This window comes from Pseudobutyrivibrio sp. OR37, assembly GCF_900113655.1.
Classification (GTDB): Bacteria; Bacillota; Clostridia; order Lachnospirales; family Lachnospiraceae; genus Pseudobutyrivibrio.
On the sequence record NZ_FOQF01000010.1, the window covers coordinates 57672 to 109041 of the forward strand.

Sequence of the window (51370 nt, forward strand, 5' to 3'; positions counted from 1 at the left end):
CCTTGAATACACGGCTAGGTGATGAACAAGCACCATTTGAACCCTGATGTCTGTGGAACTTAGAACCGTGAGCCATAGGACCTCTGTGCTGACCTAATCTCTTGATAGCGCCCTGGAATCCTTTACCCTTTGATGTAGCTGTTGCATCAACCTTGTCACCAGCTTCAAAGATATCAGCTTTGATTTCCTGAGCAAGTGCATAATCTGCACAATTGTCAAATCTGAACTCTCTAACGAATCTCTTTGGCTCAACACCAGCCTTATCGAAGTGACCCTTCTCTGGCTTGTTTACGCCATTACGATGAATGATTTCTTTGCGTCCGTTTGCATCTTTATTAACAAGCTTAACCTTCTTGTCGATAAAGCCAACCTGAACTGCATCGTAACCGTCGTTCTCTACTGTTTTGATCTGTGTAACAACACAAGGACCAGCAGAAAGTACAGTTACAGGAATAAGCTCGCCGCCTTCATTGAAGACCTGAGTCATTCCGACCTTTGTAGCTAAAATAGCTTTCTTCATGTTTCTTACCTCCATTTTCTACAGCGGAACGCTTCTTGCCCAAAACTATGGGGTAGCGGAACCGTTCATCCTAGAACAGTGTCATATAAGTGGAACTAGATAAGAAATCTAAGTTGCTTCTATATAAAACCATCTTGGATGTTTACAAAATTTGTTTGAACTCAATTACTTGTTCTTGATGCTGATTTCAACACCTGCTGGCATTTCTAACTTAGAAAGTGCTTCAACAGTCTTCTGTGTTGGATCGATGACATCAATCAATCTCTTATGAGTTCTCTGCTCGAACTGCTCACGAGAGTCTTTGTACTTATGTACAGCTCTAAGAATAGTAACAACTTCCTTCTTTGTTGGAAGAGGTACAGGACCACTAACCTGGGCTCCGTTCTTCTTAACAGTCTCGATGATTTTCTTGGCAGATGAATCTACTAACTCATGATCATAAGCCTTGAGTGTGATTCTCATAACTTGATTTGCCATAAAAAAAGTCTCCTCCTTTTTCGTTTTTCTTACTTCTGAAAAATCGAACAAGTGGCGACTGTACACTTACCCGTGTGTTTCATGCTTCAACTTTTAAAAAGTGAACCAAGTTCTCACACGTCGTCTCCGCAAAGCGGACGGTTTTCTGTTGTACAGTGACTTGTCGTCAGTTTCCTAACTTGACATTCGCTCCACGGAAAACCAACCTTAGCAAGCTAGGTTGCAACCTCACGCTTCATAGCTATCATGTCACAGCAAGTAATAATATACACGAGAATGGGGGTATCTGCAAGAAAAACTAAGAAATAATTGTATTTTATTAAGAACAATCTTAAAATTAACTATATGTTGTGGTCAAAACCTAGAACATACACAAAAAGCCATTGAACAATAACAAATTTTACTTATACTATTTAAGTCAACATATTATATATATAAGAGGTAACAATATGCAAGTAGCAAATAATTGGAAAGATTATGAAATAATAGATTGCTCTACAGGTGAAAAGCTAGAGCGTTGGGGAGAATATGTTCTTCTTCGTCCCGATCCACAGGTCATCTGGAACACAAAGAAATCCTCTCCTTATTATAAGAAGTTAAACGGTCACTATCATCGTTCTAATAAGGGTGGCGGCGAATGGGAGTTTTTTGATTTACCAGAGCAGTGGACAATCAGCTATCCTATTTGCAATCACGACCTTACCTTCAATATTAAGCCTTTCGCTTTTAAGCACACAGGCATCTTCCCTGAGCAGGCTGTTAACTGGGATTGGTTTTCTTCTATTATAAATAAGGAAATCAAAGAAAAGAATCGCCCTGTAAAGGTGCTTAACCTTTTTGCTTATACTGGTGGTGCTACACTGGCTGCTGCGGCTGCAGGTGCACAGGTTACTCACGTAGATGCTTCGAAAGGTATGGTTGGATGGGCAAAAGAGAATGCTGCATCCTCTGGCTTAGGTGATGCTCCTATCAGATGGCTTGTTGATGATTGCCGTAAATTCGTTGAGAGAGAAATTAGACGTGGTAACAAATATGATGGTATCATCATGGATCCACCTTCATATGGAAGAGGCTCTAAGAATGAGGTTTGGAAGATTGAGGATGATATCTTCCCATTCATTCAGCTTTGCGAGCAGATTATGTCTGATGACGCTCTCTTCTTCCTAGTCAACTCATACACTACTGGTCTTCAGCCTGCAGTTCTTAACTACATGATTAGCACTGCATTATTAAAGAACCATCCAGGTACAGTAACAGCTGATGAGATTGGTCTTCCTGTTACAGAATCAGGTCTTGTTCTTCCTTGTGGAGCAAGCGGACGTTGGACTAGAGCTTAAACTGAACAAAACTACTATATTATAGAAGGAACTATTACAATGGGAGAGACTACAAAAACAAATCCACTTGGCACTGAGCCTGTGGGCACGCTTCTTAGAAAATTTGCGATACCTAGCATCATCGCAATGCTTGTAGGTTCACTTTACAACATGGTGGACCAGCTATTCATAGGTAACTTTGTTGGGCCACTTGGAAATGGTGCTACCAACATACAGTTTCCACTTTCAATTTTAAATGTATCTATTGCACTTTTATGTGGAATCGGTTCTGCATCTACCTTTAATCTTGCCATGGGACGTGGTGAGACCAAAAAGGCAGGCTATTATATCGGTAACGCAGTATCTGTAATGTTGATTGGTGGACTTATCCTTTCGTGTGTTACAGAGATTTTCCTTGAGCCTATCCTTTTAGGCTGTGGTGCTACTGAAAATATTCTTCCTTATGCAATGGAATATTCAAGAGTGTGTGCTCTAGGCTACCCTCTTTTCATCTTATCAGCAGGTGGTGCTCACATAGTTAGAGCTGATGGTAGTCCTAATATGACTATGGCCATCAACATGACTGGTGCCATTATAAACACAGTTTTAGACTTTTTATTTGTTGCAGTATTTGGATGGGGAATGACTGGTGCTGCTGTTGCCACAATCATTGGGCAGTACATTGCAGGAATCATGGTACTTGTCTACCTTACAAAATTCAAAACTGTAAAGCTTGAAAAGAAGCACTTCATTCCAAACCTGCATATTATTTTGGCAATTACTTCACTTGGTGCCGCACCATTTATTAATCAGATTGCTATGATGCTTGTTCAAATCGTAATGAATCACGTAATGGGACACTACGGTGCACAGTCAATCTATGGCTCTGATATACCTATCACATGCGCAGGTATCATATCAAAGGTAAATGGAATCTGTTTCTCTTTTGTTATTGGTATTTCACAGGGATTGCAGCCAATTATCAGTTTTAACTATGGCGCTAAGAATTATAAACGTGTTAAGGATGCATATCATCTGGCTATCAAACTGGCTTTTTGCATTACAACAGTAAGCTGGTTATTCTTCCAGCTTTTCCCTAGACAGATTGTATCAATATTTGGATCAGGAAGTGATTTGTACTTTGACTTCTGTACAAGATATTTCAGAATTTTCTTATTTGGAATTTGTACTGCTTTCCTACAGCCTTTATCATCAAACTTCTTTACATCAATAGGAAAGCCTTATAAGGGAATATTTATGTCACTTACAAGACAGGTGCTATTCCTTACACCATTAATCATTTGCTTGCCAATGATATTCGGATTCGACGGTGTACTTTACGCAGGACCAATAGCTGACGTACTTTCATTTATAGTATGCTTCACTTTGATAAGACGCGAGTTCAGCCACCGCGAATTCCGCTCAGAATAATTTCTATTTTAACGGGTTGACCACTGTATATTCGATATCGTCAACCGTAACAGTCTCAACATCGGTTAGGGTGCTGAAGATGCTTTCCTCGACATAATTGAATTTCTCGGGAATACGGCCTTCTTCAAGAGCCTTTATCATTGCTTCTACTCTAGGGCCATGTAAAGGATTGCACTCTCCGATGCAGGCTATTTTGCCTAAGGCTGCATAAGATAACGCTTCTCTATTAATTCCATCAAATGATAAAACCATTATCTCACCATTTTCAATGTCGGCGCCGGCCTTGTAGCCTGCAGCCTCTATTGCCTTAATGGCACCTATAGCTTCATTATCATTTTCACAATATACAACATTAATATTATCGTATTCACGAAGTAGCTCTGTCATTACCTCGCGACCTTTTTCCTGGGTGAAATCTGCATCACGAAGAGCCACTATATCCCAGCCATGCTCTAGTGCGGCTTCGTTAAGACCACGGGAGCGTCCAAGCTGAGCTGTAGAGCCTAAGGTTCCCTGCAAATCTACAATATGAAGATTCTCCGATGGAATGTCGTGTACCACTGTGTATTGATATAACCACTCGCACACCTTTTTGCCTTCAAGCTCAAAATCTGAGCCAATCCAGCACTGATACAAAGACCTATCCGCCACATCCACCATACGGTCTACAAGAATTACAGGAATCTGAGCCTCCTTTGCCTCTTCCAAAACAGAGTCCCAGCCAGATTCAGTAACTGGCGCAAGAACGATGTAGTCTACATCCTGCTGAATGAAGGTACGAATAGCCGTAATCTGATTGGTTTGCTTCTGCTGGCCATCATTAAATACCAGACTATAATCAGTGTCCTCCCCAAAGGCTTCCTTCATGGATTCAGTATTAGCGCTGCGCCAATCTGATTCAGCCCCCAGCTGGGAAAAGCCCACGACTATCTTCCCGCTTTCTGTATTTTCAATTTCTTCTGTCTGAACAGGACGACTGCTCCCGCAGCCAGTTAGTACCAGCAACGAGAGCAGAAGCCACATAAAAGTCTTTTTATTTTTCATAAATATTATACTGCCTTTAATGCCTTCTTCTTATTAGCCATGATAACACTCTGAATCAAAAGGAACAAGCATAGCATTGCAGCAATTGTAATTCCTGTCCACCAAGCCTGATCGAAACCAGCTGATGAAACGATGTTTTGAATTGTACTAAGTGAAAGAACACCGAATAATGTTCCGATGATATTTCCTACACCACCTGTAAGCATTGTACCGCCGATGATAGATGAAGCGATTGCGTTCATTTCCATACCCATTGCGTGAGATGCTGCACCAGAACCTACGTGAAGGAAATATACATATCCACCAACGCCTGCTAAAAGTGAGCAGATAAGGTGAGATAAAAACTTTGTGCGCTTTACATTGATACCAAGCATGAGAGCACTTTGCATGTTACCACCAACTGCATAGAAGCTACGTCCAAGCTTTGTCCAACGTAAAACTGCAAATAAAACAATGACGATAATAAGTGCGACAACAACACCAATTTCTACATAAGCTGGAACGTAAGCGCCAAGCTTGTTTGTAGAGCCCATTCCTGGAACATTGATACGTGTTAATTTTAAAGCTACAAACTTTTCATTAGCAACGTTGAATGGTGCTGTGTTTACGATTGTTGTCATGCCCCTGGCGAAGAACATACCTGCCAGAGATACAATAAATGGCTGGATATCTAGATATGCAACAAGCACGCCCTGAACGATACCATAAGCAAGTCCGATACCAAGTGCAATCAAAATGGAACCAAAGATTGAACCATCATGATAATCAAGGTAAACGGCACAGCACATTGATACAAGAGCAACAACACCACCGATAGAAATATCGATTCCGCCTGTAATCATTACAAGGCTCATGCCGCAGGATGTAATGATAAGTGCTGCGTTGGCATTTAAGATATTGAAGAATGCCTGTGGCTTGGTGAAGGCTCCACCAAGAATTAAAGCTGCTCCAATATACATAATTACGAATACAATAATTGTGATAGAAAGAAGAAGGTTTGTATCACTAACGCGAGTGAAAATACTTTCCTTTTTACTCTTTTCCATTATGCCACCTCCTTCTTGCTAGTTAAGTTTTTGCTGAGCTTTCTAAGATACTCACGAACAGTTGGAGCAGAGAATACCACAAGAAGGATTACTACTACTGCCTTGTATGCTGCAAGAGCATCTGAGCTAACCTCAAACTTATAAAGTGTAGTTGTCAAAAACTGGATTACATAAGCTGCAAGAACTGATGCCCAGATATTGAACTTACCACCTGATAATGCGTTTCCACCAAGAGCTACTGCAAGGATTGCATCCATTTCGATATCCTTTGCAATAACTGAATAGTTGATTGTAGATAGACGGCTTACCTTAATAAGTGCTGCTACTGCAACGCATAAACCTAAAATTACAAATGCTAAAATCTTGATAGCTGTAGGATTGATACCATTTAATCTAGATGATTTTTCGTTGATACCTACTGCCTGTGTGTAAAGTCCTAAGTTTGTATACTTAAGAACTAATGCAATGATGATAATGCATCCAATTGCGATAAATACTGTTGTTGGAACTGGAATTCCTGGGATGAAGCCTCCGAAATATCCAAACTTTGGATCTGGAACGATTGGAAGCTCATTGTTGTTAATCCAAGCTGCGATTGAACGTCCAGCTGTAAATAATATCAGTGTGGCAATCATAGGTTGAATCTTAAATATGGCTACCAAAACACCATTAAACAGACCACAAAGCATACCAACAATACATGCTACTAAAAATGCTACGATAACAGGTGTTGCTATTTCTGTTGGACGAGCCTCGCCACCGCATAATACTCTAAGCATTGCAGAACCTGCGATTGCTATTGTTGCACCTACGGAAATATCCTGTCCACCTGAAGCTGCTGTAACAAGTGTCATACCAATTGCAAGGATTGCAAGCTCTGAGCCGTAATCCAAAATTGTGATTAAGTATCCAGATAAAACAGGGTTGCCTGCGTTGTTAAGTCCCATTGTTACTTTGAAAAATGTTGGGTCATGGACTAAGTTAATCACCGCTAAAAGAAGCAATGCTAAAAGTGGTATAAACATCTGATTAGAAATCAACCTACGCCAAAAGTTTTCTCCCTTTTTTGTTTTACTCATTTTCATTCTCACCTCCGGCTATGGTTTTCATAATCTTATTCTGGCTCAAATCATCTTCTGACAACTCACCTACAATCTTGCGGTCACGCAATACGATAAGTCGTGAGCAAGTACGTAGCATCTCATCTGTCTCTGATGAAATGAAGGTAACACTCATACCTTCTGAGGCAAGCTCTAATACAAGCTTCTGAATATCTACCTTTGTTCCAACGTCGATACCACGAGTTGGCTCATCAAGGATTAAATACTCTGGGTGCATTAGCAACCAGCGAGCAAGAATAACCTTCTGTTGATTTCCACCTGAAAGTGATTTGATAGGTGTGTCCGCAGAAGCTGTCTTAATATTTAATTTCTTAATGTATTCATCTGCAAATTTATATTGCTCGGCCTTTGAGAATGGCTTAAAGAATCCAGTTAGAACCTGAAGTGCTAAGATAATATTCTCCCTAACTGAAAGGTCTCCAATGATACCATCAATCTTTCTATCCTCTGGCAGATACGCTATACCGTTTTTCATAGCATCAAGAGGTTTTTGAATCTTAACATCCTTGCCATGAACCTTAACCTTGCCAGAAAGGACTCTGTCGGCACCAAAGATAGCTCTAACGCTTTCTGATCTACCAGATCCAAGCAATCCGATAAAGCCGTTAACTTCGCCTTTCTTAATGTAAAAATCAAATGGCTCGATGCCTGCATCACTCTGCAAGCCTTCCGCCTCAAATACTGTTTCACCTGCGTCCTTGCCGCTGTAGGTTTCATGCTCGCCCTTGATATCTGAAAGGTCATCCATCTCTTTTCCAAGCATCTTTGCTACAAGCTGAACACGAGGTAAATCCTTTATTTCAAATTCTCCCACTAACTGACCATCACGAAGAACAGTGATTTTGTCGCACACCTCATATACCTGATCCAAGAAGTGAGTAACGAAGATGATACCTACTCCTCTAGCCTTTAGATCCCGCATTAATCCAAAGAGCTTCTGAACCTCCTGTGCATCTAAGGATGATGTTGGCTCATCCAAAATCAAAACCTTACAATCCATATCCACCGCTCTTGCGATAGCTACCATCTGCTGAACTGCTATTGAACAGCTAGCTAACTGCTGTGTTGCAGATGCTGGTATATCAAGTGATTTTAATATACGATCTGCATCCTCATTCATTTTTTTCCAATTTGTAAGTGCCCCTTCAGTACGTCCAATGTACATATTTTCTGCAACTGTAAGATTTGGGCACAATGTAATTTCCTGATATACGGTACTAATACCGCTTCTTTGTGCATCCTGTGGAGAGTGAATCTGAACCTCACCCATTCCCTTTAAACTGATAGTCCCTTCGTCCTTTGTATAAACTCCGGTAAGGACCTTAATCAATGTAGATTTTCCCGCACCATTTTCCCCCATCAAAGCGTGAATCTCACCTTCGTTTAAGGAAAAATCCACATTTGACAAGGCTCGAACACCAGGAAAACTTTTGCAAATGCCACGCATTTCAAGTACTCTATTGTCTTTCACCGGTTTGTCTCCTCGTCTTTTTTTTGAAAGAGGCGCGGATAACCGCGCCTCATAAATTACTATAGTTACTTACAATAATTAGATGCCGTATGTGTCAACATCTTCCTGTGTAATTGTCTCAGCATCGAAGCCCTTCTCGTCCATGATTACAACCTTCTCTGAAGGAGCGCTGCCGCCTTCGATTGTCTTGATGATTTCATCAATGTATGAAGCCTGGAATGGGTTGCACTGTCCATCATAGTTCCAGTTCTGAGCAAGAAGCTCTTCAAGTGCCCACTTGTTGCAGTCAAAGCCCATAACGATTACGTCTTTGCCAACACCGTGTGAGATACCAGCTGCATCAAGAGCTGCAACTGCACCCTTAGCCATATCATCGTTCTCAGCGTAGATTACGTTGAAGTCCTTACCAGCATCGATCTGTGACTGAACGATCTGCTGTGCCTTCTCTGCGTTCCATTCAGCTGTCTGCTGTGCTACGATTTCCCAATTGCTTTCTGCTGCAACCTTTGAATCAAGTGCGCCTGAACGTCCCTGCTGAGCTGCTGAACCCATAACACCCTGAATGTGGATAACCTTGTAGCTGTCTAAGCCCTGGCCCTCAAGCCACTTAACTGCTGTCTCACCTTCCTTGTCCATATCAGATACGATAGAAGCATCATAGAGGCTCTCATCTGCATCGATTGTACGGTCAAAGAGGATTACGTGGATACCAGCTGCCTGTGCATCCTGAAGTACTGAATCCCAGCCTGCTGTATCAGCTGCTGAAAGAAGTAAGTAGTCTACATCATCCTGGATGAACTGCTGAGCGTATTGAATCTGCTCATCGTTCTTTAAGCTGTATGCGAAAGAAGCATCATAGCCATTTTCCTTTGTGAACATTGCCTTTAAGTCAGCATCGTTAGCTGTACGATAACCAGACTCGTTAGGATCGTTGTTGATAATACCTACTTTAATTAAGTCACCAGAAGCTGCTGGAGCCTCTTCTGTTGTAGCTGCCTCTTCGCTACCTGCTGTGTCTGTGCTAGCAGCATCTCCGCCGTCACTGCCGCCACATGCTACAAGACCCATTGTCATTGCAGCAACCATCATCATTGCTAAAACTTTTCTCTTCATTTTTCCCCTCCTTATAAGGTCTAAGTGTTTTTGGGGCTTTCCCCCTTGCTGAGATTATATTAGCCTAGAAGGGTGTGTTTTTACATTGATAAAAAAAAGTTATTTGTTTGATTTTTTATTCCAATTTTTACGAAGTTTGATTTTCTACGATTTCAGTAGAATTTTTTGGGAGACGAAGGATAACTTTTGTACCTTCCCCGTATGTGCTTTCAATAGATAGTCCAAATTCCTCCCCTAGATTCAAGCGAATACGTTCATTTACGTTGTACATTCCATAAAGCACGCTTTCCGCAGGAGTCTTATCTGCAAGGGCTTTTCGTATTGCTTCCAGCCTTTCTTCAGTCATTCCAATTCCGTTATCCTCCACCTGAAGATAGTAGGAATCCACCTGCTCCCATCCAGTAAGGATGATTTTTCCACCACCACGTTTATTTTTTATACCATGGTAAAGGGCGTTTTCCACAAGTGGCTGGAGAGTGATTTTTGGAACCTTAAAATCGTAAAGCTCCTCTGGAACATTTATCTCGTACTGTAAAATATCTAAATATCTAATCTGCTGAATTTCAAGATAACTACGAACATGCTGAATATCCTCTCGCACCGTGACAATTTCCTTGCCTCGATTTAAAGATGTTCTAAAGAAATCCGACAAGCTTCCAACCATTGCAATTACCTGCTTCTGATTACCTGCTTCCGCAGACCACACGATGGCATCCAAGGTATTGTACAAAAAATGTGGATTAATCTGTGCCTGAAGTAATTCAAATTCAGCCTTTCTAAGTTGCCTCTGTTCCGCTCTTACCTGTTTTTCAATTGGCTCCGTAATAGAAATTGGCACAAAAATTGAGTAAACTACCAGGACAGATACGATAATCATAAAAGTGCAAATCGCAATTCTGATAAAGTTGATTACATGAGCTCTGTTATTCTCCTGAGCGGTTTGAAGTTCTCGGTTTTCGTAATAGATGTATTCGTTAATAGTGTCCTGAACCAGCCCCGTTACTATTTGCACATCATTTTCCCAGATGACCATATTTTCTTCGTAGCGACCTTCGCTTTTAAGATTGGTCTCGATTCGCTGATTATAGGTCTCTAGATTATCTAGATATTTTTCTGCGCTCTCTAGTCTTTTACGATTATCTCTGGTATCTGTGTATTGCTCTAATTCGTTAACTACTCGCCTTGCATCTGTAAGCAGGCTTTGAAGCCTTGAATCTTCGGCTGTTTTATTTCCTACAATAAGCAGATAGGTTTCATAGTCGTAATCATTTTTAAAATCCAAGCTGAACTCGCTGGCCGTCACCACCGAGTTCAGCATTTTTTCATATCTCTCATTTGTCTGCCACAAGTTATAAAATACATAAACCAAAAAGAAGACTATTGGAATCAAAAGAAATAAATAGGAAATTCTAATTTGTAGGGCTAGCTTACCTTGCTCCCTCTCACTACTCTTTTTTCTCATTTGGATTCCTCTTTTGCAGTTCCTCTGTATTGTGTAGGAGTCATCCCCTGAGTCTTTTTAAAGGCATAAGAGAAATAATGGGCATCCTTGTAGCCCACAAGTCCTGCGATTTCACTGCTCTTTTTGCTGGTGCAGCGAAGCAATTCCTTAGCCTTGGTAATTCGATAGTCTGTTAAGTATTTTATAAATGGCTGGCCAGTCTGCTGACGGAAAACTGCACTAAGATGATTAGGCGAAAAATTCACGTAAGCCGCCAAAGAATTCAAAGAAAAATCTTCATTTGAATAATTATCTTCTATGTATGCAATGGCATCTCTAACCACATCGTGATATCTGCTCTTTGATTTTTCCTCACGCAGGGTGATGGCCTTATCAATAATTTTCTTCAGATAATTTACTGCATTATCTTTGTTTAGCATGATTGATTTATCGGAATCAAAGGTGTCGATTGCATCCCTTGAGGCGCCGATTTCATTCTCCACAAAATCCACTACAGTAAGATATGTATCCATAGTCAGATACTGACGGAACATAGTAGAATTCATTACGGAAGCCCCCAGCTCCTGAATAAATTCCTCTACGAAGAAGGTAACCTCATTACAATCTCCGCGGCGCAGGAACTCTATAACACGCTCATGTGCCATCTGCTTTGGATTCAAATCTGACAAAGAAAACTCCTCATTTTCCTGTGTGTTATGCTCATTTCCCCAGATGAATTTGTTGGATTCTCCCAGATGACGATGAGCAAAGCCACGGCCTGCGCTATCAAAGGATTCCGGAATTTCAGTGATATGAGTAACAGTTTTGCCGATGCCTGCGAAAAAGCGAATATGTCGATTTTCATCAAACATATTCTGCATTCTTTCGATACATTCCTTTAAAAGAGCATCCATCTGCTCCTCAGAATCTGCCTTAAATAAAAAAGCCTTGCCTTCCAAATGACGATCGAAAAGCAAAGCATGTTTTTCCTCCGCCATAGCCTTAAGTCTGTCTTCCATGGAAACAACGGTACCAGAGTATTCCTCCATATCGTGTCTGTCGGACCAAACCTTAAGTAAAAGTATGTTGTAGCACAATGCCGATAAATCAAGAGACAGCTTTCTGGCCTCTCCCATAAGGGAAACCGTGTCCCTGCCGCCAGTGACAAGTGAATCAAAGAATCCCAGTCTCTCCCCAAGATTCTTTTCCTCCATCTCACGCTCATACTTTTCTACAATGGCGAGTTCTTCTTTTTTCTCTTTAATTTTGTTGCCCAGCTGATCAAGCTCCTCCAACAGCTTATTGCCGCTGATAGGCTTGCCCAGGTAGCGGGCTACGCCGATATTAAGAGCCTCCTGTGCATAGGCAAACTCCTCGTAGCCAGTAAGCAAAATGATTTCTGTAGAGGAATGCTCCTCCTTAATCATTTTTGACAAGGTAAGACCATCCATAAATGGCATTTTGATATCCGTAATTACGATATCTGGAAGCTCCTTCCTAATCATAGGTAGAGCCACCTCTCCATCTCCTGCTTCCCCACAGAATTCAAAACCATGACTGTTCCAATCAATGTTGTTCTTGATTGATTCGCGGACAAAATACTCGTCCTCAACTAAAAAAACCTTTAACATAAATTCCCCCAAAATAAAAACCTACGCCCATTATAGCATGACATAACCTACTTGCACACAATTTGATTACGCCCGCCCTCTTTGGCTTCATACAGATTGGCATCTGCACGACTAAGAGCCTCATCTGTTGATTCACCAGGAATCATCGCTGTCAGACCAAAGCTCATTGTAATCTGTCTGTCGGTATCAGGCACATAGATAGTACGAATATCATCCATGATTATAGATAATTCTCGTTTTGCGATATCAAGCTCCCTGTTATCAAAAATAAGCAGGAACTCTTCACCGCCCCATCTAGCCGCAAAGCCTTTTCCAACCATTCCCTTTTTAAGCTTACCTGCCACCTTTCTTAGAACTTCATCACCCATTTCGTGGCCGTAAGTATCATTTACCTTCTTGAAGAAATCGATATCTGCAATGCAGACACAATACTTCATTCCCATTTCCACCATCTTTACCCTGATTTCCTCAAGCCTCTTGTCGGCGGAACGTCTATTGTTAAGCTCGGTAAGAGCATCAAACTCAACCAAGTTTTTCAAAGCCCTTGCCATTTTTTTACCATCATTGGCAAGACTCTTTATCTCATCATCTTCCTGCAAAAGCTCTCTAGGCATTTCGGAATCAAACTCTCCGTTTGAGAGCTTGTTCATGTACCTGTCCATCTTGAAAATTCTTTCTGCCAGCTTTTTATTGAAGCGCACCATGATGATGCCGAAGAACACAGCCACCACAATGCATATTCCAATAACAGGAAGAATGTATCTTATGATATGATGCTTTACATCTTCTCCTGAGCGGCATACGCCAATCATTCCCATTATAGAACCATCCGCTCCAGTAAAAGGTTTGTAATAAGCAAAGCTTTTGGTGTTATAGACGATTACATTGTCGTAAAAAACAGGCTGGCCCGTATCTAACACATCATTTTTAACCACGGTGGCAACCTTTGTGCCCATGGCACTATTACCCTCGGCATCACTTAAGGTAGTAAGAATTCGGGTATCCTCGTAAAAGATAGAGACTTCAATATTCAGCATCTTGGAAAACTTTGCCATCAGGGTGTTTTCTCCATTTAAACGCTGCTCCCCTTTGTATATCTCCACCTCACCATTTTCAGTTTCAACTAAACGAAAATCTCCAACATAGTACTGATCAAAAATGAAGGCCACCAAATCGGCATCATTTATCAATTCCTTCCGAATCTGGTCCGTGATAGATTTTCTGACAATGCTGACACTCACCGCTACGATGGCCACCGTCATAAGCGTAAGCGGTATCAACGTCATCTTTAGCATCTGTCTTTTCAGACTGTTCTTAAACCCCTTATCTGACATACACCTCTCCTTTGTAGCAGACCAAAAAGAGCAGGCATGAAGCCTGCTCTTGATTACTCTTTGTTATTCAAAAACTCGGAAAGCATTTTATAGAGTGCCTCCGCAGTTGCTTCAACCCCCATCAAGGAACTATTCACACAGAAATCGTATCCTCTGCTGTCTCCCCATTTCATCTTCGAATAATAGTTATGATAAGCCTTACGCTTTTTATCATGACGATACATCTTAGCTTTTGCTTCAATCTTATTAAGCTTATACAGCCTGCAAATTCGCTCTGTCTTAGCTGCCTCATCACCTCTGATAAAAAGTGATATAAGAGCAGAGTGATCCCTCAAAACATTTTCTGCGCATCGTCCAACTACAACAAAGCTTTCTCCGCTTTCAGCCTTCTCCCTGATAAAATCAAACTGAAGCTTTGCAATGGTATCCTGTACACTTGAAGAATGTCCGCGAACTGTACGTGTCAGCCCCTGGCGCTTCATTTCCTCGTGCTTATGTAAATCCTCAGCATCTATTCCGTTTTTCTCCGCCATCTGATCAAGCATATTGCGATCATATAGAGGAACATTGAACCTTTCTGCTAACCTGGTAGCTATTTCGTGTCCGCCACTACCATATTCTCTACCTACTGAAATAATAAATTGCCCCATAAACTACCCCCCTTCAGTATTTATCCTACATATATTTTATATGATTTTCGATTATAAGTCGAGATTCTTACAAATATCTGAAGAAAATACAAAGCATAGATACCATCAGCACAATGATTGTGCCTGGCACTAATTCTTTGCAATATGTAGCCCAGCTGATTGGATAACCTTCCTTACCTGCTGTGGAAATACCAACAACATTTGCGCTGGCTCCGATTGGTGTCATGCTTCCACCGATATCTGTTCCAATTGCAAGTGTCCAAGCCATAGTAGAAAGATCGACACCTGTAGTAGCTGCAAGAGTTTTGATTACAGGAATCATTGTAGCTGAGAATGGAATGTTGTCGATGAATGCTGATGCGAAAGCGCTAACCCAAAGGATAATAGCTATCATAAGATGAGCATTTCCACCTGAAATCTTTGCGATAAAATCTGCAATAACAACTAGTACCCCTGTCTCCTCAAGACCACCAACTACAATAAATAGTCCAATGAAGAATAACAGTGTATGGTAATCAACTCTCTTAAGCAGTGTAAATGCCTTACGGCCTGCTGTGGCAAGTGTGATGATTGCAATAAAGGTTCCAATAAATGCAACAGTAAGTCCTGTCATTGAATGAGTTACAAGAAGTACGATTGCGATGATGAAGATAATTGTGCTAGTAATAAATTCCCTCATGTTGTCGATTCTGATATCAACATTAATAGTGCTTGGGTCTACCTTATCGGCTGGGTCCTGCAATCTGTTTCTCATTGTGAAATAGAAATATAAAATGATTATAACAAGTGAAATAGCACCGATTGCACCAGTGTTTTCTACGAAATCTGCAAAGGAATATCCAAGTGAGGTTCCGATAATGATGTTTGGTGGATCGCCGCACATTGTAGCACTTCCTCCAAGATTTGCGCAGAAGATTTCTGCCATAATAACGGGAACCGGATTAAACTTAAGTGTTCTTGCAAGTCTGATTGTAACTGCTGCCAAGAATAATATAACTGTAATAGAATCAATGAACATCGCCAGCACTGATGCAAGAATCATAAATGCCACAAAGATTCTAACTGGTTCGAATTTTGCAAGCTTTGCAATCTTCAGGCAAAGCCAATCGAAAAAGCCTGCTTCTGCCATGCCTTCTACCATTACCATCATTCCCCATAAGAAAATGATAGTGGCCCAATTGACACCAGATGTCTGTTCTGCTGATTCTCCTGCTGCATGCCAAAATGAAGGTTTGATGATACCTCCAAGTGCCAGTGTTTTAAAAAAGCTTTCAGAGCTGCGCAGTCCTATACCGAAAACAAAAATGCCAGTAAGAGCACCGCAGCCTAATGTAACATAGTGCTTTGGGAATCTATCCCATACAATAAGCACAAACATAGCCAAAAAAATGACTATAGCCATTATCTCCGCTACCATAATAAAACTCCCTTCGTATGCGAATATTACATAATATATTGTATACGAGGGGAGTTAAAATTTAAAGCTGTATTTAGTTAAATATTGTTACCTTTCACGGGCCGTGAAGTGTAACTAAATGTTTGCGCTGTCCATGAGTTTTTTCATGGATGCTGAGGTCTTAATTGTGTTGAGAATATTGATAACAGCCTGCTGCAAATCTCCAAGTGCAAGATAAGCGCCTCTGTTAATTCCTCTGTAGGTTATTTCCTTATCTCCATTTGTAAGCTCCTGTATCTTGCAAATTCCCATTTCCTGATATTTCAGAACGTTTTCATTCAGTTGGATATTGGCTGCAACCGTTGTCTTTATTAGATTCTTGCCATGCTTGTTTGGCATAAACGAACCCCATTTATAGTACTGAATCATTGGGTCCCCATATACAAAATTCTTTTCCACCTTCTCAACATATCCATCTTCAGTAAACTGCGGTGCTATCTCCATCATAGACTTAAGAATTTCATCTGGGTCAAAACCTGGCATAATCAAATCACAGCCTGCATGCAAATCGTAGGCTTTTTCAGATAAGGAACCCCAATCGGACATGACAAGTCCATCAAAGCCCCAGTCACTTCTGACTATGTCTGTATTAAGCTCACGTATGGAAGATGTGTACTCACCATTTAGTCTGTTTCCTGAATTTAACAGGCCCGCTGGTCTGCAGATAAATTGGCAGACAGAAAATGCTCTCAGGTAAATCTCTCCAAACGCACGACCAGAGATGTTGATGTTTACATCTGCAGTACCGCTCTCTTGATTGTAAGTAGCCAGATTCTTGAGAATAACATCGCGACCTTCATAACGCTTGATTCCCATAGTAAGTCCTGCCCCCATGACGCCTGCCAGGGTTGGGTCTTCAGAATAGAATTCGTAAGCGCGGCTTCTCATTGGATTTCTATGAACATTTAATGCTGGCGCAAGAATATAGTCAATTTCATATAATTCCATTTCTCGGCCAATAGCACGTCCCATTCGAACCATCGCACCCATATCCCAGGTCTGTGCCATATTCATAGGAGATGGGAAGCAGGTACATGGAACCTGGTCTATCCTGAGTCCTGAAGGTCCATCTGCAATATTTACACTAGGAATTCCAAGTGTGGTTGAAAACTGGGATGTAGTATTTGCAGAAATTCTGCGTTTATATTTATCAATAGTAAAATCAAACTTAAATCTGGATTCGTTGTTTATTAATCTGTCCCCATCTGTTCCAGAAACAATTCTTGCCATTATTTCAGGGGAAAGGGACGATACAAACTCCTCCACTGTAACCTTTCCTTTTACAACATCAAAGAAGGTTGAGGTTCCACAAGGCTTAACGTATTTAACGTTCTCTCTACCAAATTGTGGCATTGTATAGGCATTATTATTTGTATAAGAAACATACTTACTTCCTTCCTGGACGTAAGTGGAAATATCTGTTTTTTGAGTGACGAACTTGTTTGCAGAATTATAATCATCACCATTTAACGAGGCCACCATAATGAAGCCTGTGTCTTCTTCCTTAGGGACAGGAGGCTCCAAAAATTCCATAGGCTTATCTGTGTCGATGCCTTTTGTAACCTTTTTAATAGTGGTAAATCTATCAAGTACAACCTTGCCGCAAAGCACTGTATCCCTTGAATTAGAACCTATTCTAAAAAGATAATCTCCCTTCTCCATTACCCATGCAGGTTCTTCTTCATAGAAGGAGCAGATTGTCATAATAGGGATTTTGATTGTAACTTCCTCGTACTCGCCTGGCTTTAGCTTGCCTGTCTTTGCGAAGCCTGCCAGTATCTGATGTGGCTTATCCAAATTAACGGTAGGCTGCGTGCAGTATACCTGGACCACCTGTCTGCCTGAATGCTCGCCTGTATTCATCACCTTAATTCGAAGCACAATAGCTATCCAGCTAGCTTCCAGATATTCCAGCTTCATTTCAAAGGTGGTGTAGCTCAGCCCATATCCAAATGGATATAAAGGTGTAACATCAAAGGTATCGAAATAGCGATAGCCCATGTAGATGCCTTCCTTATAGTCCAACTCATTACTCTTTGTGGTTTTATTTATGGCTGATGGACTATAGCAGGTTGAATAATCCTTGTATTTCTTTGCCCAGGTAGCGGTAAGTCTGCCACTAGGATTAACTGCTCCAGTCAAAACATCTGCTAAGGAATTTCCAGCTTCCATGCCAGGAATACCCATAAAAAGGATAGCCTTAACATTCTTCGAACGTGAAAGCAGTGTCATTTCCAACATATTCGTATTTAAAACAAGAATGACGTTTTCAAAGGTATCAATCACAAGCTTTAGATTTGCCTGCTCAACCTCTGAAAAATGATATTCACTCTCTCTAAGCTGGCCGCTGCCCACAAGCTCATGTCTGACAACATAAATACAGGTATCTGTTCCAAGTACCGCTTCTGCAATGTCTGCGGCAGAAATAGGCACTTCTTCAACCTCGTATTTTTTGCCTGGATAGTTGTCCTTGTTTTTTAGCAAGGCCTTCTCTCTCTTATCCTGCTGCTTGACGGCCTTATCCATCTTATCCAGCCAAGAATCTGTAGAAAAAGTAAATCCATTGTTCAATAGACCATCTCTAACGCTTATATTTCTATCCGTATATACGTAATTAAAAAATAATCCGCAATAAATTGTGTCCACTGCTCCGGCGCCAAAGAGCGCCACCTTACCTCTAGTCATTGGCAGTATTCCGCTATTTTTAAGCAGCACCATACTATCAGACCCCAGAGCTCTAACTGTCTCTCTGTGGTCCTCGAACTGCATTTTGCCAACCCTAGCTAACTTACTCCTGATGTCGTCCAACTTCATAAAATAATACTCCCAAAATCCTATTTATGTCTTATTATACACTATTTTATGCTTTTATTTTATTCTTGAATATGATACTATTTTTCTATTTAAAAACTGTGATAGAATTGTTAAACTTATTTAAATAGGAGGATTTTTATGCTAAAAGACATGTTCGACAGAGATTCATCATTATCCTTTGAGGTTTTTCCTCCCAAAAAAGAATCGGATTTTTCAAATTGCTACAGCATTTTGGATTCACTCGCAACTCTTAATCCTGACTTTATCAGTGTAACTTATGGTGCCGGTGGAAGCAATTCCAAAAAGACTGTAGAGATTGCTTCTTACATCCAAAACACCCTACATACAGATGCTATGGCTCACCTTACCTGCGTTGGCTCTTCAGCTGATGACATTTTAGCTGTCACCGATGAACTGAATAAAGTAGGTGTTAATCACGTTTTAGCACTCAGAGGTGATAAACCAAGGGATATGTCTGAGGAACAATTTAGCAAACGTATTTTTCCACACGCTACCGATTTGATTCATTTCTTAAATACAAACACCAGCCTTGATATTTCCGCATCCTGTTATCCGGAAAAGCATCCTGAGGCAATATCAATGGATAGCGACATCGCATTTATGAAGATGAAGCAGGATATGGGTGCGAAGATGTTTATATCACAGCTGTTTTTCGATAATACTGATTTTTACAGATTCGTTGAACGTGCAAAAAATGCGGGCATCACCGTTCCAATCGTGGCAGGCATCATGCCAATTACATCAGCCAAGCAGATTGGTTCCACAGTTACACTTGCTGGTTCCTCTGTTCCAAAGAAGCTGGCAGATATCTGTGCAAGATATGGTGAAACACCTGATGATATGCGCAAAGCTGGAATCGAATATGCTATCAACCAGATTAATGACCTTAAGCGCTGCGGCATGGGGCACATTCACATTTACTGCATGAATAAGCCTAAAATGACTGCAGAAATCTGCGAGGCAATTAAATAGGAGACTACTATGGACGGAAAAAAAATTGAACAAGAAATTCTAGAAATTACAGATGAGTTAATTAAAGACTACAAGTCAGACAGGGCCATTGACAAGATGGACACCTATCATCAGCCTAACAAGGACTCCATCATCGACATGACAAAAAAGCTGCTTAGGATTGTTTATCCTGGCTACTATCGTGATCATGTTTACAAGGTCTACAACGTAGAGACAAATCTAAACACACTTATGGAGGACGTAGTTTACAACCTGAACAAGCAGATTGCGCTCATCCTTTGCTACAGACCTGATTTTGATGGTTGCTGCGATGAAATCTGCTCTACAAAGGCAGAGGAATTATCACTTGCCTTCCTTAAGCGTATCCCTCATGTGCGTGCTCTTTTGGATACAGATTTGCAGGCCGCCTTCGATGGAGACCCAGCTGCAACCAGCATAGATGAAATTATTTTTGCATATCCTGGTATTATGGCAATCACCATCTATCGCTTAGCTCACGAGTTGTACCTGCTTGGAGTGCCTATCATTCCACGTATCATGACAGAATATGCTCACTCTAACACTGGTATCGATATTCATCCAGGCGCTACCATCGGCGAATATTTCTTCATCGACCACGGCACTGGTATTGTAATCGGCGAGACTACAGTCATCGGTAAAAATGTTAAGGTCTATCAGGGCGTTACACTTGGTGCCCTTTCAACACGTGGTGGCCAGAACCTTAGAGGAGTTCGCCGTCATCCTACCATTGAGGACAATGTAACTATTTATTCAAATGCTTCAGTACTTGGTGGAGATACTGTTATCGGACATGATTCGATTATTGGAGGTTCTACATTTATTACTGAATCGGTGCCACCGGAGTCTAGAATATATTATGATGTGAAATAATATTAGCCTTCCCCCCATAAATGGGGGGAAGGTGGATGCGCAGCAGACGGATGAGGGGCTCTGTAGATACACACCTCATCAGTCACCTGCGGTGACAGCTTCCCCTCAAGGGGAAGGCTTTCTTTTTACATCTTCAAGTATTCCATACCCTGTTTTACCTCGTCGGGTACTACTCCCTCGTTCTTTTCCACTCTGTCGATTATGGTCTTCAGGTGGTTGAGAGCCTGGGAGCATTTTATTTCGTGGCGTGAAATCAGCTGCTCGTACATTGGATGGTTGGCAACCTTTGTGCGGTATGCCTTGGAGAAGGTGCAGTGCTTGTTCAGAATGTTTCGTTCCGGCTTGTTCAAGCGGATACTGCCCTGGGCCTCAAAATTTATCCATATAGTGTACTGCTTTGTAAAGGCCTCACGCATATTGTTGCGGGAGGATTTTAAAAGACTCTTTACCTTTTCCTTGTTTTCAGCAGAAAGCTCCTTGTTCTTTCGATAGAAGGTGAAGTAATCGTAAAAATCAGAGGTAAGGCAATCGCTTCCGATATCGTTCCAACGTGAACCCTGCTCCTTTCGGCAAATCTCCCAACGAAATGCTCCACAACAATAAATCATCATCTTGTCCAAATCGTCGAAGGTGAACATCGGGAATACAAATCGCCCTGGTGAATCCACCTTGATACCGCCGCACTCCTGCCACATCATGGCACGCATACCACAGTTTGGAAGCAGGATAATATCAGGCTCCACGCGCTTAAGATATGGCTCGCTCTTTACGTTGGCATCCATATCTGTGTAAAATCCTTCGCGCAGGAATATCTGGTAATCCACAGATTCTATCTTTTCCATTGCCTCCTTAAGCTTGGCATTTGTAAGCAACATTCGGGATGGTTCCATGCCAAAATCTTCCTTTGTAAGCACCGGACAGAAGGAGGTCATCTTTCCTGATGTAGTTCTATTGGCCGATACGAAGAAATTGTTCATCTCGAACTTAACCTTCTGCTCCTGATCAGCCATCCACTGAGGCATATCTGCTTCGGAAATATTTCCTGATTTTCGTTCCTCCAAAACAAAGCCTCTATAATCTAAGTCCAGCTCATTTCGACTAGGCTCCCGCTTGCCTGCGTATACTGCCCTGAGCCAGGTGTATATGGTAAATAAATGGTCACTTTCACACAAGCTTGGCAATCTATCCATTATATCTGCCAGCTCATTTGTATACTCATCGCCGATAGCATCATAATCAATATATCCAAAATTCAAGAACATATTGATGATGGTATCCAACTCACCGCCGTAGGCCTCAAATTCCAATGCTCTAAAGAAGGTCTTCTGGTAAATCTCGTAGAAGAGATCAACTGCCTTCTTTCTAACCTTTCTTTCGTTATCGTCCTTACCTTCTCTATCTGATAATGCAAGATATTCTGCAATCTGCTGCTTATATTCTGCAGTCTTATCCTCATCAATTTCTGCAAACTCGCAAATGTGCTCGAAGGTCTGAGTGAACTCAGCCTGCTTTTGCATCTTTGCCTCGTCGAAGGCAGCTGCGGTAGCCTCGAAATCGTGGCTGTCATATTCACTCCAACGCTGCTTGACAAGGGCGCTATCATAAAGACCAGAGGATGAAATAAACTTGTACAGCATTTTCATCAGCTTGATTATGCTGGTCTGGTCTGCGCCACGCTCGGCGGCATATATTCTCAATTTGAAAATCTGATCAAATAAATCATTTTCATCTGATGAAAGAAGTACAGGGGCAAACTCCTCCAGGTAAAAGCCCATGGTTTCTGAACATTCCATCGCCCTAGCCATGTAGCCGCAGCTAATTCCAATTACGCCATTCACTATTTCTGTTCGCTTGCCGTAAATACTTTCTATCTCCTTATTATCAACAGAATTAAGGCTGTCGATGTAGTCATGCTCCCAATCTAGGATTCCATTCTTCAGTTCAAGAGGTTCCATCTCCTCAAGCATTGGAATCTCCCCAGGAGTCATGCCCACAGCCCTGCACTGCTTTCTGTATTCACCATTAATACCGCGGCAGTAATCTGTGAAATCATCTACCTTTTTCTTGAGGTCGTCGTAAATCTTAAATACATCGCGACATTGCCTAAAGGAACCCTTGGCGAAGCCAAATATGTACACTGGCTGTTCCTTGAAAATCCTATCAAAATCAGCCATCCCCTTGTAGGTACATTTGATAACTGTGCAATCCTCTGCCGCAGTGTAATCAGCGTCATACTCATGATTCAGCGCATCAGAAAGCCCTGCCACCGTGCCAGGCCCAAGTAGTAACTGCTTCCCTTTCCAGTCCTGGCGCACAGTGCCACTCATAACTACATACAGACAATCCACCGCATTCCCTGCGTTTATTAACTTTTTGCCCTTTTCAATGTTGATTGGCTCCAAAGCTTTCCCCCAATAGTTGCATACGCCACAATGTCAATTATTCCCACTGGCCCGCCATGACACTTTCCAGCAGGATACTATAACTTACTATAATTATAGAATTGTCTGAATATTATTGCAATTCCATTGAAATAAATTCACAAAAATTTAACGGCTGAGGGGAATTACCACCGCATATTTTTACCATCTAAACCAGCCAAAGAGTTTCTTAACAGCCTTGGTGATTTCCTTGATAACTGGAACGACAACCTGCTTTACGAATGTATCTACAGCCTTAACGATTTGCTGTACAGCTTTTTCAATTTCCTGCTTGTGGTCAGAATCCTTGTTATCATCCTCAGAAGGGTCGTCGATTGCTGGGTCGTCCTGGTTGCCTGCGCCTGGGTCGTCGATTACAGGTTCATCTGGGGTTGGAGTTGGGTCGTCGCCTCCGCCGATTTCCTCAGATGAAGCCTCGGCTGTTTTGTAGAGATAGAAGTCATCCCATGCGCCCCAGCCGCCTGCTGCAGCTTTGACACTTACGCCAACAGTGATTTCTGTTGAATCCGTATTTACGATAATGTCTGTGACCTCTGGGTTGGCCCAGTTCTGCCAGCCTGTTACGCCTGTATCTGTTGAAAGATTATTCTCACCTACAACTGCGTAAAGCTTGAACTCAGCTGCGTCACCGCAATCTCCACCTTCAACGAAGGCACCAAGCTTGTAAACGCCTTTATCTACAGTAACCTTCTGTTCTACCGTGTAGTAGATTTCCTCGTTGTCCCAGAACTTAAGGCTCATCTGGCCTGTTCTTACATTTGAAGAATCTGCCTGAATTGAGACACCGTTGTTGCCATCAGCATTTTTGATGTCGTTGATAGTCCAAGCCTTGTTGCCATCCTCGAAGCTTCCATTCACAAGAAGATTCTTAGGGTTGATGGTAAGCTTACAAGTTACATCCTTTGTTTCATCATTTACTACTACAGTTCCAGGGATTTCGTATTCGCCAGCGCCAGCTTCCATAGCTTCTGCAAGCTTTGCCTCATCCCAGGTAACCTTAGCATCAACCTTTGAACCGTCGTTATATACTACTGATGCATTTTCAGGAAGAACCACATCATCACCAAGCTCCACTGTCACTGCTTCCACATCGATTCGGATGACAGAAAGAGGAGCCTTGGCGCCTGAGCGAACATAGCTGTAAATCTTTGCAGATGCAAGGGCGTGGCCCTCGAAGTCGAACCAAGCTTCGTTGTCTACTGCGGAACCGCCGTACCAATCCTTAGCATCCTTATCATAGGCGCCGGCATAAGATGATGCCCATCCACTGCCGTATTTTTCCCAGGCTTCCTTATTGCCAGCAAGCACATCTGCTGCATCCTCTGCGTCTGCATCATACACACTTACCGGAATCCATGCTGGCTCCCAGTAGAACACGCCGATACCATCATCGATTGATGCAACTGTGTCGATTACTGAACGGACTGAATCTGCCTGACCCTGAACAGAGATGTCGAAGTTTAGGGCATCTCCAGACTTGCCTTCGTATTCAGTATTTGTATGACCATCTCCATCCTTAAGTGTGTGGACATAAGATGTTTCTGCAACCATGACCTTCTTGTCATAGGTGTCTGCTATATTAGAAAGAACACTTTTAAGATTGCTTAAAGTGCCATGCCAATATGGATAATATGATGATGCGAACACATCATAGTCAACGCCATATTCGTCTAGCTTCTTGGCGTAGCCTGCATATCTTCCGCTGGTCTCAGGATTTGTGAAATGAACTGCTACTAAAATGTCATTATCAAGATTCTTGGAAACAGTTCTTACTGCCTTGCTACCTGCTGAAAAGATTTTTGACATGTTCTCCCATGACTTTTCTCCAGCCACTCCGTTATTTGTTTCGTTTCCGATTTGAACCATGCCAACATTTACGCCAGCATCAATAAGCTTGTCTAAGCTGTCCTTTGTGTACTTTTCTACTGCCTCAGATTTTTCATCGATAGACATAGATTTCCAAGCCTTTGGTGCAGTCTGCTTGCCAGGGTCTGCCCAGAAATCTGAATAATGGAAGTCGATAAGCACCTTCATGCCAGCATTTGTAACCCACTTACCGATTTTGACAGCAGTGTCGATGTCGCAGTTTCCGCCACCGTAGCCATTGCCGTTGCCATCTGTTGGGTCGTTCCAAACTCTGATTCTCACATAGTTGACTCCACAATCATGCAAGAAATCAAAGAAACCCTGATTGCTAAGCTCATTGCCGTCGAAATCATAGTATTTTACCCCACTATTTTTCTCAGATAGATATGAGCTTACATCCACACCTGTAATGAAATTGTCATCACAGCCTGCTACCTTTTCTACATTTATCTCTGAGTCAACTGGTTCAGTTTCCTCTGTTTCTTCCTGACCAGGTTCCTCTGCTGAAGAGTCCTTAAGTGTGTACAATACAAAATTGTCCACATCTCCCCAATAGCCACTTTCAACTTTTCCACTGAAGCTAACGGTAATATCCTCTTTATCCTCAACTGTGAATTCCTCTGTTGTAAATGTACTCCATGAATCCCAGCCTGTAGTTTCTACATTGATATCTTCTCCTGCGATGCTGACTGTCATTCCAGACTGGCTGGTTGCACCATCAGCCTCAAAGGACAGCTTGTAGGAGCCCACAGGTAGATTCTTAATTGTCTGAGACAAAGAAAGCTCTGCCCCATCAGCATTGTTATTCCAGTAATTAAAAATGTTAGTTTTATTATTGCTGGCCCATTCATCTACCTTTATTTTTGAGCCGACATTTTCGCCATCATCATCTGGCATTGACACTGACCAACCAGATAAATCACCCTTCTCAAAATCACCATTTTCAATATAATCTGTCTTCTTCCAAGTCTTTTCTTCTTTTTCTTCTTCTGCATTTGCTACTATTGGCATCTGGGCAAGTACCACAGACACCATAGAAAATGCGCTAAGTGCACGCACAAACACACTTCTTCTCTTCATTCTATACCCTCCCTTAAGTTTTCTTCTGGTTGCAACCGATTGCAAGTGATAATATAGCACTTTAAATCCCGTAAATTCCATTGACATTACAAACGATTTACTGGAAATATCTTTGTTAAAACCCCACATTTTTGCGCAGTTGTTGCGCAAATATTCCAGCATAAAAAAAAGAACATCCAGTAGCTATCGTTTTTGATAGCCTGCCTGGATGCTCCAAGTGTTTTTTATTATTTTGTACCGAAGATTCTATCTCCAGCATCGCCAAGACCTGGGCAGATGTATGCGTCGCTGTTAAGCTCACGGTCGATGTGACCTACATAAATCTGAACGTCTGGATGTGCCTCGTGAAGAGCACGAACTCCTTCTGGAGCAGCGATGATAGCCATGAACTTGATGCGCTTTCCACCGTGCTGCTTGATAAGGCTGATAGCGTCGATAGCTGAACCGCCTGTTGCAAGCATAGGATCTGTTACAACGATAAGACGCTCCTCGATTGGACTAGGAAGCTTGCAGTAGTACTCGTGTGGGATATGTGTCTCCTCATCACGATACATACCGATATGACCAATCTTTGCTGTAGGAACTAGCTGCTGGATACCGTTAACCATACCAAGGCCTGCACGAAGGATTGGAACGATTGCCATCTTACGACCTGCAATTACTGGTGCCATGCACTTTTCGATTGGTGTCTCGCACTCGATATCAACTGTCTGTAAATCATTAAGGGCCTCAAAAGCCTCGAGCATAGCAATTTCTTCTACAAGAGCTCTGAACTCTGCTGTTCCAGTGTTCTTATCTCTGAGCATTGTGATTTTGTGCTGAAGTAAAGGATGTGTTAACTCTACTACATTATCTAACTTTTCCATTAGATACCTCCTAATTAATTACTTATATTTAAAATTCTTGCTAACTTTATATTAGCAAAAGATTCTACGAATTTGTGCTGGCATTTTTATCTGCTGCTTTAAATTTTTCGCTAGCGATTACAACTGTATCGTGTTCACCGTACTCGTAATCTCTACCTGGGATGATAGCATTAAGAAGCACACCTGCGATTGCTGCGATTGCAAGGCTTGTAAGTGTGATATCTGTGCCTGCTACTGTAAATGTAAGACCATTAGAAAATCCAAGGCCTGAAACAAGGATTACTGCTGCAATGATAAGGTTTCTAGACTGTGTAAAATCTACCTTATTCTCAACAACATTTCTAACTCCTATCGCACTAATCATACCATAAAGCATGAAGCTGATTCCACCTACAATTGCGCTTGGCATTGTTCCGATGATACCAGCCATCTTAGGGATGAAGGAAAGAACGATTGCATAAACTGCTGCGATTCTGATTACCTTTGGATCGTGAACCTTTGAAAGCTCAAGTACGCCTGTGTTCTCACCGTATGTGGTGTTGGCTGGGCCACCGAACATAGCTGAAAGAGCTGTTGCAAGTCCGTCACCGATAAGTGTGCGGTGAAGACCTGGGTCAGAAACTAAATCCTCGCCAACTGTAGCAGAGATTGCTGACATATCACCAATGTGCTCCATCATTGTAGCGATAGCGATTGGTGCCATAACAAGGATTGCTGAAATATCAAACTTGCAGAGGAAGAAATCTGGCAAGCCAACCCATGCTGCCTGGTTAACTGATGCGAAATCAAATATTGCACTGCCATCAGCGTTTGTCATACCAAAGGCATTGAAGATAAGTGCGCAAACATATGAAATTGTAACACCCATGAGGATTGGAATGATTTTGAAAATACCTTTGCCCCAGATATTAAAGATAATAACTACTGCAAGAGCTATAATAGCAAGAAGCCAGTTCTGCGAAGCATTTGTGATTGCAGATGGCGCAAGTGAAAGTCCGATACAAATGATAATTGGTCCTGTAACAACAGGTGGTAAGAACTTCATAACCTTCTTAATGCCAACCAGCTTGATAACAACTGCAAGAACAAGATAAAGAAGTCCGGCAACTACAATACCGCCACATGCGTATGGAAGCTTTTCGCCCATTGTCATGTTTTTGAAAATTCCTGTATTTAAATTAGCAACTGTGTGAAATCCGCCAAGAAAAGCAAATGATGAACCAAGAAAAGCGGGAACTTTGAACTTTGAACAAAGATGGAAAAATAAGGTACCAATACCGGCAAAAAATAAAGTGACTTGAATTGAAAGGCCTTGCCCTTCGAAATAATTGTTGACCAAAATAGGAACTAAAATAGTCGCTCCAAACATCGCGAACAAGTGCTGAAGCCCTAAAATCAACATTTTTGGTCTGCCTAGTGTCGAGGCATCTTTGATTGGTGCATGTTCTCTCATACATTTCCTCCTTAAATATACTCAAACTTTCAATATCCTATCACAAATCTTTTTATAAGTCTACTACAAAATAAAAAGATTTGTGATGATTGCCAAAATCAAAAGATGAACTGGGTAGAATAAGTAAAAGAACATTCTAAAGGCCTTGTTATCAAAGCCCCTGTGTCCCTCGTAATAATACATAGGAATCAGCATCAAAAAAGCCCAAAGCTCTCTCTTGCCGCACAAAAGAGTAAGAATGGCTACACCTGTAGCAAAACCAATCAATCTGTTTAATTTATCCTTGCCGCTAAAAACGTACATTGCAGTGATACAGCATATTCCACCATGACCATAATCAAGATTGGTGAGCTCTGCAAAAACCATACCTACGAAAAGGGCAGCGCATTTTAAAAATGTACTAAGCTGAGGCTGCAGCTGCTTTTTTTCAATTTCACTAATAGCATAAAGAACTATAAGCCCAAGTGACAGTTCCCACAAAACATTGTTTTTCTCGAAAGAAAAAAACGTACCGCAAGCCACAAGGTCAAAAGGAATCTCAGAAAGTACTGCCACTGATAATAATCTAAGAATGTATTTTTTCACATTGCGGGTGTGCAAAAAGCCCTCCACCAGCATGTAGCAATAAATCGGAAAAGCCATTCGGCCGACATTTCTCATCAATTGATATAAATCGTCAATAGCTATAAATGAAAATGGATCAATCCCCTGCCTAATCATATTTGCCACAAGTGCTACCCCCGAATGGTCGATGAGCATTGTGATAACCGCTATAATTTTTAACCCAGTCCCAGTAATTTCAAAACCTTCTCGTTTAGTCTCCATTATTTTACCATCCATTCAATAAATTCTCTGACTGCGCCACGACCGCCGTCCTTTTTAGAAACAAAATCTGCAAGCTCAATTACTTCATCGCAAGCATCTGCAGGACAGCCTACCAATCCCCCGGCCTCCTGAATACGCTTCATGCAATCGTAATCGTTCATATCGTCACCGCAATATGCACACTGGTTAAGCTCTACACCAGACTTCTCCAAAATCTCTGTAAGCTTTGCAAATTTATCCCCTACTCCCTGATAAATCTCTGTAATGCCCAGCTCCTTAGCTCTATTTTCAACAATCCTGCTGGTACGACCAGTGATGATGACAGGTATGATTCCATTTGGCATGCCGATATGGCAAATCCCGTAGCCATCCTTTGCCGAGAAGGCCTTCATTATCTCACCCTCCTGGCCCATGTATATATGTCCATCTGTAAGAGTGCCATCCACATCAAGCACTAAGTATTTAATATTCTTCATTAAAAAATCTCCTTAGAAAAACTTCTAAGGAGATTTTAACACATTAGGCTGTGACTTTCTTCTGTGAAATGTTCTTTATTACAAGCAATGTACCAATCATAAGTGCAATACCGATGATTAAGCAGATAGCCCAATTTCTAACAAAGCCTGAAATAATATATGACACAAGGGATACTGCTGCAACTGTTATGGCGTAAGGAAGCTGTGTGCTTACGTGACGGATGTGGTCGCATTCAGCACCGGCTGATGCCATGATTGTGGTATCTGAAATTGGTGAGCAATGGTCACCGCAAACAGCACCTGCCATACATGCTGAAATGGCAATAATCATAAGCTCGTTGTTAAGGTCGCCACCGAATACATTTACAACGATAGGAATGAGAATACCAAAGGTTCCCCAAGATGTACCTGTTGCAAATGCGAGGAAGATACCAACTACAAATACAAGCGCTGGAAGAAGACTCATGAGGGCTCTGCTATCAGCAACATTTGCAACGATACCTGCCACATATTCTGCTGCACCAAGTGAATCTGTCATAGACTTAAGTGTCCATGCAAAGGTAAGAACAAGGATGGCTGGAACCATACTCTTAAAGCCTTCTGGAATAGCATTCATACATTCGTTAAAGCTAAGCACTCTTGTTGCAAGGAAAAAGATGATTGTGATTACAAGTGCAACCACAGAACCATAAACAAGTCCAACTGATGCATCTGAATTTGAGAATGCATCGATGAAGCTAGCGCCTTCGAAAAATCCGCCTGTGTAAATCATTCCGATAATACAGCAAATAATAAGAGCTGCAATTGGAAGCACCAAGTGAACTACCTTACCTCTTTCAGAGATTGGTGGATGTGGCTGATCCTCAGCACCTGTAAGGCTGGCTGCGTCCTTTTTCTTTTTATGCTTTGCCTCTGCCATGTTCTTAAGCTCTGCAAGATTCATTGAGCTATAGTCAAAATTCATGTAAGTGATGGTGAACATCATTACAAGTGTAAGCAATGCGTAGAAGTTGTAAGGGATGGCTCTGATGAAAAGTGTAAGGCCGTTTGCTCCATCTACGAAGCCTGTTACTGCCGCTGCCCATGATGAAATAGGTGCGATGATACACACTGGAGCAGCTGTGGCATCGATAAGATAAGCAAGCTTTTCTCTTGAGATGCCGTGCTTATCAGTAAGAGGTCTCATAACCGAACCTACTGTAAGGCAGTTGAAATAATCATCGATGAAAATAAGCATTCCGAGAATGATTGTAGCAACCTGGGCTCCTGCCTTTGTCTTAACATGGGTAACTGCCCATTTACCAAAGGCTGCGGAACCACCCGCTCTGTTCATCAGCATGACCATGCTTCCCAAAACAACCAGGAAGGTAAGGATACCTACGTTCCAGCTGTCAGAAAGCTGACCAATCATTCCATCAACAAAGATGTGCTCCATGGCACCTGTGATGTTGAAGCTTGCGTAAAGCAAACCGCCTGATAATATACCCACAAAAAGTGATGAGTAAACTTCTTTCGTAATAAGTGCCAGCACGATAGCAATAAGTGGTGGCAATAGTGACCAAATAGTGTTAGTAAATTCCATAAATCTTCATGTTCCTCTCTAAGATTTTTGTATGTTCTTCTTCCATTTCGGTAAGTGGCTTTCTAAGAGGACCTGCCTCAAATCCCATCAGGTTAAGTGCCTTCTTTACAGGGATTGGGTTGACCTCTGAAAACAGACTGTCGATAAGTGGTAATGCTTCAAGCTGCATTTTTGCTGCCTTTTTGAAGTCTCCATCAAGGCAAGCCTGACATAAATCGTGTGTCTGCTTTGGTGCCACATTTGAAAGAACAGATATAACTCCAAGTCCTCCCAGTGACATGATAGGAACGATTTGATCATCGTTTCCTGAATACACATCTAAGCATCCATCGGCTAATTGCATAAGCTTTGCAATTTGGCTGATATTTCCAGATGCTTCCTTTATAGCAACGATGTTTTTCACATCCTTTGCAAGCTTAACTGCTGTTTCTGGCAAAATGTTGCAGCCAGTACGGCTAGGTACATTGTAGAGGATGCAAGGGATGTTGATTGCATCTGCTGTATCCTTGAAATGTACATATAATCCATTCTGAGTAGCCTTGTTGTAATATGGGGTAACGAGAAGTACTGCGTCTGCCCCTGCTGCCTCAGCCTCTTTAGAAAGATAAATGGCAGTCTCTGTGCTGTTTGAGCCTGTACCTGCAATTACTGGAACGCGCCCATTTACAGTTTTCACACAGTGTTTTATTACATCTATATGCTCTTCGTGAGAAAGTGTGGATGCTTCGCCTGTGGTACCACAGATTACAATAGCATCAGTGCTGTTTTTAATCTGATATTCAATCAAATTATCAAGCTTTTCATAGTTAACTGTTGTGTCTTCATTGAATGGTGTAGCAATCGCTACAGCTGCGCCAGTAAATATACTCATTTTTCTCCTCCTATAGTCCGCCAGTTACATATACAAGCCTTGGTATTACTACGTTCAGCTTAGAATGCTTCACTTAAGTAACACCAAGAGCTTGTCTACTACTGGCTCACATAACAATAAAAAAAGCTACTCACTAAAAAATGAGTAGCTTCGTATTTACGATACATATGATAGCTCCCCATCTTTCGTACAAATACAATCGATGACAGTCATACGAATATTATCCGTATGCCCAGGACAAGCAACTACAGTCACTGCTCTCCTTCGGCGAAATCCCCTTTTATCTCATATCACTTGGGCCTGTCCCATCAATGAGATTACTAATGTTTCTCGCAACCTCTATCTCTTATTAAGTTGTCCTCATAGTACATCTTCACATACTATATGTCAATAAAATTTTTAAACTTTAAAAATTGTTCATAAAATATCCTTCAGCGGCTAGCACCACCGTATCTCCCACCTTTAGCTTTAATTCCGCCACTGGAATCAGTGCCTCGTTATCACGAAATACTACCGCTGGCAAAAAATGCTGAGGTGTGCCGATTTCAGAGATGCATAGCCCCTTCCAACAATGGGCATCATTTATGTTTACAGTCAGCATATCAATCTGCTCATCTCTGGCAAATTTTTCCTGCTGCTTCACCCTGGTGTACTGCTCTACGAAGCCGGCACTAATGATACCGGTTGGGATAGCCACCACCCCCACTCCAAAAAATGCAGTGAGAATAGCCATCAGCCTGCCCATAACTGTTATAGGGTAAATGTCTCCATAGCCTACTGTAAGCAATGTGGAAACTGACCACCAGATTCCTGAAAATGCATTTTCAAAAACCTGTGGCTGAGCGTTGTGTTCAGCGTAGTAAACTCCGATGGAGCTGGCTAGCATAAGAATCAGCACGATTATCATGGAAGATGCAATTTGATTCTTTTTGTCCTTCAAAACCGAAAAAATCACAGCGAAGGAATCGTACTGGCCGTTGATTCTGAACAGGTGAAAGATTCGGATAATCCTTAGGATTCTGAAGGCCACAAAGCCTGACAAGAAAAAGAAAGGCAGGATGGTAAACAAATCTACAATTCCATCAAAGGAAATCAGAAATTTTAATACTGCCTTCGATTTGCTCACATTTGGATACAGTAAATCTGCCGTCCAAATTCTAAGTCCGTATTCAATGCAAAATATGATGATAGTCACAAAAGCGATGACATCCATAATCGGGAAATATGCAGATAGCTGGCTGAAGGTCTGCAGCACCATCACAAGTATGTTTAAGGTGATTGTTATGGTGATGAATACGTCAAAAAATCTGCTTGTAATATCATCCTTGTTTCCGATTTGGATTATGTTAAAAATCCGCTGTTTAGTCAAAACACGTCCCCCCATTTTTCCTACTGTTTTAACTTGAGCCCGTAGTAATTCGCAATACCTGTAGCATCTGCCACGCCAAGCTGCTGATACTGCTCAGGTGTGCTTAGGTGATTTACTCTGTCTGAATCATTTGTGCAGAAGGCATGCTCTACGATAATGCATGGGATTCCGACACTCTTAGACTGATTTATGAGAGCGTAATAATCCTTGGCGCTGCCATCTGGGTATTTACCAGATGCTGAATCTCTTGTAACAAGACCTGTTCCGTTAGGGCAAAGCTTCCAATTATTGACAGCAAGACCTGTTCCTACGAGCTGTGTAAGAATGGACTGCCCCAGCTGTGTGCCCTGCACGCAAAGCTGTGGCTTGTAATTAGGATTTGGAATGATTACCTTTGAGCCGTTCTGTGATTTATCTAAATCTGGATCATAATCATTATGTAAGCTGACAAGCACTGTAGCCTTTGCATTTTTTGCAAAGTTCACGCGGGATGCCAGGCACTTGGTTGCAGACGCTGGGTCCGCACCGTAAGGACATTCCAGGGTGTTTCTTGTCATGTAAACAGTTACGCCACTATATTTTTCAAGCTCCTGCTTGCAGTAATAGGCGATATAAAGATTGGCCAGGCCCTCCTCAAAATTCTCATAATGACAGCCCATGTGCGTAGTGTCGTGACCTGCATCAAGCACTACTACAATGTTTTTCTTAGCTGACTTTTTGCTTTTTGCCTCTGATGTAAATGATGTAGCTGTGAAAAGTGACACTGCCATTGTGAGTCCTAATAAAAGACTCATTCCTCTTTTAAATATTGGTTTCATTATTCCTCCAAAGTGTATTTATATTTTTTCAAAATTATCTATGATATGACTTGCCAAAACTCCTCGGGTGCCATGGACTTTTGCAGCCTTGGTGCCTGCTTTGCCATGCAGATATGCTGCTGCACTCACAGTAAGCAGCGTACTTTCTGTAGCCTTTTGGCCCATCAGTGATGCCACCAAGCCTGCCAGTACATCCCCTGAGCCTGGTGTGGCTAGGGCTTCATTTCCGCTGGTGATGTAGTAGGCATTTATGCCATCAGTCACAATTGTAGTGTGATTTTTCAGCACCACAATGGAGCCTGTGTCTTTTGCAAAATCCTTTGCCACCTGTTCCTGATTAATTTTTATATCAGCAACCTTTATCCCTGTAAGGCGCTCCATTTCCTTGAGATGTGGTGTAAGAATCACTGGAATTCTTTCAGATGTCTGCTTTAAAAGCTGAAGGTTTTGTGACGTAAGATTGATTCCATCTGCATCTATAATCACCGGCTTTGTGGAAGCTTCCAGTGTCCTTTTTAGAATGGCAGCTGATACCTCTCCTGTGCCAAGTCCAGGGCCAATCAATATCACATCCGCCCAATTAATCTGCGCTTCAAGCTCCTTCGCACTATATTCATTATAGCCTAAATACATTGCTTCAGGTAGATTTTGCCTGATGGCTTCAAGGTTATTTGTGTGAGTGTATATTTTCACCAATCCACTGCCAGCTGCTAATGCTGATTTGGCAGACAGGTAGCAGGCGCCGTAAATGTTTTCGCTTCCTGCAATTATTAATAGCTTGCCGCAGCTGCCTTTATTGGCGTCCACTGGGCGAGGCTTGATATTTGTAAGTATGCCGTCATCTATGACGATATCGTAGTCTATATCATCTTGTTTTAGATATATACCTACATCAGCTACTATTATTTTTCCAGCGGCCACCTTGCAGTCCCCAAGGACCAAGCCCTTTTTCATATAGGCAAAGGTTACTGTTAAATCTGCCCTGATGCCTGTATCGCCAAGAAGCTTTCCACATGTGGCGTCATAGCCGGAAGGGATATCCACGGCCACAACCTTGTTTGCCTTTTCATTGATGATAACTGTGGCTTTTTCGAAATCTCCTCCAAGTCCACGGCTTAGACCGATTCCAAACATGGCATCGATGGTCACACTGGATTGTTCTATGGCTGTTTCATCAAATGTATTCTCTATAGTTATACCGTAGCTTTCTGCTATGGCGATTTCCTGTTTTAGCTGGTCGGTGAACTTATCGGGGTTTCCCATAACAAAACATCTGACATTCATGCCCTTTAGGTGAAGCAATCGTGCCACTGCCACTCCATCCCCTCCATTGTTTCCAGGGCCGCACACCACTGAAAACTTGCTGGCTTCAGGGAATTCCTGGGTGATGGCCTCCACCACCTTTAGGGAGGCCCGCTCCATCAGCACCAGACTAGGCATACTGTGCTCAGTCATTGTTCTTTTGTCACATTCTTGCATTTCCTGTGCTGATAATATGTACTGCCCCTCGCTCATAATATTCCCCTTTTATAGTGTAATGTCTCTTTTCTATATACTATACCACATTTCTATGTGAACAGGATTTATGTCTTTATACAACAAAAGACGCATATCTTAACGATATGCGCCTAAATTAATCATCTTTTACAAGTCTGCTTATTTCTTTTTTGAATACATCATCCTCTGAATCGCATTGAACAACAGCATCTGCACCCATTTCATATGCCATATCTGCCTCACGCTGTTTTTTTACAACAGCAAGGATTGGTATATTTTTAAAACTTTCTCGTTTCTTAAGATATGTCAATGTTAACATTCCAAATTCATTTGTTTCATTCATTTCGAGAAATATAATCTTAATATTTTTTCGATATTGGCTGATTGTGCAAAGAGCCTCACTATCACTTGCAGCCACTAATATCTCATAGTTATCTCCTTCGTTCATGCGAAGTCGATTAACACCATCAATACGGCCATCGTTCACACATAGCAATATAGGTTTTTCATAGTCTACATTTTCTACGCTCCAAATAGTGACATTGTTCTTTCCAACAATCTTTGATTTGTACAAAGCATCATCCGCCATCATGAATACTTTATTGCTGTCCCAAATATTATGGCTTATTATAGCCCCTATACTCATTGTTATTGGCTCTTCATTTCCAACATTTATATCAGCTAAAAGGCGTTGAAGCGCTTTGCATCGGCTGAGAAGAATACTAATATCGCTCATCTGAGGCATCAGTACCACAAATTCATCTCCACCATAGCGGCCAGAAATATCGTACGTTCTGAAACTCTCCATCAGCAGCCTTCCCACATTTTCCAAAAGAATATCACCTGTGTTATGTCCCAAATTATCATTGACTAATTTGAAATCATCCAAATCCAGTACAATCATTGCGCAATAATCTTTTTCCTGCTTGTTCAAAAAATAGTTATCTATCTTCTTAAGGAGCGCTCCTTTGTTATATACATGGGTTAGATTGTCAATCAGGCTTTCCCCCTTTAACTCACGCATTGCCAGAGCTTCTCGGCTTCGCATTTCAAGAATAAGACTGCCAAGCACCATCGCAATAACGTAGGCTGCAAGCACCATGTAGACATCACGTCTAAATAGTATATACTCCTTAAACTTGTACGAAAAAATGCAATATACTATGATGACTACTATTTCTTCACAAGCATATTTATCTGTTCTGTCTATGTAAAGTATAGGAAACACTAAAAGAAGCATTGGTATAAAAAATGCCTGCCGATCTGAATAAACTACTGTATCAACAGCTATGAAAACCATAGTCAACCAAAAGTAAAAAGTACAACATAGTATGCCTGTTGCATCTGTACTAATAGGCTCATGCTTCAATACAAATACGTTTACACGATATTGGATTAGCATTAATGGTACCATTAAAAAATGTATCCATGTCAACTTGAAGCCTGGCACAAATACAATAGCAATCACAAGCATCACTAAGTAAATTATAGAAATGTACATGCAGGCGCGACGAAGCATGAACAGATTACTTTCATTAATCACGTCCATGCATAGTTCAAAGTACTCTTTTATTTCATCTTTCCTTTGTTGACGGCGTACAGCTGACCTGAATAATTTATCTTCCATTGCTTTTCTCCTATCAGCAACATCTTCCTGCAAATGTAGCACTACTATTAAATGTACCAAATTTTTGCAATACATTAGTGTATTCAATGTGAATTTTTCTTTATAATATCAAGTTTTCGCCTAACTAAAAAAGATCAGGACACAATCCTGATCTCTTTTATGAAATATTTATTTATAATTGTAGCTTATTCTGCAACAGCTTCAGTCTCAACAACTTCTGTTTCTTCTGCTTCTGTATCTACAGACTCTGTTTCTACAGACTCTTCTACAGCTTCAGCTTCAACTACTTCTGCATCAGCCTCCATTACCTCAGAAACTTCTGTTTCAACAGGAGCTACATCAGTTACTATTGCAAATGTTGTAAACTGATTTAAAGCATCCTCAGACATGTATCCATCAGCAACTGCCTGCTTAGCTAAATCATAGCACTCAGCTGTTGTCTTCTTAGGAGCGATAGATGTTCTAGTTACTGATGTTGTTCCGTAAAGTGATGTGTAAAATGATGTAGTAGCGAAGTTTAATGTGAGCATTCTGCTACCTGTTTCTACGCCGCAAACACTTCCACGCTTCTCACCAGCGCAATCATAGCTGCCCCAAACATCTTCACGTAAGTAGCTATCACAGTGAGCAGCTGATGAATCTCCGTTGTAACCACCATCTTCATGGTTAACACCAGCGTACTGCCATACGATATTAAGCACTGAAGAAATGCTGTAGAATGTATTCTTATCACTGCTATCGCCAAGTCTCTTTACCATGCCTTCACGAGTGAAGCCCTTGATAAGAGGTGAACCAAATGTAACTGTGTTAAGTACTTCGTAATTGTCCTTGATGTACTTATCAGCAGCAACCTGCTGTGCAACCATTCCACCAAGGCTGTGACCAGCAAGAATAATATTGCTACCTGCAGGAATTCTATCGATAATAGCATTCTTTACGTTTGTTACGTACTCATTACTTAATTCAAATCCTGAAAGAAGATCTTCCTTAACAGTTGTAGTCTGATTATCAACAATTGTCTCTGTTCCTGAAAGTGCAACTACATACACTTCCTTGTCCTCAGCGCCCCAATAAGTATTATAAGTCATTCTACCTTCTGTGATAGAAATAGGACCAGCTGACTGATAATCTGCATAGCCAACCTTTGTAAGTGTTGCCATCTGAGCAGCATTCTCAATATTTACAGTCTCACCATTCTGGATTTTATAAACCATATCCATGATTTTAAAATCTGTTTCTGTGTGAAGAACATAATTTGTATCTCCACCTGCTGGAAGAATTGAACCAGCCTCTGCAACCATTGGATTTACCATAATCGTTGTAGCCACAAGAGCAGCAGCTAACATTCTTAAAACTTTTTTACTCATAATTATTTTTACTCCTTTTATATTGCTGAAATAATATATCAGCTACAGCATCCGAATGCTAGCCAAAATAACTTCAATAAATGGAGTAATTTTTGTGATTATTGCGATTTGTCACACAGTGTATTTTTGCAAGTATATATTGTTACATTTCCATCTTTTGTTTTCATATCGTTTTGATATATAACTTTTACGCAAATGCAAAATACTGGCTTGAATTTTAATATCGACTTATACTAAATCGATGATTTCCTTGAAGCTATTTATTTTATGCTCAGCCTTGTCATAACTACTAGCACTGCCTATTCCTATGTTGTGAAATCCACCAGCTACTGCTGCGTCAATTCCAGCTTCAGCATCTTCAACAACAAAACAATTTTCATTCCTTAATTGAATAATACCGGCAGCTTTAATGAAAACCTCTGGATTAGGCTTTGACTGAGAAATTATTGTTCCATCAGATATTCCGTCAAAGAAATCCAAAAGACCAATGCGACTTAAAATCAGCTTAGTGTTTTGGGATGATGAACCAATAGCAAGCTTTAAACCTTTTGCTCTAAGTGCATTTAAAGTATCTAATACCTCTGACGATACATCCCTTTCTGTCATTGATGCCAAAAGTTCTTTATATAAATCATTTTTCTTTGTCATCATCTCAAGCTTTTCTTCGTCTGAATACTGCTTGTCAGCTTTCTCCAAAATTATCTCCAGGCTGGCAGCTCTAGAAACACCGCGAAGTCTTTCATTTATTTTTCTATCAAAATAAATCCCCTCATGGTCAGCCATTTTCTTCCAGGCCTGATAATGATATTCATCAGTGCTGCAAATTACACCATCTAAATCAAATATAATTCCCTTGATTTCCATTTTATATATAGTCCTTTCCACATAGTGGGTCTACCGGGCTGATTCCTTTAAACTCAGAACGGCCCATCATTTTATCAATACAAGCTGTTACAAAATCCTCATTGCCACTATAGGTATTTATATATGTTTTCATCATAGGGGCATCAAACAAATGATATGGATATGCTGTTGAAACCATAAGCATTGGAATTTCGCTAGCATGCCATGGCGCATCATCACCAAGTCCAAACAACACATTCCAGTTCAAACGAAGTGTTGTATTATTTGATGCATTCTCCATATTGCATACATACAGATATAAATCATAATCAGCCTTCATATCTGCAACGCTTCTGTACATTTCATTCATAAGAGCCTGCTTTTCTGGAGTCATTCTACTTGGATCTGCCAAATCCATTACAGAAAGACGAGTGCGTCTATCTCTAACCCTGACTTCAAAGCCCTCTGCTTCAAGCTTTTCCTTCCACATCTTTACAAAATCGCTATTTGGATCATCATTTCTATCGATAACATTCAAATAAATGCGCTTATATTTTTTTGCAGAAAGTGGAAGTAAACTTGCCTCATCTCTAACTAGAGTAATAGCCTTATCTGCAACTTCCTTGGCCATCTTTCTATGCTCTTCGCAACCTACTACAGCCAAAGCATCTTTGCCTGGCACAAGAGTTCCTTCTGCCTGCTTTTTGTGAAGGCCTAAAGAAGCCTTTGTAGCAAGTATTCTAAGAACTGCTTCGTCTAATCTTTCTTCCTTAAGAATTCCATTTTTCACACCATTCATAAGGAATCCATAATCCTCTTCTAAGCTCTTATTGAAAAGAATCATGTCACATCCATTTTGGATAGCAGTAGGAATTGCCATTTCTCGCTTCATAGCAGCTGTAAATCCAACCATAGGTGTGGCATCTGTAGAAATCAAGCCATTAAATCCCAGCTGCTGTCTAAGCAATTTGGTAAGTAATTCATAAGACAATGATGCAGGAAGTAACTGTTTTTCTATTGAAGCACCATTATCGTATTTACGAACATAGGCAGGGCAAGCTATATGGCCAACCATAACTGTCTTAGCTCCCTTTTCAATAAGTGACTTATATACATATCCAAAGGTCTCATCCCATTCCTCTACAGAAAGGCTATTTATGCTTGTAAGAATATGTTGATCACGCTCATCGATACCATCTCCTGGGAAATGTTTGATAGCAACCGCCACATCGTTCTCATCAGCACCATCCATATATCTGCTGGCAAAGTCAACCACCATCTGTGGATTGTCTCCAAATGTTCTTACATTTGTAATTGGATTGTGAAACTCCTTGTTAATATCAACGATTGGTGCAAAAGACCAATTCATACCTAGAGCTGCACCTTCTTTGCAGGCAACATATCCCATTTTGTAGCCATATTCGCTATCTGCTGTTGCAGCTACTGCCATAGGCTTTCCAAAGGATGTTCCCTCAAAAGCCAAACCATCTCCTCCTGCCTCAGTATTGGCAGCAAGAAGAAGTGGCACCTTGGCGATTGATTGAATTTTTCTGTGAGTGTTCTGTATCTCCTCGGCTCTGCCACTTCGATACATCATACCCCCTACCTTTATATCTCCTACAATGTGGTTGAGGACTCCATCATCACTGCTGAATCCCATTGGACAGAATACCTGTCCACACTTATCCTCAAGTGACATCTCGCTAAATGTAGATTCAACCCACTCTACAGCCTCATCATCTAAATAAAAGGGATTCCCCTTAAAATCAATCTTTGACATTTATAACCTCGTTAATTACAAAAATATTTTCTTAAGAAATATGTAGGACCACAGCTCCATGCGTGACAATAGCTGTTAACTATTGTTCCGCCATAAGGAGACTCATTTGGATTCTTAGGATTGTACAATTCCCAGAATGTATCTGCCCCTTCCTTAAGCATTCCACCCCAGTATTCTTCCATTTCCTTTAAAGCCTGTTTCTTTTCACCAATCATAATCAAAGCTTCTACAAAGTTATGGAACATGTATGGTGTAACCATTGTTAGAGCACTTTCTTCCTGACGCAAACGTTCAATAAGCTTAACAGCGCCATTTCCTTCTACAGCTCCACCAAGAATCATCCATACCTGAGATGCATAAGATACCTGTCGGTCTGTACCAGAAACATATAGCTTCTTTTCCTCATCAAATAAAAAGCTATTAGCTGCTGATTTTAATTTAAGATAATCCTGGGCATACTCTTCTTCTGCCATTACATCTCCTGTAATCTGAGCAAGCTCAATTGCTGCCTCCAAAGCATAAAGGAATATTCCCTGGGCACTAGCCTGCTTGTTAAGCATGAGGTTCCAATCTACAAAGCACCAACCTAGCTTATCGGAATCCCTTACAACATAGTTTTCATCAAGATTTTCTTTTGCCAGCTCAATTTGTCTTTTACATACATGCCACAAATCATTTACAGCCGAATCATCTCCTGTTTGTCTGTAATAATCTAATAATGTATTGATAAAAAACAAGGAGTAATCAAACATGAAAGTGTCATCCACCTCTGGCTCTGGTTCAAGGAATATGCATGCTCCCACTCTTTCTTCATCATTGGTAAGTGCACCAAACAAATACAAGCATTCCTTCACCAAATCGTAATTACGATATGTCTCATAATTAGCCAATGCTTGCATTCTTAAATCGCCAATCCAAAGACGTCTATCTCTCTTTGGTCCATCTTCAAAAACTAGCTGCATACAATCATGAAGAGTTTTGATAGCAACTCTATCAAGATCCTTATGTAGTTGATTATCTGAATTAAGTGGAACTAGTTTAGAATCGTCAGCTGAAGATTCGTTAGTGCACACCACATTATCTAAATAAAGCTGGTATTTATCACTTATATCTAAAACTTCAATTTTTACATATCTAAATGAATATCTTCTTTCTAGTGACACTCTTGATGGAATAACATCTACGTGAATTTGCTCCTCCTCAATCCATGATGCACTTATCCATCCTTTATATTCAGCAGGATTCTCGTATAACTCGATTTCTCTTTCTGCAAAATGAATTTTGAGAAAAGCAGGCGCATCAGCATGAGAACCGACTGATTTCAAATCGAAAGCTAATCTTCCCACCTGGTGGTCACCAAAATCTATTATTATGCTATCTCCCTTTGAAAGATACTGGGTCTCTGTCATATTTATAGGACTTACATCCGTATAAATCAGCTTTGGCATGTGGTCAAGCGCTGTCTTTAATAATTTTTCATTTCTCATCTTTTAAATAATCTCTTTATCACGTTAATATTGTTTAAATAAATCAAAAATACCACTAGAAGTACGGCATTTATAATTGATTGCATGGAAGCTGTTACTTGATTTGAAAAAACAGCAAATGTGGAATTCAAAAGTGACATACAAACTGCTGCAAGCAAGAATCCCATCTTTTCATTGCAGTACTGGCTGATATATCCACCAATAAACATTGGAAGAAATGCTGTAAACATGATTGCTATGCTTCCAAAGTTAAGCTGACCACCATTGATTGTTGTGTTTCTTGCAGCATTTAAAAATCCTACAAGTCCCATTAATGCCCCGCATATTCCATAGCAAATCAGCGCATTTTTAACTTCATTAATGCCAGTGTTTATTGAAACCTTCTGTCCACTTTTCAGAGCTGCGTAATCATATCCGAATGTTGTCTTTTCAAATACAACAACCATAAATATGAGCACCACAAGAATGATAATAAATGCATAAACCCATGTATTAGCAAAAGCAGACATAGATGAATTCTGCACCTCTTTCATAAGGTATTTTCCACTTGTGATTGTATACATGATTCCCTCATAAATAAGAGTCACACCAAGTGAAGTGATAATAGGTGGTAAACGCAGTGCAACGTAGATAGCTCCTGAGATTAATCCCAATAAGCATCCCACAGCTACTGTTACAATAAGCATCATCGCTGCAGAGCCCTTTCCACCAGCAAGAGCTGAATATGTTATTTCAGCTCCGATTACTGATGAAAGTGCTGACATTGAACCAAGTGAAAAATCGAATCGTCCACTATTTAGATTTATAGAAAGAGCCATTGTTGTAATCATGACAATTGCTGTGTAAACAACAAAATTATCAAAGCTCTTTGCATTTGTAATAATATTTTGTCCCTGTGTAAGGCAAAGTCCCTCAAGTATTGCTGCTACTAAAACGGGTATTGCCAATGAATGTATTATCTTCTTAAGGGTGCTCATAATTGCCTCCAAAAAACTATTTTGACTCTACAAGAGCCTTTACATCATCATAAGTAACTGCATCACCGATGATTGTATCAAGTGATTCCTTATCAAAAATTGGTGTATCTCCGTTGTCTGTTACATAATATTCGTTGAATGAATCAATATCTGTTGCTACAAGGTATCCCTGGCTTAATGAAACTGCATTTCCATCATTGTCACGGATTACATTTCCATTTACTGCATTCATAACAAGTGCAAATACAGGTCCAATTGATGAAGAATACTTACCAGCAAGATATGTAAGTGTTCCATTTGTCATAGAATCCAAATTCATTTCTGTAAATGAATCAATATCAGCAAACTGAATATCATTCTGAGCTAATGTCTGAGCAAAGAATGTTGTAGCCATACCAACTGATAAGAAAGCTTCTGGAGCCTTCTGGATTGCCGCATTAAGCTCATCTGTAGTTGTATCACCATATCCCTGAAGATATGCAACTACCTCTACATCACCTTCAATCTTTGATGGATCAACAGCCTGGTCTCCAAAAATCTGACCAATCATACCATTCATATCATCTGTTCCACCGTATGTGTCACCAAGTCCTGCAATGATTCCTGCTGCACGATATACATGCATTGGGTTTGGAATGAATGCACCGTAAATTGCAACTGTGCTAATTCCCTGCTCCTTGTAGTACTCGCCCATCGCCTTTCCAGCTTCAAACTCTGTTTCGTTTGATGGTCCAATCTGGCCTACAAAGTATTCATATCCCTTGTACTGTTCGTACTGCTCATCATCAAGAACGCCTGATGCAATTGCATAGTAAACACCATATTCTTCACATGTCTCAATCTGCTGTGCTCTATCTGAGCTTGAAAGAGAAATGATTGCGTCATATCCCTTAGATGCAAACTTCTCAATTGCAGCCTTCTCATCTTCTGCACTTTCAAGAGCATCTGTATATTCGAAAGTTACGTCATAGTTGTTCTGAATATACTCTTCATAATAGTTTCTGAAACCAAGAGCTTCCTCGCCACTTACATCAGCTACTAGGACACCAATTTTAACCCCGTCCTTTGATGCAGATGCTGTGTCATTAGAATTTCCGCATCCTGCCAAAACACTAGCGCTCATCACACCAACAAGTGCTAAGCTAATAAGTTTTGCAAATCTTTTTTTCATCTTCAAATCCCTCCATAATTAACCATTATTTTTAACTGCCAAAGCAGTTAGTACCTTTATCTTGGCAATGCCTGAGTACGGTAGTTCATACTTGTTATGTATACAACTGCCATAAAGAATAAAGCAGATATCACCTGAGTAATTCCATATGCCGCGCTACTATCAATAACAATTTCCAAAATGTCGTTCAGTAGCATGTAAGAAAATCCACCAATCAAGGCTGCATAGATTTTTGAACGAGGGCCACCTGAAATAGGCATTCCTCCAAATACAATTGCAATAAAAATATTCATTCCAATGCTTGATGCTGTTTGTGTTGTAACTGATGGTGTATAGGTAAGAGTAAGAAATGCCCCGAGACCTACACCAATTCCTGCCATCGTAAAGGCGATAATTGTATACTTGTTTGCTTTAATTCCTGTAAGTGAAGCACATAGTGGATTACCACCTATAAACTTCATTCTTCTACCAGTTTTTGTTAACTGGAAAACATAGAAACAAACTGCAAAATATATAATTAATAGCATTGCTTTAAATCCGATTCCTGAATAAGGCTTTATAACGCTTGAAGGAATACTGATTCCACCGAGAGCACCACCATCTGTTGTAATAATCTGAGATGCTATTGCAGACAAAACTGACATCATAGCAACAGTTGTTACGAATGCAGGTATGTTAAAAACTGATGCCAAAACTGAATTAAACAATGAGCATGCAATACCTGTTGCAAACAAAACAAGAATCATAAGCGCAAGGCTTTCTGTCTTGTTGTAAACAGTAACACCAAGGGTCGCTGCAAAAAGAGTAGATGCACCAAGGCTGATATCAAATGTTCCTAAGGTGTAAATAAAGATTGCTCCTGTTGCTACAACTGCAAGAACTACCGCCTCGTTGAAAACTATTTGTAAATACATATCAAGCCTATAGCCATATGATTGAATGACCCCACAAAAGATAAAAAACAAAGCAATAAGCGCTACCAATGGCAATGTAGCTATAAGCATTTGAGTATTTTTGAATTTCTTAAGTTTACTCACAGCGTACCTCCTATATCATGTAGCCAATAACGTCTGCTTCAGACAAATCTTTGCTACGATTAAATTCTTTTGTTATTTCTCCATCCTTCATAATCAGGACTCTATCGCTCATTCCCAGTAATTCAGGAAGCTCTTCACTTATCATAAGAATTGCTTTTCCCTGTTTTTTAAGCTTTATCATCAGCTGGTACATAGCCTGTTTTACACCGATGTCAACGCCACGTGTTGGACAATCTAGAATGAGAATTTCACTGTCACATCCAATCCATTTTCCAAAAACAACCTTCTGCTTGTTTCCACCAGATAACTGGCTCACCTGCTGATTCATGTCGCTACACTTGATAGAAAGATCATTAACCTGTTTCTGCACATAATCCTTCTCATTCTTTTCTGTAATCATGCCAGCATTATTTTTGAAAATATTCATTCCTGCAATAGCGATGTTGTCTTTGATGCTAGCTTCCAAACAAAGGGACTTTGTATCTCTGTCCTTTGATACATATCCAATCTTTTGAGATACAGCATTATGACAGCTTTTGATTTCCTTGCCAGATTCTGTAATCACCTGTCCACCATCAAGTTCCAATGCTCCGAAAAGAGCTTCCCCTAAATAGTGCATTCCACATGTTGAAAGGCCCCCGATTCCAACTATCTCGCCTTTGTGGAGACTGATGTTAACATTCTTTAATTTGTCGCCGTAATTGATATTCTTACCTTCTAATGCAACCTCTTCCTGAGAAGTAGCTTCGAAGTCAGTTCTGTAATAATCCCCCTGAAGTTCTCGTCCAATCATGCTTGTTCGGATTAGATCATCATCGAATTCTTCTTTTTCAAATGTTCTAATCAACTTACCGTCGCGAAGTACTGTCAATGTGTCACAAACAGTAGTGATTTCTTCTAAATCGTGGGAAATAAAAATAACTGATTTATTCTCTCCTTTAAGTCGTTTGATAAGTCCATACATCAATGTTCTTCCATCATGAGACAATGCTGTACTAGTCTCATCTATTACTAAAATGTCAGGCTTTTTCATCATGACTTTAGCAATTTCAACAAGCTTTCTTTCCTGGAAATCAAGACTTCCCATTAAGTCACTAGCCTTTACGTTTTTGATTCCAATTTCCTGTAAAACTTTACCAGCTTCTTCATAAAGCTTTTTCTTATCAACAAGTCCAAACTTATTTTTAAAAAGCTTTAACTCTGCTAAGAAAATGTTTTCCGCTACAGTTATTCCGGCAATAGTGCCGCTTTCCTGAACAACCATACCAATTCCACCCGTTAAGGCATCTATCATGCTCTCTGGATTCCACTCTTTGTTCTTGAAAATCATCTGGCCCTCATTTGCCTTCTGCATACCAGCCGCTATAGAGGATATAGTTGATTTTCCCGAACCGTTTTCTCCAATAAGACCTCTTATCTCACCTGGATAAACTGTAAGTGAAACATCATCAAGGGCTACAACGCTACCAAATCTTTTTGAAATATTTTTCATTTCAAGTATTGGCTCACTCATAATCATCTACACCTTTCTCCTTACTTAACTTGCAGGTTGATTATAGAATCATTTGAGCTCTTTATAAATTAACAATATTGTTCAACTATATTGATATATTTTGATGTATTTCATTTTTTATAAATATAAATATGATTTATTTTGACATGTCGATTTTTTTGAGATATTATCTTTCCATGGACGCAAAAGCATTAAGACAGCATATCTACGATATGACTGAAACAGAGAAATTCTATAAAGAATATTACTTAGCAAGAAGTGACCCAAAAGCTCTTAACAAGTTTCTTGCTAATCTAAATATGGACGAGGTTTTCAAGAAACATTTCTTGATTTTAGAGATAGAAGAAACCATTCCAGAAGTTTTTGAGGATTCATTTTTCTTCGACTTATCAAATAACGACAGTATTGTTGTACAGAAGCACGAAAGATATAGTCCTGCCATTGAACATAGTCACACTTTCTTTGAAATCACTTATATTTATGACGGACAATGCACCCAGGAAATATCTGGAAGCACAATCAACATGAGAACTGGTGATTTTTGCATTATTCCACCAGGCATCAAACATTCTATTTCCATTTTTGATGACACAATCGCCATCAATATTATGCTTAGAAAAGATACCTTACATTCTATGTTTTATGGCTTTTTGAATACACCAAATATTCTTTCATCATTCTTTCTAAACAATATCTACGCAAAAAAAGCCAATGATTATATTATGTTTAGAACTGGAAGTGACGAATCCTTAAATACATCTTTTATCTGGATGTTAGCAGAAAGCACAAACAAGCAAGAATACTACTATCAAGCAATCACCAATACTCTGCTATTGGATTTTTACATGATTATCAGAAACTATTCTGAATCTGTGCAAATGCCATTATTCGACAGTAGAGTTGATGTTCAAAGATACGCTCTCATTCAATACATTCAGGAGAATTATAAAGAGATTACTCTTTCAGATTTGGCTAAGAAATTCCATTATTCAAATGAATATACCTCTCGTTTAATAAAGGAATTGACTGGTATGAATTACACTGAGATTCTAAGAACTGTAAGAATAGAACACTCACAGGACTTACTTGCAAACTCCACTATGTCTGTAGCAACTATAGCAGAGGCAATTGGCTATGATACTTCCGAACACTATATTCGACAGTTTAAGAAACATACAGGCATGACGCCCTCAGCATTCAGGAAACAATCTGCATCAACCAGAAATAGATAACCCAGCTCACACACAGTGTAAGCTGGGTCTTTTTTACCACTTTTTATGATTGTCAATTTGAAACTGAGCCACGGATCAAGCGCTACTCCGATCTCTGCAAGCCGGTTAAAGGAAATGGTAAAAATAGGCGCACTCATATCATGCATAATACTGTGCCTCAGCAATATTCTTTATTCTATTAGAGCATCTTTTGTAACTGTTTTTGAATAAGCAAAATCCATGTCACCATCTATAAGTACTATATCTCTGTACATATTAGGGTTAAGAAGTTTTATCACTTCATCCTGTGAGATATAAAAACTAATCCCCGGCGCATTGCAACTCATAAGATTTACCCCCACGTCTTCAACATCTTCAATATATTCATTAACGCTCTGATAGCCTGCCTTCCTCAGGATATTCAACTTGTAACTATTCTATGCTTTTGCATCCAAGTGCTTTCCAGACATCCTTTGCTAATAAGTATACCTTGTCTTCAATCACTATTCTGGTTCTAAACAGACTGATTCTATTCATGAAGTTTCCCCGATTTCTTAGCAAGTTGCTTATCTTCCTTTTGTACTCTTCTTTCCAGTTTTCTAATATCCTCAGAAGGAGGAAGATTCTCCGGTTTGATTCCCCTTTGCCCCAGCATCTCTCTTACTGAACTGTTGTTGTCAACATGTTCAACCGTTATAGCAGACTCCCCTTGTAAATCCTTTTCTTCAACATTGTAATTTGTCATCTCTGTTGCAAGATTCTTGGCTGCTATTGTAAGTGTCGGCAAAAAATCCGCCAACGGCCTTGAGTCCTTGACGCCAAGACGTTCTTTCATTTCTTTGGTGGTATATCCTCCAAATAAAGCCTGATCACCTTTTGAGCGTATTCTTGCGAACCCAGCATCGTCAACACCACGCTCATAGATATTCTGAGATAGTCGCCTTTCCGACTCCCTAAGCTTACCACGCGCTTCAGTTCTTTCTATATATGCAATTCGTTCTTCAATAAGTTCCTGCTTTCTTGTTTGCACCGCAAAATAACTCTGCGCGAATGCGATCTGTTCCTTTCGGGGATCTCCATTCTCAGCAATGAGATAGCAGGCATAACGAGTGAGCATGTAATCACCTCTTTCACGATGAGCTCCACTTCCAATTTCAACCATATTACCAACGCTAGCAAAATGATCTGAAACTTCAATTCCATTGTTTGAACAGCTGATTTGAGCTTTTTCAACTATTTTTTCAAAGTTTTGCCATTTAGCATATTCCAACAATTCCATTATTTCACGAGCTCGCCAAAATTCTACACCATTTTCTTCATGCCTAATATCATCAAACTTTTTCTTATAGATTTCTATAGTTTTCTTTTCCAAACCTTTATCCTCCTGTAGCTCTAACCATTTTACTGACTTCAGTAAAATGGTTAATATGTGATCTATTCCACTGTTATTTTATTTTTCAATCTTTTTCTGCAATTCTTTATAATAAGCCAGATAACGATAAGCAGTCCTCCTGCTTACATCACCCTCTGCTACAATCTCTGAAAGAGTCATGCCATTCTCATACTTCAACATGAAATCATTGTATGCTGCCATCCAAGCTTCATCATGTTTTTTTCGACCACCGAAGTTACGCTTTCGAAGCTTTTCATTTTCCGCCTTAAGCTCGGCAACCTCTTTTTCTAATTCCTTTATTCTTTCAAGGGCTTCATCAAGAGTTGTAATCTTCATCTTGTGCCACCTCGCTTTCTGACACCATTTTAATTCTATGCACAGGCTCTGTCAACTTGCTTTCTGGCACAACTCATGTATTGAATTTCCTTTTCGATAAGTGCGATTATAATAGTCTCCGAACCAATCTCTTATATTATAGTAGGAACTCATGTTTTTGATTCCTATCTGCTCCATCCTGTCATGATTAAGATATGACAGTAATCTTGAAAGTGACTTGGAGGGAAATAAAACATTGAAGTGTAAATTATCAATTCAGAAAAAACTAAAAGATTTGAGAATAGAAAAAGGTCTGTCTCTGCAAGAATTGTCAGAGCAGACCGGAATATCCTTAGCATCTCTGGGACTTACCGAAAATAGAGAACAACATCAATTTTGCCAAATTTCTCTTGCTTCCTGCGAATTGGTTACCATGTGTAAATGATACTATTTAAATGTACATTTAGAGGAAAATAAAAATGTACAAATCCTCTAAATATGCTACCTTGTATCCATGGGAGGTATTTTTCTATGGATACAGTGGTCATCACTCAGCTCACTATTTTAAATTTGAGCAACTTGAAACCAAATTTTTCTGAGCTAGCAAGGATGTATGGTTGTGATCGTAGGACTATCAAAAAGTATTATGACGGATACGAAGGTAAGCCAAAGCATCACAACAAACCAAGTAAGCTCGATTGCTATGAAGAACTCATTGCTCAAAAGCTTTCTATTAAAGGTACTACTGTGAAAGCT

At 40.4% G+C, this 51370-nt stretch carries 41 protein-coding genes, 1 pseudogene and 1 riboswitch (1 of these 43 running past the window's edge); of the genes and pseudogenes, 6 read left to right on the plus strand and 36 right to left on the minus strand.

All coding sequences use genetic code 11. The features are described from left to right. Positions 1 to 520: the 5' portion of a 50S ribosomal protein L3 gene (gene rplC, locus BM097_RS06845; protein WP_090420869.1), read on the minus strand. 164 nt of this gene lie to the left of the window's left edge; the window shows 520 of its 684 coding nt (coding positions 1-520); its start codon is at positions 518 to 520; its stop codon lies beyond the left edge, outside the window. A 165-nt stretch (positions 521 to 685) separates the two neighbouring features. Beyond that, positions 686 to 997 carry a 30S ribosomal protein S10 gene (gene rpsJ / locus BM097_RS06850; protein ID WP_015548360.1) on the minus strand — a complete coding sequence of 104 codons (312 nt, stop codon included), beginning with the start codon at positions 995 to 997 and terminating at the stop codon, positions 686 to 688. Between the two features lie 449 nt (positions 998 to 1446). Between rpsJ and BM097_RS06855 the strand changes: the two genes are divergently transcribed. Together BM097_RS06855 and BM097_RS06860 are read left to right on the plus strand one after the other, a co-directional pair. Further along, positions 1447 to 2334, plus strand: coding sequence for a class I SAM-dependent methyltransferase (locus BM097_RS06855; RefSeq protein WP_090547275.1), 888 nt, complete (start codon positions 1447 to 1449; stop codon positions 2332 to 2334). Between the two features lie 39 nt (positions 2335 to 2373). Continuing rightward, on the plus strand, positions 2374 to 3744 hold the full coding sequence (locus BM097_RS06860) for an MATE family efflux transporter (RefSeq protein ID WP_090547278.1): 1371 nt from the start codon (positions 2374 to 2376) through the stop codon (positions 3742 to 3744). Between the two features lie 3 nt (positions 3745 to 3747). Here BM097_RS06860 and BM097_RS06865 read toward each other — a convergent pair whose 3' ends face one another. The 11 genes from BM097_RS06865 to BM097_RS06915 all read right to left on the minus strand — a co-directional run bounded on the left by BM097_RS06865 (position 3748) and on the right by BM097_RS06915 (position 18865). Further along, positions 3748 to 4788 carry an ABC transporter substrate-binding protein gene (locus tag BM097_RS06865; RefSeq protein ID WP_090547281.1) on the minus strand — a complete coding sequence of 347 codons (1041 nt, stop codon included), beginning with the start codon at positions 4786 to 4788 and terminating at the stop codon, positions 3748 to 3750. A 5-nt stretch (positions 4789 to 4793) separates the two neighbouring features. Then, positions 4794 to 5834 (minus strand): ABC transporter permease subunit, encoded by a 1041-nt coding sequence (locus BM097_RS06870; RefSeq protein WP_090547284.1) that lies wholly within the window; start codon positions 5832 to 5834, stop codon positions 4794 to 4796. Beyond that, positions 5834 to 6919 carry an ABC transporter permease gene (locus tag BM097_RS06875; RefSeq protein WP_090547287.1) on the minus strand — a complete coding sequence of 362 codons (1086 nt, stop codon included), beginning with the start codon at positions 6917 to 6919 and terminating at the stop codon, positions 5834 to 5836. Before BM097_RS06875 ends, BM097_RS06870 begins: the two co-directional genes overlap by 1 nt. Further along, positions 6906 to 8426 carry a sugar ABC transporter ATP-binding protein gene (locus BM097_RS06880; protein ID WP_330389589.1) on the minus strand — a complete coding sequence of 507 codons (1521 nt, stop codon included), beginning with the start codon at positions 8424 to 8426 and terminating at the stop codon, positions 6906 to 6908. Before BM097_RS06880 ends, BM097_RS06875 begins: the two co-directional genes overlap by 14 nt. Before the next feature lie 78 nt (positions 8427 to 8504). Next, positions 8505 to 9539 (minus strand): ABC transporter substrate-binding protein, encoded by a 1035-nt coding sequence (locus tag BM097_RS06885; protein WP_090547289.1) that lies wholly within the window; start codon positions 9537 to 9539, stop codon positions 8505 to 8507. A 127-nt stretch (positions 9540 to 9666) separates the two neighbouring features. Beyond that, positions 9667 to 11001, minus strand: coding sequence for a sensor histidine kinase (locus BM097_RS06890; RefSeq protein WP_090547292.1), 1335 nt, complete (start codon positions 10999 to 11001; stop codon positions 9667 to 9669). Further along, a complete protein-coding gene (locus BM097_RS06895; RefSeq protein WP_090547295.1) occupies positions 10998 to 12611 on the minus strand; it encodes a response regulator in 1614 nt (537 codons plus the stop codon). The genes BM097_RS06890 and BM097_RS06895 overlap by 4 nt, the downstream gene beginning before the upstream one ends. A gap of 47 nt (positions 12612 to 12658) precedes the next feature. Beyond that, the gene (locus tag BM097_RS06900) at positions 12659 to 13945 is read right to left on the minus strand and encodes a diguanylate cyclase domain-containing protein (protein ID WP_090547298.1); all 1287 of its coding nucleotides are present in this window, start codon (positions 13943 to 13945) and stop codon (positions 12659 to 12661) included. Between the two features lie 53 nt (positions 13946 to 13998). Further along, positions 13999 to 14595: a cytidylate kinase-like family protein gene (locus tag BM097_RS06905; RefSeq protein ID WP_090547302.1), complete on the minus strand. Its 597-nt coding sequence runs from the start codon at positions 14593 to 14595 to the stop codon at positions 13999 to 14001. A 67-nt stretch (positions 14596 to 14662) separates the two neighbouring features. Then, positions 14663 to 16012 carry an ArsB/NhaD family transporter gene (locus BM097_RS06910; protein WP_090547305.1) on the minus strand — a complete coding sequence of 450 codons (1350 nt, stop codon included), beginning with the start codon at positions 16010 to 16012 and terminating at the stop codon, positions 14663 to 14665. Between the two features lie 114 nt (positions 16013 to 16126). Further along, complete coding sequence (locus BM097_RS06915; RefSeq protein ID WP_090547308.1) at positions 16127 to 18865, minus strand: glycoside hydrolase family 3 protein; 2739 nt, start codon at positions 18863 to 18865, stop codon at positions 16127 to 16129. A 138-nt stretch (positions 18866 to 19003) separates the two neighbouring features. Between BM097_RS06915 and metF the strand changes: the two genes are divergently transcribed. Next, positions 19004 to 19858, plus strand: a complete 855-nt coding sequence (gene metF / locus BM097_RS06920) for a methylenetetrahydrofolate reductase [NAD(P)H] (RefSeq protein WP_090547311.1) — start codon at positions 19004 to 19006, stop codon at positions 19856 to 19858. Between the two features lie 9 nt (positions 19859 to 19867). Continuing rightward, entirely contained in the window at positions 19868 to 20749 is an 882-nt protein-coding gene (locus tag BM097_RS06925) for a serine O-acetyltransferase (protein ID WP_090547314.1), read from the plus strand. A gap of 125 nt (positions 20750 to 20874) precedes the next feature. On the opposite strand, the gene BM097_RS06930 is transcribed toward BM097_RS06925, so the two are convergent. From BM097_RS06930 to BM097_RS07025, 20 genes are all read right to left on the minus strand, one after another. Next, complete coding sequence (locus BM097_RS06930) at positions 20875 to 23151, minus strand: cyclic nucleotide-binding domain-containing protein (protein WP_090547317.1); 2277 nt, start codon at positions 23149 to 23151, stop codon at positions 20875 to 20877. 180 nt (positions 23152 to 23331) lie between these two features. Then, positions 23332 to 26136, minus strand: coding sequence for a glycosyl hydrolase 53 family protein (locus BM097_RS06935; RefSeq protein WP_090547321.1), 2805 nt, complete (start codon positions 26134 to 26136; stop codon positions 23332 to 23334). 227 nt (positions 26137 to 26363) lie between these two features. Continuing rightward, positions 26364 to 27002 (minus strand): uracil phosphoribosyltransferase, encoded by a 639-nt coding sequence (upp, locus tag BM097_RS06940; RefSeq protein WP_028242216.1) that lies wholly within the window; start codon positions 27000 to 27002, stop codon positions 26364 to 26366. 64 nt (positions 27003 to 27066) lie between these two features. Then, positions 27067 to 28455, minus strand: a complete 1389-nt coding sequence (locus BM097_RS06945; RefSeq protein WP_242944674.1) for a uracil-xanthine permease family protein — start codon at positions 28453 to 28455, stop codon at positions 27067 to 27069. A gap of 63 nt (positions 28456 to 28518) precedes the next feature. Further along, a complete protein-coding gene (locus BM097_RS06950; RefSeq protein ID WP_177197393.1) occupies positions 28519 to 29280 on the minus strand; it encodes a TraX family protein in 762 nt (253 codons plus the stop codon). Continuing rightward, on the minus strand, positions 29280 to 29756 hold the full coding sequence (locus tag BM097_RS06955; protein ID WP_090547327.1) for a KdsC family phosphatase: 477 nt from the start codon (positions 29754 to 29756) through the stop codon (positions 29280 to 29282). The genes BM097_RS06950 and BM097_RS06955 overlap by 1 nt, the downstream gene beginning before the upstream one ends. Positions 29757 to 29799: 43 nt before the next feature. Beyond that, the gene (locus BM097_RS06960; RefSeq protein ID WP_090547330.1) at positions 29800 to 31338 is read right to left on the minus strand and encodes a Na+/H+ antiporter NhaC family protein; all 1539 of its coding nucleotides are present in this window, start codon (positions 31336 to 31338) and stop codon (positions 29800 to 29802) included. Further along, positions 31325 to 32209, minus strand: coding sequence for a 4-hydroxy-tetrahydrodipicolinate synthase (dapA, locus tag BM097_RS06965; protein ID WP_090547331.1), 885 nt, complete (start codon positions 32207 to 32209; stop codon positions 31325 to 31327). The genes BM097_RS06960 and dapA overlap by 14 nt, the downstream gene beginning before the upstream one ends. 163 nt (positions 32210 to 32372) lie before the next feature. Then, a riboswitch (Lysine riboswitch) is annotated at positions 32373 to 32559 on the minus strand. Between the two features lie 56 nt (positions 32560 to 32615). Next, positions 32616 to 33578 (minus strand): ion transporter, encoded by a 963-nt coding sequence (locus tag BM097_RS06970; RefSeq protein ID WP_330389590.1) that lies wholly within the window; start codon positions 33576 to 33578, stop codon positions 32616 to 32618. Positions 33579 to 33598: 20 nt separating this feature from the next. Beyond that, positions 33599 to 34396, minus strand: coding sequence for an N-acetylmuramoyl-L-alanine amidase (locus BM097_RS06975; protein ID WP_090547333.1), 798 nt, complete (start codon positions 34394 to 34396; stop codon positions 33599 to 33601). An 18-nt stretch (positions 34397 to 34414) separates the two neighbouring features. Beyond that, on the minus strand, positions 34415 to 35911 hold the full coding sequence (locus tag BM097_RS06980) for an NAD(P)H-hydrate dehydratase (protein ID WP_090547335.1): 1497 nt from the start codon (positions 35909 to 35911) through the stop codon (positions 34415 to 34417). A 118-nt stretch (positions 35912 to 36029) separates the two neighbouring features. Continuing rightward, complete coding sequence (locus BM097_RS06985; protein ID WP_177197394.1) at positions 36030 to 37520, minus strand: GGDEF domain-containing protein; 1491 nt, start codon at positions 37518 to 37520, stop codon at positions 36030 to 36032. Positions 37521 to 37705: 185 nt separating this feature from the next. Continuing rightward, the gene (locus tag BM097_RS06990; protein WP_090547340.1) at positions 37706 to 38887 is read right to left on the minus strand and encodes a lipase family protein; all 1182 of its coding nucleotides are present in this window, start codon (positions 38885 to 38887) and stop codon (positions 37706 to 37708) included. A gap of 228 nt (positions 38888 to 39115) precedes the next feature. Beyond that, entirely contained in the window at positions 39116 to 39751 is a 636-nt protein-coding gene (gene pgmB, locus BM097_RS06995; protein WP_090547342.1) for a beta-phosphoglucomutase, read from the minus strand. Between the two features lies 1 nt (position 39752). After that, positions 39753 to 41510, minus strand: a complete 1758-nt coding sequence (locus BM097_RS07000) for a glycoside hydrolase family 3 protein (RefSeq protein WP_090547346.1) — start codon at positions 41508 to 41510, stop codon at positions 39753 to 39755. Between the two features lie 11 nt (positions 41511 to 41521). Beyond that, positions 41522 to 42997, minus strand: a complete 1476-nt coding sequence (locus BM097_RS07005; protein ID WP_090547348.1) for an alpha-L-rhamnosidase-related protein — start codon at positions 42995 to 42997, stop codon at positions 41522 to 41524. After that, positions 42994 to 43974 (minus strand): ABC transporter permease, encoded by a 981-nt coding sequence (locus BM097_RS07010; RefSeq protein WP_090547349.1) that lies wholly within the window; start codon positions 43972 to 43974, stop codon positions 42994 to 42996. Before BM097_RS07010 ends, BM097_RS07005 begins: the two co-directional genes overlap by 4 nt. 16 nt (positions 43975 to 43990) lie before the next feature. After that, positions 43991 to 45145 (minus strand): substrate-binding domain-containing protein, encoded by a 1155-nt coding sequence (locus BM097_RS07015; protein WP_090547351.1) that lies wholly within the window; start codon positions 45143 to 45145, stop codon positions 43991 to 43993. Between the two features lie 56 nt (positions 45146 to 45201). Continuing rightward, the gene (locus BM097_RS07020) at positions 45202 to 46182 is read right to left on the minus strand and encodes an ABC transporter permease (protein WP_242944675.1); all 981 of its coding nucleotides are present in this window, start codon (positions 46180 to 46182) and stop codon (positions 45202 to 45204) included. Between the two features lie 10 nt (positions 46183 to 46192). Next, positions 46193 to 47701 carry a sugar ABC transporter ATP-binding protein gene (locus BM097_RS07025; protein ID WP_090547354.1) on the minus strand — a complete coding sequence of 503 codons (1509 nt, stop codon included), beginning with the start codon at positions 47699 to 47701 and terminating at the stop codon, positions 46193 to 46195. A 170-nt stretch (positions 47702 to 47871) separates the two neighbouring features. Here BM097_RS07025 and BM097_RS07030 point away from each other — a divergent pair, with 170 nt between their 5' ends. Continuing rightward, positions 47872 to 48927: an AraC family transcriptional regulator gene (locus BM097_RS07030; RefSeq protein WP_177197395.1), complete on the plus strand. Its 1056-nt coding sequence runs from the start codon at positions 47872 to 47874 to the stop codon at positions 48925 to 48927. A gap of 170 nt (positions 48928 to 49097) precedes the next feature. On the opposite strand, the gene BM097_RS16325 is transcribed toward BM097_RS07030, so the two are convergent. From BM097_RS16325 to BM097_RS07040, 3 genes are all read right to left on the minus strand, one after another. Beyond that, a complete protein-coding gene (locus BM097_RS16325) occupies positions 49098 to 49331 on the minus strand; it encodes a hypothetical protein (protein WP_177197396.1) in 234 nt (77 codons plus the stop codon). A 104-nt stretch (positions 49332 to 49435) separates the two neighbouring features. Continuing rightward, the gene (gene dinD, locus BM097_RS07035) at positions 49436 to 50278 is read right to left on the minus strand and encodes a DNA damage-inducible protein D (RefSeq protein ID WP_090547359.1); all 843 of its coding nucleotides are present in this window, start codon (positions 50276 to 50278) and stop codon (positions 49436 to 49438) included. A gap of 78 nt (positions 50279 to 50356) precedes the next feature. After that, positions 50357 to 50635 (minus strand): resolvase, encoded by a 279-nt coding sequence (locus BM097_RS07040; protein ID WP_090547362.1) that lies wholly within the window; start codon positions 50633 to 50635, stop codon positions 50357 to 50359. Between the two features lie 510 nt (positions 50636 to 51145). Here BM097_RS07040 and BM097_RS07050 point away from each other — a divergent pair. Further along, positions 51146 to 51370, plus strand: a pseudogene (locus tag BM097_RS07050) (hypothetical protein); the annotation flags it as partial.

What these genes read in the sequence shown, in the direction of transcription:
- rpsJ (WP_015548360.1), bottom strand. Translation starts at nt 997, where the DNA reads ATGGCAAATCAAGTTATGAGAATCACACTCAAGGCTTATGATCATGAG.
- BM097_RS06855 (WP_090547275.1), top strand. Translation starts at nt 1,447, where the DNA reads ATGCAAGTAGCAAATAATTGGAAAGATTATGAAATAATAGATTGCTCT.
- BM097_RS06860 (WP_090547278.1), top strand. Translation starts at nt 2,374, where the DNA reads ATGGGAGAGACTACAAAAACAAATCCACTTGGCACTGAGCCTGTGGGC.
- BM097_RS06865 (WP_090547281.1), bottom strand. Translation starts at nt 4,788, where the DNA reads ATGAAAAATAAAAAGACTTTTATGTGGCTTCTGCTCTCGTTGCTGGTA.
- BM097_RS06870 (WP_090547284.1), bottom strand. Translation starts at nt 5,834, where the DNA reads ATGGAAAAGAGTAAAAAGGAAAGTATTTTCACTCGCGTTAGTGATACA.
- BM097_RS06875 (WP_090547287.1), bottom strand. Translation starts at nt 6,919, where the DNA reads ATGAAAATGAGTAAAACAAAAAAGGGAGAAAACTTTTGGCGTAGGTTG.
- BM097_RS06885 (WP_090547289.1), bottom strand. Translation starts at nt 9,539, where the DNA reads ATGAAGAGAAAAGTTTTAGCAATGATGATGGTTGCTGCAATGACAATG.
- BM097_RS06890 (WP_090547292.1), bottom strand. Translation starts at nt 11,001, where the DNA reads ATGAGAAAAAAGAGTAGTGAGAGGGAGCAAGGTAAGCTAGCCCTACAA.
- BM097_RS06895 (WP_090547295.1), bottom strand. Translation starts at nt 12,611, where the DNA reads ATGTTAAAGGTTTTTTTAGTTGAGGACGAGTATTTTGTCCGCGAATCA.
- BM097_RS06900 (WP_090547298.1), bottom strand. Translation starts at nt 13,945, where the DNA reads ATGTCAGATAAGGGGTTTAAGAACAGTCTGAAAAGACAGATGCTAAAG.
- BM097_RS06905 (WP_090547302.1), bottom strand. Translation starts at nt 14,595, where the DNA reads ATGGGGCAATTTATTATTTCAGTAGGTAGAGAATATGGTAGTGGCGGA.
- BM097_RS06910 (WP_090547305.1), bottom strand. Translation starts at nt 16,012, where the DNA reads ATGGTAGCGGAGATAATGGCTATAGTCATTTTTTTGGCTATGTTTGTG.
- BM097_RS06915 (WP_090547308.1), bottom strand. Translation starts at nt 18,865, where the DNA reads ATGAAGTTGGACGACATCAGGAGTAAGTTAGCTAGGGTTGGCAAAATG.
- metF (WP_090547311.1), top strand. Translation starts at nt 19,004, where the DNA reads ATGCTAAAAGACATGTTCGACAGAGATTCATCATTATCCTTTGAGGTT.
- BM097_RS06925 (WP_090547314.1), top strand. Translation starts at nt 19,868, where the DNA reads ATGGACGGAAAAAAAATTGAACAAGAAATTCTAGAAATTACAGATGAG.
- BM097_RS06935 (WP_090547321.1), bottom strand. Translation starts at nt 26,136, where the DNA reads ATGAAGAGAAGAAGTGTGTTTGTGCGTGCACTTAGCGCATTTTCTATG.
- upp (WP_028242216.1), bottom strand. Translation starts at nt 27,002, where the DNA reads ATGGAAAAGTTAGATAATGTAGTAGAGTTAACACATCCTTTACTTCAG.
- BM097_RS06945 (WP_242944674.1), bottom strand. Translation starts at nt 28,455, where the DNA reads ATGAGAGAACATGCACCAATCAAAGATGCCTCGACACTAGGCAGACCA.
- BM097_RS06950 (WP_177197393.1), bottom strand. Translation starts at nt 29,280, where the DNA reads ATGGAGACTAAACGAGAAGGTTTTGAAATTACTGGGACTGGGTTAAAA.
- BM097_RS06955 (WP_090547327.1), bottom strand. Translation starts at nt 29,756, where the DNA reads ATGAAGAATATTAAATACTTAGTGCTTGATGTGGATGGCACTCTTACA.
- BM097_RS06960 (WP_090547330.1), bottom strand. Translation starts at nt 31,338, where the DNA reads ATGGAATTTACTAACACTATTTGGTCACTATTGCCACCACTTATTGCT.
- dapA (WP_090547331.1), bottom strand. Translation starts at nt 32,209, where the DNA reads ATGAGTATATTTACTGGCGCAGCTGTAGCGATTGCTACACCATTCAAT.
- BM097_RS06975 (WP_090547333.1), bottom strand. Translation starts at nt 34,396, where the DNA reads ATGAAACCAATATTTAAAAGAGGAATGAGTCTTTTATTAGGACTCACA.
- BM097_RS06980 (WP_090547335.1), bottom strand. Translation starts at nt 35,911, where the DNA reads ATGAGCGAGGGGCAGTACATATTATCAGCACAGGAAATGCAAGAATGT.
- BM097_RS06985 (WP_177197394.1), bottom strand. Translation starts at nt 37,520, where the DNA reads ATGGAAGATAAATTATTCAGGTCAGCTGTACGCCGTCAACAAAGGAAA.
- BM097_RS06990 (WP_090547340.1), bottom strand. Translation starts at nt 38,887, where the DNA reads ATGAGTAAAAAAGTTTTAAGAATGTTAGCTGCTGCTCTTGTGGCTACA.
- pgmB (WP_090547342.1), bottom strand. Translation starts at nt 39,751, where the DNA reads ATGGAAATCAAGGGAATTATATTTGATTTAGATGGTGTAATTTGCAGC.
- BM097_RS07000 (WP_090547346.1), bottom strand. Translation starts at nt 41,510, where the DNA reads ATGTCAAAGATTGATTTTAAGGGGAATCCCTTTTATTTAGATGATGAG.
- BM097_RS07005 (WP_090547348.1), bottom strand. Translation starts at nt 42,997, where the DNA reads ATGAGAAATGAAAAATTATTAAAGACAGCGCTTGACCACATGCCAAAG.
- BM097_RS07010 (WP_090547349.1), bottom strand. Translation starts at nt 43,974, where the DNA reads ATGAGCACCCTTAAGAAGATAATACATTCATTGGCAATACCCGTTTTA.
- BM097_RS07015 (WP_090547351.1), bottom strand. Translation starts at nt 45,145, where the DNA reads ATGAAAAAAAGATTTGCAAAACTTATTAGCTTAGCACTTGTTGGTGTG.
- BM097_RS07025 (WP_090547354.1), bottom strand. Translation starts at nt 47,701, where the DNA reads ATGATTATGAGTGAGCCAATACTTGAAATGAAAAATATTTCAAAAAGA.
- BM097_RS07030 (WP_177197395.1), top strand. Translation starts at nt 47,872, where the DNA reads ATGGACGCAAAAGCATTAAGACAGCATATCTACGATATGACTGAAACA.
- BM097_RS07040 (WP_090547362.1), bottom strand. Translation starts at nt 50,635, where the DNA reads ATGAAGATTACAACTCTTGATGAAGCCCTTGAAAGAATAAAGGAATTA.